At 69.7% G+C, this 55,399-nt stretch carries 54 protein-coding genes, 1 tRNA gene and 2 pseudogenes (1 of these 57 cut by a window edge); 24 read left to right on the top strand and 33 right to left on the bottom strand.

Annotation, left to right across the window (positions count from 1 at the left end):
• The 5 genes from rsmA to rsmI all read right to left on the bottom strand — a co-directional run.
• Nucleotides 1-105 carry the 5' portion of a 16S rRNA (adenine(1518)-N(6)/adenine(1519)-N(6))-dimethyltransferase RsmA gene (gene rsmA, locus ACWIF2_RS17145; RefSeq protein WP_454361207.1) on the bottom strand. 783 nt of this gene lie to the left of the window's left edge, so the window shows 105 of its 888 coding nt (coding positions 1-105); it begins with the start codon at nt 103-105; its stop codon lies off the left edge, out of view.
• 50 nt (nt 106-155) lie between these two features.
• Nucleotides 156-1,529: a ubiquitin-like domain-containing protein gene (locus tag ACWIF2_RS17140; RefSeq protein WP_454361206.1), complete on the bottom strand. Its 1,374-nt coding sequence runs from the start codon at nt 1,527-1,529 to the stop codon at nt 156-158.
• Nucleotides 1,530-1,659: 130 nt separating this feature from the next.
• Complete coding sequence (locus ACWIF2_RS17135; protein WP_454361205.1) at nt 1,660-2,541, bottom strand: TatD family hydrolase; 882 nt, start codon at nt 2,539-2,541, stop codon at nt 1,660-1,662.
• A gap of 79 nt (nt 2,542-2,620) precedes the next feature.
• A complete protein-coding gene (locus ACWIF2_RS17130; protein WP_454361204.1) occupies nt 2,621-3,061 on the bottom strand; it encodes a hypothetical protein in 441 nt (146 codons plus the stop codon).
• Nucleotides 3,062-3,325: 264 nt separating this feature from the next.
• Nucleotides 3,326-4,171 (bottom strand): 16S rRNA (cytidine(1402)-2'-O)-methyltransferase, encoded by an 846-nt coding sequence (rsmI, locus tag ACWIF2_RS17125; RefSeq protein ID WP_454361203.1) that lies wholly within the window; start codon nt 4,169-4,171, stop codon nt 3,326-3,328.
• Nucleotides 4,172-4,256: 85 nt separating this feature from the next.
• Between rsmI and ACWIF2_RS17120 the strand changes: the two genes are divergently transcribed.
• The 4 genes from ACWIF2_RS17120 (at nt 4,257) to ACWIF2_RS17105 (ending at nt 10,325) form a co-directional block, all read left to right on the top strand.
• The gene (locus ACWIF2_RS17120) at nt 4,257-6,002 is read left to right on the top strand and encodes a dolichyl-phosphate-mannose--protein mannosyltransferase (protein WP_454361202.1); all 1,746 of its coding nucleotides are present in this window, start codon (nt 4,257-4,259) and stop codon (nt 6,000-6,002) included.
• A 64-nt stretch (nt 6,003-6,066) separates the two neighbouring features.
• Nucleotides 6,067-6,792, top strand: coding sequence for a CPBP family intramembrane glutamic endopeptidase (locus ACWIF2_RS17115; protein ID WP_454361201.1), 726 nt, complete (start codon nt 6,067-6,069; stop codon nt 6,790-6,792).
• A gap of 133 nt (nt 6,793-6,925) precedes the next feature.
• Nucleotides 6,926-8,557 carry a penicillin-binding transpeptidase domain-containing protein gene (locus ACWIF2_RS17110; protein WP_454361200.1) on the top strand — a complete coding sequence of 544 codons (1,632 nt, stop codon included), beginning with the start codon at nt 6,926-6,928 and terminating at the stop codon, nt 8,555-8,557.
• A 97-nt stretch (nt 8,558-8,654) separates the two neighbouring features.
• Nucleotides 8,655-10,325 carry a penicillin-binding transpeptidase domain-containing protein gene (locus ACWIF2_RS17105; protein WP_454361199.1) on the top strand — a complete coding sequence of 557 codons (1,671 nt, stop codon included), beginning with the start codon at nt 8,655-8,657 and terminating at the stop codon, nt 10,323-10,325.
• Between the two features lie 9 nt (nt 10,326-10,334).
• On the opposite strand, the gene ACWIF2_RS17100 is transcribed toward ACWIF2_RS17105, so the two are convergent.
• Complete coding sequence (locus tag ACWIF2_RS17100; protein ID WP_454361198.1) at nt 10,335-10,700, bottom strand: SsgA family sporulation/cell division regulator; 366 nt, start codon at nt 10,698-10,700, stop codon at nt 10,335-10,337.
• Between the two features lie 179 nt (nt 10,701-10,879).
• Between ACWIF2_RS17100 and ACWIF2_RS17095 the strand changes: the two genes are divergently transcribed.
• The 6 genes from ACWIF2_RS17095 (at nt 10,880) to ACWIF2_RS17070 (ending at nt 15,713) form a co-directional block, all read left to right on the top strand.
• Nucleotides 10,880-11,956 (top strand): energy-coupling factor ABC transporter permease, encoded by a 1,077-nt coding sequence (locus ACWIF2_RS17095; protein WP_454361197.1) that lies wholly within the window; start codon nt 10,880-10,882, stop codon nt 11,954-11,956.
• Nucleotide 11,957: 1 nt separating this feature from the next.
• Nucleotides 11,958-12,719, top strand: a complete 762-nt coding sequence (gene cbiQ, locus ACWIF2_RS17090) for a cobalt ECF transporter T component CbiQ (RefSeq protein WP_454361196.1) — start codon at nt 11,958-11,960, stop codon at nt 12,717-12,719.
• Entirely contained in the window at nt 12,707-13,474 is a 768-nt protein-coding gene (locus ACWIF2_RS17085; protein ID WP_454361195.1) for an energy-coupling factor ABC transporter ATP-binding protein, read from the top strand. Before cbiQ ends, ACWIF2_RS17085 begins: the two co-directional genes overlap by 13 nt.
• 10 nt (nt 13,475-13,484) lie before the next feature.
• A complete protein-coding gene (locus tag ACWIF2_RS17080; RefSeq protein WP_454361194.1) occupies nt 13,485-13,955 on the top strand; it encodes a MarR family winged helix-turn-helix transcriptional regulator in 471 nt (156 codons plus the stop codon).
• Between the two features lie 105 nt (nt 13,956-14,060).
• Nucleotides 14,061-14,507 carry an organic hydroperoxide resistance protein gene (locus tag ACWIF2_RS17075; protein ID WP_382495639.1) on the top strand — a complete coding sequence of 149 codons (447 nt, stop codon included), beginning with the start codon at nt 14,061-14,063 and terminating at the stop codon, nt 14,505-14,507.
• A 42-nt stretch (nt 14,508-14,549) separates the two neighbouring features.
• Nucleotides 14,550-15,713, top strand: a complete 1,164-nt coding sequence (locus ACWIF2_RS17070) for a serine hydrolase domain-containing protein (RefSeq protein ID WP_454361193.1) — start codon at nt 14,550-14,552, stop codon at nt 15,711-15,713.
• Nucleotides 15,714-15,733: 20 nt separating this feature from the next.
• On the opposite strand, the gene ACWIF2_RS17065 is transcribed toward ACWIF2_RS17070, so the two are convergent.
• Both ACWIF2_RS17065 and ACWIF2_RS17060 read right to left on the bottom strand, forming a co-directional pair.
• Nucleotides 15,734-16,009 (bottom strand): DUF1876 domain-containing protein, encoded by a 276-nt coding sequence (locus ACWIF2_RS17065; protein ID WP_454361192.1) that lies wholly within the window; start codon nt 16,007-16,009, stop codon nt 15,734-15,736.
• A 71-nt stretch (nt 16,010-16,080) separates the two neighbouring features.
• Nucleotides 16,081-16,203: pseudogene (locus ACWIF2_RS17060) on the bottom strand (EamA family transporter); the annotation flags it as partial.
• Nucleotides 16,204-16,229: 26 nt separating this feature from the next.
• On the opposite strand from ACWIF2_RS17060, the gene ACWIF2_RS17055 reads away from it, so the two are divergent.
• Together ACWIF2_RS17055 and ACWIF2_RS17050 are read left to right on the top strand one after the other, a co-directional pair.
• Complete coding sequence (locus ACWIF2_RS17055; protein WP_454361191.1) at nt 16,230-17,678, top strand: recombinase family protein; 1,449 nt, start codon at nt 16,230-16,232, stop codon at nt 17,676-17,678.
• Nucleotides 17,679-18,110: 432 nt separating this feature from the next.
• A complete protein-coding gene (locus ACWIF2_RS17050; protein WP_454361190.1) occupies nt 18,111-18,308 on the top strand; it encodes a hypothetical protein in 198 nt (65 codons plus the stop codon).
• 117 nt (nt 18,309-18,425) lie between these two features.
• On the opposite strand, the gene ACWIF2_RS17045 is transcribed toward ACWIF2_RS17050, so the two are convergent.
• The 4 genes from ACWIF2_RS17045 to ACWIF2_RS17030 form a co-directional block, all read right to left on the bottom strand.
• Nucleotides 18,426-19,775: a replication initiator gene (locus tag ACWIF2_RS17045; protein WP_454361217.1), complete on the bottom strand. Its 1,350-nt coding sequence runs from the start codon at nt 19,773-19,775 to the stop codon at nt 18,426-18,428.
• 299 nt (nt 19,776-20,074) lie between these two features.
• Nucleotides 20,075-20,272 carry a hypothetical protein gene (locus tag ACWIF2_RS17040; RefSeq protein ID WP_454361189.1) on the bottom strand — a complete coding sequence of 66 codons (198 nt, stop codon included), beginning with the start codon at nt 20,270-20,272 and terminating at the stop codon, nt 20,075-20,077.
• Nucleotides 20,269-21,570, bottom strand: a complete 1,302-nt coding sequence (locus ACWIF2_RS17035) for an FtsK/SpoIIIE domain-containing protein (RefSeq protein WP_454361216.1) — start codon at nt 21,568-21,570, stop codon at nt 20,269-20,271. The genes ACWIF2_RS17040 and ACWIF2_RS17035 overlap by 4 nt, the downstream gene beginning before the upstream one ends.
• Nucleotides 21,570-21,917 carry an SCO3933 family regulatory protein gene (locus tag ACWIF2_RS17030; protein WP_370008644.1) on the bottom strand — a complete coding sequence of 116 codons (348 nt, stop codon included), beginning with the start codon at nt 21,915-21,917 and terminating at the stop codon, nt 21,570-21,572. The genes ACWIF2_RS17035 and ACWIF2_RS17030 overlap by 1 nt, the downstream gene beginning before the upstream one ends.
• Nucleotides 21,918-22,082: 165 nt before the next feature.
• On the opposite strand from ACWIF2_RS17030, the gene ACWIF2_RS17025 reads away from it, so the two are divergent.
• Nucleotides 22,083-22,862, top strand: a complete 780-nt coding sequence (locus ACWIF2_RS17025; RefSeq protein ID WP_454361188.1) for a GntR family transcriptional regulator — start codon at nt 22,083-22,085, stop codon at nt 22,860-22,862.
• Between the two features lie 410 nt (nt 22,863-23,272).
• Here ACWIF2_RS17025 and ACWIF2_RS17020 read toward each other — a convergent pair whose 3' ends face one another.
• Both ACWIF2_RS17020 and ACWIF2_RS17015 read right to left on the bottom strand, forming a co-directional pair.
• Entirely contained in the window at nt 23,273-23,572 is a 300-nt protein-coding gene (locus ACWIF2_RS17020; RefSeq protein WP_454361187.1) for a hypothetical protein, read from the bottom strand.
• Nucleotides 23,573-23,903: 331 nt separating this feature from the next.
• Complete coding sequence (locus tag ACWIF2_RS17015; protein WP_454361186.1) at nt 23,904-24,461, bottom strand: ATP-binding protein; 558 nt, start codon at nt 24,459-24,461, stop codon at nt 23,904-23,906.
• A 210-nt stretch (nt 24,462-24,671) separates the two neighbouring features.
• Between ACWIF2_RS17015 and ACWIF2_RS17010 the strand changes: the two genes are divergently transcribed.
• Nucleotides 24,672-26,048 carry a sporulation protein gene (locus tag ACWIF2_RS17010; protein WP_454361185.1) on the top strand — a complete coding sequence of 459 codons (1,377 nt, stop codon included), beginning with the start codon at nt 24,672-24,674 and terminating at the stop codon, nt 26,046-26,048.
• 3 nt (nt 26,049-26,051) lie between these two features.
• Here ACWIF2_RS17010 and ACWIF2_RS17005 read toward each other — a convergent pair whose 3' ends face one another.
• Nucleotides 26,052-26,966, bottom strand: a complete 915-nt coding sequence (locus tag ACWIF2_RS17005) for an aminoglycoside phosphotransferase family protein (RefSeq protein WP_454361184.1) — start codon at nt 26,964-26,966, stop codon at nt 26,052-26,054.
• 386 nt (nt 26,967-27,352) lie between these two features.
• Between ACWIF2_RS17005 and ACWIF2_RS17000 the strand changes: the two genes are divergently transcribed.
• The 3 genes from ACWIF2_RS17000 (at nt 27,353) to ACWIF2_RS16990 (ending at nt 29,474) form a co-directional block, all read left to right on the top strand.
• Entirely contained in the window at nt 27,353-27,715 is a 363-nt protein-coding gene (locus ACWIF2_RS17000; RefSeq protein WP_454361183.1) for a hypothetical protein, read from the top strand.
• Nucleotides 27,684-28,565 carry a zeta toxin family protein gene (locus ACWIF2_RS16995; protein ID WP_454361182.1) on the top strand — a complete coding sequence of 294 codons (882 nt, stop codon included), beginning with the start codon at nt 27,684-27,686 and terminating at the stop codon, nt 28,563-28,565. The genes ACWIF2_RS17000 and ACWIF2_RS16995 overlap by 32 nt, the downstream gene beginning before the upstream one ends.
• 84 nt (nt 28,566-28,649) lie before the next feature.
• On the top strand, nt 28,650-29,474 hold the full coding sequence (locus ACWIF2_RS16990) for a hypothetical protein (protein WP_454361181.1): 825 nt from the start codon (nt 28,650-28,652) through the stop codon (nt 29,472-29,474).
• Nucleotides 29,475-29,652: 178 nt separating this feature from the next.
• Here ACWIF2_RS16990 and ACWIF2_RS16985 read toward each other — a convergent pair.
• The 3 genes and pseudogenes from ACWIF2_RS16985 to ACWIF2_RS16975 form a co-directional block, all read right to left on the bottom strand.
• Nucleotides 29,653-30,384: pseudogene (locus ACWIF2_RS16985) on the bottom strand (EamA family transporter); the annotation flags it as partial.
• The gene (locus ACWIF2_RS16980; protein ID WP_454361180.1) at nt 30,381-30,896 is read right to left on the bottom strand and encodes a YbaK/EbsC family protein; all 516 of its coding nucleotides are present in this window, start codon (nt 30,894-30,896) and stop codon (nt 30,381-30,383) included. The gene ACWIF2_RS16980 and the pseudogene ACWIF2_RS16985, both read right to left, overlap by 4 nt.
• A gap of 89 nt (nt 30,897-30,985) precedes the next feature.
• A complete protein-coding gene (locus ACWIF2_RS16975) occupies nt 30,986-31,705 on the bottom strand; it encodes a helix-turn-helix domain-containing protein (RefSeq protein ID WP_454361179.1) in 720 nt (239 codons plus the stop codon).
• Nucleotides 31,706-31,928: 223 nt separating this feature from the next.
• On the opposite strand from ACWIF2_RS16975, the gene ACWIF2_RS16970 reads away from it, so the two are divergent.
• Complete coding sequence (locus ACWIF2_RS16970) at nt 31,929-32,600, top strand: DUF4097 family beta strand repeat-containing protein (RefSeq protein WP_454361178.1); 672 nt, start codon at nt 31,929-31,931, stop codon at nt 32,598-32,600.
• A gap of 82 nt (nt 32,601-32,682) precedes the next feature.
• Here the strand turns inward: ACWIF2_RS16970 and ACWIF2_RS16965 are convergent, their stop codons facing one another.
• Together ACWIF2_RS16965 and ACWIF2_RS16960 are read right to left on the bottom strand one after the other, a co-directional pair.
• Nucleotides 32,683-34,884: an MMPL family transporter gene (locus ACWIF2_RS16965; RefSeq protein WP_454361177.1), complete on the bottom strand. Its 2,202-nt coding sequence runs from the start codon at nt 34,882-34,884 to the stop codon at nt 32,683-32,685.
• Between the two features lie 112 nt (nt 34,885-34,996).
• Entirely contained in the window at nt 34,997-35,596 is a 600-nt protein-coding gene (locus ACWIF2_RS16960) for a TetR/AcrR family transcriptional regulator (protein WP_454361176.1), read from the bottom strand.
• A 155-nt stretch (nt 35,597-35,751) separates the two neighbouring features.
• Here ACWIF2_RS16960 and ACWIF2_RS16955 point away from each other — a divergent pair, with 155 nt between their 5' ends.
• Nucleotides 35,752-38,982, top strand: a complete 3,231-nt coding sequence (locus tag ACWIF2_RS16955; RefSeq protein ID WP_454361175.1) for a S41 family peptidase — start codon at nt 35,752-35,754, stop codon at nt 38,980-38,982.
• Between the two features lie 55 nt (nt 38,983-39,037).
• On the opposite strand, the gene ACWIF2_RS16950 is transcribed toward ACWIF2_RS16955, so the two are convergent.
• From ACWIF2_RS16950 to ACWIF2_RS16935, 4 genes are all read right to left on the bottom strand, one after another.
• Complete coding sequence (locus ACWIF2_RS16950; RefSeq protein ID WP_454361174.1) at nt 39,038-39,241, bottom strand: hypothetical protein; 204 nt, start codon at nt 39,239-39,241, stop codon at nt 39,038-39,040.
• Nucleotides 39,242-39,317: 76 nt separating this feature from the next.
• A complete protein-coding gene (locus ACWIF2_RS16945; RefSeq protein ID WP_454361173.1) occupies nt 39,318-40,202 on the bottom strand; it encodes an SDR family oxidoreductase in 885 nt (294 codons plus the stop codon).
• Nucleotides 40,199-41,122 (bottom strand): alpha/beta fold hydrolase, encoded by a 924-nt coding sequence (locus tag ACWIF2_RS16940; protein ID WP_454361172.1) that lies wholly within the window; start codon nt 41,120-41,122, stop codon nt 40,199-40,201. The genes ACWIF2_RS16945 and ACWIF2_RS16940 overlap by 4 nt, the downstream gene beginning before the upstream one ends.
• A complete protein-coding gene (locus ACWIF2_RS16935) occupies nt 41,119-42,639 on the bottom strand; it encodes a flavin-containing monooxygenase (RefSeq protein ID WP_454361171.1) in 1,521 nt (506 codons plus the stop codon). The genes ACWIF2_RS16940 and ACWIF2_RS16935 overlap by 4 nt, the downstream gene beginning before the upstream one ends.
• A gap of 130 nt (nt 42,640-42,769) precedes the next feature.
• On the opposite strand from ACWIF2_RS16935, the gene ACWIF2_RS16930 reads away from it, so the two are divergent.
• Nucleotides 42,770-43,414: a MerR family transcriptional regulator gene (locus ACWIF2_RS16930; RefSeq protein ID WP_454361170.1), complete on the top strand. Its 645-nt coding sequence runs from the start codon at nt 42,770-42,772 to the stop codon at nt 43,412-43,414.
• Between the two features lie 4 nt (nt 43,415-43,418).
• Here the strand turns inward: ACWIF2_RS16930 and ACWIF2_RS16925 are convergent, their stop codons facing one another.
• Nucleotides 43,419-44,222, bottom strand: a complete 804-nt coding sequence (locus tag ACWIF2_RS16925; protein WP_454361169.1) for an exodeoxyribonuclease III — start codon at nt 44,220-44,222, stop codon at nt 43,419-43,421.
• 89 nt (nt 44,223-44,311) lie between these two features.
• On the opposite strand from ACWIF2_RS16925, the gene ACWIF2_RS16920 reads away from it, so the two are divergent.
• Nucleotides 44,312-44,788 (top strand): GNAT family N-acetyltransferase, encoded by a 477-nt coding sequence (locus tag ACWIF2_RS16920; RefSeq protein WP_454361168.1) that lies wholly within the window; start codon nt 44,312-44,314, stop codon nt 44,786-44,788.
• A gap of 52 nt (nt 44,789-44,840) precedes the next feature.
• On the opposite strand, the gene ACWIF2_RS16915 is transcribed toward ACWIF2_RS16920, so the two are convergent.
• On the bottom strand, nt 44,841-45,761 hold the full coding sequence (locus ACWIF2_RS16915) for a hypothetical protein (RefSeq protein ID WP_454361167.1): 921 nt from the start codon (nt 45,759-45,761) through the stop codon (nt 44,841-44,843).
• 134 nt (nt 45,762-45,895) lie between these two features.
• On the opposite strand from ACWIF2_RS16915, the gene ACWIF2_RS16910 reads away from it, so the two are divergent.
• Nucleotides 45,896-48,100 (top strand): hypothetical protein, encoded by a 2,205-nt coding sequence (locus ACWIF2_RS16910; protein WP_454361166.1) that lies wholly within the window; start codon nt 45,896-45,898, stop codon nt 48,098-48,100.
• Between the two features lie 88 nt (nt 48,101-48,188).
• Nucleotides 48,189-48,668: a hypothetical protein gene (locus ACWIF2_RS16905; RefSeq protein ID WP_454361165.1), complete on the top strand. Its 480-nt coding sequence runs from the start codon at nt 48,189-48,191 to the stop codon at nt 48,666-48,668.
• Between the two features lie 482 nt (nt 48,669-49,150).
• Here the strand turns inward: ACWIF2_RS16905 and ACWIF2_RS16900 are convergent.
• From ACWIF2_RS16900 to galU, 7 genes are all read right to left on the bottom strand, one after another.
• Nucleotides 49,151-49,224, bottom strand: a tRNA-Ala gene (locus ACWIF2_RS16900).
• 81 nt (nt 49,225-49,305) lie between these two features.
• Nucleotides 49,306-50,526 carry a divisome protein SepX/GlpR gene (gene sepX / locus ACWIF2_RS16895; RefSeq protein ID WP_454361164.1) on the bottom strand — a complete coding sequence of 407 codons (1,221 nt, stop codon included), beginning with the start codon at nt 50,524-50,526 and terminating at the stop codon, nt 49,306-49,308.
• A 172-nt stretch (nt 50,527-50,698) separates the two neighbouring features.
• Nucleotides 50,699-51,319, bottom strand: a complete 621-nt coding sequence (locus tag ACWIF2_RS16890) for a GNAT family N-acetyltransferase (RefSeq protein WP_454361215.1) — start codon at nt 51,317-51,319, stop codon at nt 50,699-50,701.
• Nucleotides 51,320-51,342: 23 nt separating this feature from the next.
• Nucleotides 51,343-51,843, bottom strand: a complete 501-nt coding sequence (locus ACWIF2_RS16885) for a MogA/MoaB family molybdenum cofactor biosynthesis protein (protein WP_454361163.1) — start codon at nt 51,841-51,843, stop codon at nt 51,343-51,345.
• Nucleotides 51,840-52,349 (bottom strand): cyclic pyranopterin monophosphate synthase MoaC, encoded by a 510-nt coding sequence (moaC, locus tag ACWIF2_RS16880; RefSeq protein WP_189726848.1) that lies wholly within the window; start codon nt 52,347-52,349, stop codon nt 51,840-51,842. The genes ACWIF2_RS16885 and moaC overlap by 4 nt, the downstream gene beginning before the upstream one ends.
• Nucleotides 52,350-52,408: 59 nt before the next feature.
• Complete coding sequence (gene glp, locus ACWIF2_RS16875; protein WP_454361162.1) at nt 52,409-53,749, bottom strand: molybdotransferase-like divisome protein Glp; 1,341 nt, start codon at nt 53,747-53,749, stop codon at nt 52,409-52,411.
• Nucleotides 53,750-53,753: 4 nt separating this feature from the next.
• A complete protein-coding gene (gene galU / locus ACWIF2_RS16870) occupies nt 53,754-54,656 on the bottom strand; it encodes a UTP--glucose-1-phosphate uridylyltransferase GalU (RefSeq protein WP_454361161.1) in 903 nt (300 codons plus the stop codon).
• A gap of 132 nt (nt 54,657-54,788) precedes the next feature.
• Here galU and ACWIF2_RS16865 point away from each other — a divergent pair, with 132 nt between their 5' ends.
• On the top strand, nt 54,789-55,379 hold the full coding sequence (locus ACWIF2_RS16865) for a 5-formyltetrahydrofolate cyclo-ligase (protein ID WP_454361214.1): 591 nt from the start codon (nt 54,789-54,791) through the stop codon (nt 55,377-55,379).
• Nucleotides 55,380-55,399: the final 20 nt, after the last annotated feature.

The raw sequence follows: 55,399 nt of genomic DNA, 5'->3' as shown, positions 1-55,399 counted from the left end.
CACGAAGTTCTGGCCGCGTTGCTTGGTGGGGCGTACGCCGAGGGCGGTCGCGAGTTCGCGGACGTCGGCGGGGCCGAGGAGGGCGTCGGGGGTGGGGCTGGTCACGGGGACAAGGGTACGGGGGGTTCGAACGCGGCCACGCCGGGCGACCGCCCCTACCCGTGCAACCGCCCCCCGCAGTGCGGCCAAGGACTCGCCCCCCGCCTCACATACAGCTTCTTCGCGCGGTACGTCTGTTCCGCCGCCGGGGCGTCCTGAGGGCGGCCGCTGCCGCCGAGGGACTGCCAGGTGTGGGTGTCGAACTGGTAGAGGCCGCCGTAGGTGCCCGAGGAGTCGACCGCGTCGGGGCGGCCGCCGGACTCGCAGGCCGCGAGTCCCTGCCAGTTCAGGTGGTCGGCGCCCTGCACGGACGTCGGCCGGGGCTTCGTGCCGACCTTCACCACCTGCGGGCGCGGCTCGCGCACCACCTCGGCCCTGATCCGGCGCGGCTTCTGCTTGACGCCGTTGACGGTGCGCAGGGAGTACGTGACCCGGCGCAGGCCCGCCTCGCCGGCGCGCTCCACGACCTCCGTGCCCTGGAACAGGGTCGGGTCCTCGCTGCGCCGTACCTGGAAGGGGATCGGCTCCTCGCGGACCTCCTTGCCGCCGGTGATCCGCAGCACCGTGACGGTCTGCCCGTCGCGCGGGAAGCTCCCCTGCGGGACGGACGTGGTGTCCTGGCCGCGCAGGGTGATCCCGGCCTCGTCCACGGCCTCCCGCACGGTCGCCGCGTTGGTGCGGACGGTGCGGGCCCGGCCGTCCGCCATGATCGTGACCGTGCGCTCGGTCCGCACGTCCAGCGCGAGTCCCTCACGGCCGATCTGCCGGGAGCGCGAGGTGGACAGGTACGCGCCCTCCTGGCGCACCCCCAGCTCTCTGAGCGCCCCCGCCACCGTGTGGGCCGTCGTCCACACCTCGCGCCGGTGCCCGTCGAGGGTGAGCCGCACGGGACGGGCGTAGTGCACGGCGACCTCGTCGCCGCTGGCGATCTCCGTGCCGGGCCCGGGCGCCACCACGTCGTGGGCGCCGACCTCGACACCCTCCTCCGAGAGCAGCTCGGTGACGTCGTCGGCGAAGGTGTGCAGGGTGCGTGCCTTGCCATCGACGTTCAGCTCGATCGCCTTGTCCTTGGCGACGAAGGCCGTGGTGCCGCCCGCCAGGAAGGCGACGACCAGGGCCTGCGGGAGCAGCCGTCGCATGGAGCCGTCCGGGCGCTCGGCGTACCGCGCCTTGCGTCGGCGCGCGGACCTGCGATGTGAGCCGGTGCGCGCGGCGGCGCGCGAACCGGCGCGGGCTTCGGCACGTGATTCGGCCCGCGACTCCGCGCGCGTGGGGCGCGGGACCGGCGCCGGTGCGTCCACCGGGGCGACCTGCCGGGGCGGCGGCACCTCGTAGGCAGGCCGGTAGGTGTCCTCGTAGACACCGTCGAAACCGCCATGCACCGGCTCCGCATAGGCCGGGCCATACGTCTCGTACTGCGAGTTGCTCACGCCGACACGCTCCAGGGGCCGGAGGGGGTCCAGAGGGGTCCGGATCGGGCCCCCAGAACCTAGCGGAGCGGCCGTCACTCTCCAAAGCGACGCGACTACGCACAGTCGTGCGGTGAGGTGGTGAGCGGGTTCAGTAGCCGAAGGCGCGTGCCGTGTTCGCGGCGAGTGCCGTGGCCAGCGTGTCCTCGTCGACGCCGCGCACCTCGGCCATGGCCCGCACCGTGATCGGCACGAGGTAGGGGGCGTTGGGCCGTCCGCGGTACGGCGCCGGTGTGAGGAAGGGCGCGTCCGTCTCCACCAGCAGCAGCTCCGGCGGGGCCACCGCCACCGCGTCCCGCAGGTTCTGGGCGTTCTTGAAGGTGACGTTGCCGGCGAAGGACATGAAGTAGCCCGCGCTCGCGCAGATCTGAGCCATCTCGGCGTCGCCGGAGTAGCAGTGGAAGACGGTCCGCTCGGGGGCGCCCTCCTCCTTCAGCACGCGCAGGACGTCGGCGTGGGCCTCGCGGTCGTGGATGACCAGGGCCTTGCCGTGCCGCTTGGCGATCTCGATGTGGGCGCGGAAGGACCTCTCCTGCGCTTCCTTGCCCTCGGGCCCGGTGCGGAAGTAGTCGAGGCCCGTCTCACCGACGCCCTTGACCTGCTCGAGCCCGGCCAGCCGGTCGATCTCGGCGAGCGCCTCGTCCAGCGCGGCCTGTCCGCCCGGCTCGCGCGCGCCCTGCCTGGACCAGCCGTCGGGGTCGCCGTGCACGATGCGCGGGGCCTCGTTCGGATGCAGGGCGACCGTCGCGTGGACGGCGTCGTACGCGGCTGCCGTGTCAGCTGCCCACCGCGACCCCTTGAGGTCGCAGCCGACCTGCACGACCGTCGTCACTCCGACCGAGGCCGCCTTCGCCAGCGCCTCCTCGACCGTGCCGGACTGCATGTCCAGGTGGGTGTGGGAGTCGGCGACCGGCACCCGGAGGGGTTCCGGGAGCGGGGGCGCGGCGTGCTTGCCGGAGTCGTTCGAAGGCATGCCCCGATCCTACGAAAGGGGCACGCCCTCCCCGATGGGGGAGGACCGGGGAGGGCGTCGACAAGGGGAGCCGGACGGGTCAGCTCGCCTTGCGCTGGAAGGGGTGGAGCAGATCGGACAGCTGCCAGTGGTGGTGCTCGGGCTCCACCCGCCCGTCCGCTCCACTGTCCTCGCCACTGTCCCCGGCGCCCGTCTCCGGCGCCTCCGCCGGACCGCCGGGCGGCGGCACGCGGTGGGGCCTGCGCGCGGCGTTGCGCGCCGACTCGACCCGCCCGGGCCGCATGATCCGTACGACGTGGCCGTCGCAGTTCTGGCACGTGGGCTTGGACAGGGGTGAGGGCACGACCTTGCCGTCCGCCACGTAGAGGACGAACTCGTGCCCGGCGGCGTCCGTGTGGTGCTCTATCTCGTACGACTGCTCCCAGCCGTGCCCGCAGCGCATGCAGGCGAAGGAGTACGACTCGTTGACGACTGCGGTCGCACCGGCGCGGAGCCCGGTCTGCCCTGCGATCTCACTCATGCCAGCTCCTGTTGTCCGCTGTGGCGTGAGGACGATGCCGTCCCCGCAACCCAGTGGACTCCTCAGCCGGACCGAAGGCAGCAGACCTGTCGACTATTGGCGCCGATTTGGGCGTTCCTTGCCCCAGACCCCGTCCTGCTTTGCCCACGCATGGGGCGCGCGCTCATCCGACATGCGCCCTGCTCAGAGGGTGTTTACGCCCCCCTTGGGGAAGCGCCCCGTCAGGGGCGCGGGGAACTGCGAACGAGCAACCACACACGACGGTCAGCCGGCATTCTTCGCAGCCACCACAGCATCGAATACGACCCTCTTGGGCACGCCCGCCTCCTGCGCCACCGCCGCGATGGCCTCCTTGCGCCGCTCCCCCGCTTCCTCCCGCACCCGGACCCGCCGCACCAGCACCTCGGGCCCGACATCCTCTGCCCCTGGCGCCGGCGCCCCCTCCACCACCACGGTGATCTCCCCGCGCACCCCGTCCGCGGCCCACGCGGCGAGCTCCCCCAGCCCGCCCCGCCGGACCTCCTCGTACGTCTTGGTCAGCTCCCGGCACACCGCGGCCCGCCGTTCCGCGCCGAACACCTCGGCCATCGCCGCCAGCGTGTCGTCGAGCCGGTGCGGAGCCTCGAAGTAGACGAGGGTGCGCCGCTCCCCGGCCACCTCCCGCAGCCGCCCCAGCCGCTCCCCCGCCTTGCGCGGCAGGAACCCCTCGAAGCAGAACCGGTCGACGGGCAGCCCCGACAGCGCGAGCGCGGTGAGCACGGCGGACGGCCCGGGCACGGCGGTGACCCGTATGTCCTGCTCGACGGCGGCCGCGACCAGCCGGTACCCCGGGTCCGACACCGACGGCATCCCCGCGTCCGTGACCAACAGCACTCGCGCCCCGCCTGCCAGCTCCTCGACCAGTTCGGGCGTCCGCGCGGCCTCGTTGCCCTCGAAGTACGACACCACTCGCCCCTTGGGCGTGACCCCCAGTGCCTGGGTGAGCCGCCGCAGCCGCCGTGTGTCCTCGGCGGCGACGACATCGGCTCCGGCCAATTCGTCGGCGAGCCGGGGCGGGGCGTCCGCGATGTCGCCGATGGGGGTGCCTGCGAGTACGAGGATTCCAGTCACCTCACCATCCTCCCAGGGGCGGAGGATGCGGACGCATACCGGCCATGCACGGGACTCACACAGAACGGTTCCCTACGATGGCGCGGTGACCAGTACCGCGTCCTCCACGGACACCCGGCAGGGCCAGGCGCCGCTCGAGCAGCGGCCGTCCTGGCAGCAGCGGCTGCGCCGCTTCGGCTACCAGGGGCAGCCCAGAAGCGACGCCCGCGACGTCCGTGACCGCCTGGTGCCGCCGTACACCGAGCCCAGCCCGCGGCTGTGGGCGGCGCTCGGCGTCCCGCACGCCCTGGCGGGACGGCTGGTGCGCTGGTCGGCCTGGATCGGCCCGCTGCTCGTGACGCTGCTGGCGGGCGTGCTGCGGTTCTGGAACCTGGGCAACCCCAAGGCGGTGATATTCGACGAGACGTACTACGCCAAGGACGCGTGGGGTCTGGTCCACCGCGGGTTCGAGGTCAACTGGGACAAGAACGCAAACGATCTGATCCTGTCGGGCGGGCACGTCACGATCCCGACGGACGCGGCGTACGTCGTGCACCCGCCGGTCGGCAAGTACGTCATCGGGATCGGCGAGCTGCTGTTCGGCTTCGACCCCTTCGGCTGGCGCTTCATGACGGCGCTGCTCGGCACGCTGTCCGTGCTGATGCTGTGCCGGATCGGCCGCCGGCTGTTCCGCTCCACCTTCCTGGGCTGTCTGGCGGGCGCGCTGATGGCGGTGGACGGCCTGCACTTCGTGATGAGCCGCACGGCGCTGCTCGACGGCGTGCTGATGTTCTTCGTGCTGGCCGCGTTCGGCTGTCTGCTCGTCGACCGCGACAAGGCTCGCGCGAAGCTCGCCGCCGCGCTCCCGGTGGATGCCGACGGCCGGGCCCGGCCCGACCGGCACACAGCCGAAACGACCCGCCTGGGATGGCGCCCGTGGCGCTGGGCGGCGGGTCTGATGCTGGGTCTGGCCATCGGCACGAAGTGGAACGGCCTCTACATCCTGGCCGCGTTCTGCCTGATGGCGGTCCTGTGGGACGTCGCCTCGCGCCGGGTGGCCGGCGCCCGGCACCCGTACTCGGCGGTCCTCAGGCGCGACACGGGCCTCGCGTTCCTCGCCACGGTCCCGGTCGCCGTCGTCACCTACGTCCTGGCCTGGACCGGCTGGATCTTCTCCGCCACCGACGGCTCCGGCGGCTACTACCGCAACTGGGCCGCGACGAGCGGCAAGGGCGGCAGCTGGACCTTCCTGCCCGACTGGCTGCGCAGCCTGTGGCACTACGAGCACCAGGTGTACGAGTTCCACGTCGGTCTGTCCTCGCCGCACACGTACCAGTCCAACCCGTGGAGCTGGCTCGTCCTCGGCCGCCCGGTGTCGTACTTCTACGAGTCCCCGGCGCCGGGCAAGGGCGGCTGCCCGTCCGACGCGGGCGGCAAGTGCGCCAGCGAGGTGCTCGCCCTCGGCACACCGCTGCTGTGGTGGGTCGCCTGCTTCGCGGTCCTCTACGTCCTGTGGCGCTGGCTGTTCCGCCGTGACTGGCGCGCGGGCGCCATCGCCTGCGGCATCGCGGCCGGCTATCTGCCCTGGTTCATGTACCAGGAACGCACGATCTTCTTCTTCTACGCCGTCGTCTTCCTGCCGTTCCTGTGCCTGGCGGTGGCGATGCTCCTCGGCGCGATCGTCGGACCGCCCCGCTCCTCCGACACCCGCCGCGTCGCGGGCGCCACGGGCGCGGGCGTCCTGGTCCTGCTGATCGCCTGGAACTTCATCTACTTCTGGCCGCTGTACACGGGCACGACCATCCCCATCGACGAGTGGCGGTCGCGGATGTGGCTGGATACCTGGGTCTAGTACTCCTCAGCCGTAGGGCTCGTTCCGCGGCTCGTGGGGCGGGTTGCGAGATGCTGGTGACACCATGCGGATGTTCTGTGTCCTCGCCGTCCTGGTGGGCGCGAACCTGCTCAACAACTGGCTCGCGCCCGGTGCCTACGTACTCACTTGCGTGGTCGCGGCTGCCGCGCTGCTGCTGATCGCCCGGTGGGACGGTCTCACCCGCGCCGACCTCGGGCTCGACACGGTTGCCCTGCACCAGGGGCTGCGGTGGGCATTGGTCCTGGTGGGCGCGGTTCTTGCCGTCTTCCTGGTCGGGTTTGCCCTGCCGGCCACCAGGGAGGCGTTCGAGGACGAGCGCGCCGCGGGCCTGACCCTGGGGCAGCTGCTGTGGCGGGTGCTGATCCGGGTGCCGGTAGGCACCGTGCTGCTGGAGGAGATCGCCTTCCGCGGTGTCCTGTGGGCCATGGTGCGGCGTCGGCGCGGTACGGCCTGGGCCACGGCTGTGTCGTCGTTGCTGTTCGGGCTCTGGCACGTGCTTCCGTCGCGCGGGCTGAGCCGGGCCAACGAGGCCGTAGCCTTCCTCGGCACGGGACCGGCAGGCACCGCGCTGTCGGTCGCGGCCGCCGTCGTCGCCACGACCGCAGCCGGGGTCGGCCTGTGCGAACTGCGGCGCCGGTCCGGAAGTCTGCTGGCGCCCGCGGCACTGCACTGGGCCCTCAACGGCTTCGGCTACGCGCTGGCCTGGACGCTCCCTCGGTGGAGGGGCGAGGGCTGGCGGTCGCGGATGTGGCTGGATACCTGGGTCTGACCTACGTTTCGGTCAAGAATCGAAAACGCCTGTCACTGTGGTAACCGCTTCCCCATAGAGTGCTCCCGGGATCGAGCTTTCTGAACACGTTCAAAGGAGCGTGTGGAGGGCTCAACGGGGAGGGGACGGCCTGATGGCCAAAGGGGTCAAGGTCGCTGTCATAGGCGGCGTGTTCGCGGTGATGGTGGGTGGGGCCGGGTACGGCGCCTTCAATATCGTGAGCGCGCTGACCGGCGACGGGGGCACGAGCGGGGTGGCCGAGGAGAAGAAGTCGGGGCCGCCCGACAAGGACGAGGTCGAGGCGACCACCGCCAAGTTCTTCGCGGCGTGGGAGAAGGGCGAGGCCGCGCGGGCGGCGTCGTACACGAACAACGACGCGGCCGCCGAGCGGCTGCTCACCGCCTTCGGGGACGACGCGCACATCACCGATGTGAAGATCACGCCCGGTACGGCGCGCGGGACCACCGTGCCGTACACGGTGAAGGCGAAGGTGGCCTACGACGGGAAGTCCGAGCCGCTCGGCTACAAGAGCGAGCTGAAGGTCGTGCGCGGGCTGACCACCGGGCGGGCCCTGGTCGACTGGCAGCCCGCCGTGGTCCACCCCGGGCTGAAGAAGGACGACACGCTCGTCACGGAGAAGTCGGCCAATCCGCCGATCGACGCCGTCGGCCGTGACGGCACCGAGCTGACGAAGGAGAAGTACCCCTCCCTCGGCCCGGTCCTGGACGCCCTGCGCGCCAAGTACGGCGAGGAGGCCGGCGGCACCCCCGGCGTCGAGCTGGTGATCCGGCACGCCGGCGAGGGCGTCGCCGACACCCCGCTGCTCACCCTCGCCAAGGGCAAGCCGGGCAAGCTCGCCACCACCATCAGCCCGGGCGCACAGGGGGCGGCCGAGAAGGCGGTCAAGCGGTTCGCCCAGTCGTCGGTGGTGGCCGTCAAGCCCAGCACCGGCGAGGTCCTGGCGGTGGCCAACAACCGTACGGACGGCTTCAACGCGGCCTTCGAGGCGCAGGCGGCCCCCGGCTCCACCATGAAGATCGTCACCGCGGCGATGCTCATCGACAACGGCGTGACCTCGATGAACGGCCCGGCGCCCTGCCCGGACACCGCGGTGTGGCAGAGCCAGACCTTCAAGAACCTCACCGGCATGAAGCCCAACGAGAACGCCACGCTCGCCAACAGCTTCACGCGGTCCTGCAACACCGCATTCATCAAGCTCATCGACGAGAAGCCGCTCACGGACGGCTCGCTGACGCAGGAGGCCGAGCGGCGCTTCGGGCTCGGGCAGGACAACTGGAAGACCGGCATCGTCTCCTTCGACGGCAGTGTCCCCGCGGTCGAAGGACCGGACCGGGCGGCCGGCGCGATCGGGCAGGGCCAGGTCCAGATGAGCCCGTTGAACATGGCCTCGGTGACCGCGACGGCGATCACCGGCAGCTTCCGCCAGCCCTACCTCGTCTCGCCGGAACTGGACGGCAGGGAGCTCGCGCGGGCCGAGGGCCTGCGGGCGAGCACCGCCGCCCAGCTCAAGCAGATGATGCGGCTCACCGCCACGCAGGGCACCGCCGTGGCGGCCATGCGGGGACTGGGCGGCGACATCGGCGCCAAGACCGGTTCCGCCGAGGTCGACGGCAACGCCAAGTCCAACAGCTGGTTCACCGGATTCCGGGGCGACATCGCGGCGGCGGCCATGACCGAGGAGGGCGGTCACGGCGGCGACGCGGCCGGGCCGATTGTCGCAGCCGTGCTACGAACGGGTGGCTGATCTCACCCACGCAGGACGGGACCCTAGGGTGGTGGGCGTCGTTGGGACAGCTGAGGGCATCGGGGACCCTGGGGATTCGCGGAGGAACGGACTAGCAGTGGGCAACAGAAGGCGCGTCGCCGAGCGACGGAAGACGAGACCCGCCGTGATCGGCGGGGTGATCGCCGTGGTCGTCGGTGGTGCCGGGTTCGGCGCCTACGCGCTGTTCGGCGGCGGCGCGGCCGCCGACGACGGGACCCGGGCATCATCGGACGAGAAGCCCGAGGTGAAGACCGGGCCGCTGTCGGCGGCCGAGGTCACCACCACCGCCCGTGCCTTCCTCACCGCCTGGCAGTCCGGGAAGGTCCCGCGGGCCGCCGCTGCCACAGACGAGGCGGCCGCGGCGACGGCCCTGCTCACCGGCTACACCAAGGACGCCCGGATCAAGGACGTCACCCTCACCCCGGGCAAGCCCACCGGTGACAAGGTGCCGTTCTCCGTCAAGGGCACCGTGGCCTACAAGGACACCGAGAAGCCGCTGGCCTACGAGAGCGCGCTGACCGTCGTCCGCCGCACCAGCGACGGAAAGCCGCTGGTGGACTGGCACTCGGCGGTCGTCCACCCGGATCTGAAGGACGGCGACAAGCTGGTCACCGGCGAGGCCGGCACGCCCCCGGTCAAGGCGCTCGACCGGGACGGGGGCGAGCTGACCAAGCAGAAGTACGTCTCGCTCGGCCCGGTGCTGGACGGCCTGCGCGAGAAGTACGGCAAGGAGGCCGGCGGCAAGGCCGGCATCGAGCTGCGGGTGGTGCGCGGGAAGTCCGCCAAGTCGGACGACCTCTCCGACAAGACCCTGCTGGAGCTGAGCAAGGGCACGCCCGGCACGGTGAAGACCACGCTGGACCCCGCCCTGCAGGCGGCGGCCGAGAAGCAGGTCGCGAAGAAGGCCAAGTCGTCGGTGGCCGTCATGCGGGCCTCGACCGGCGAGATCCTGGCCGCCGCCAACGCCTCGCCCGGCTTCAACACGGCCTTCCAGGGCTCGCTCGCGCCCGGCTCCACGATGAAGGTCATCACCGCCTCGCTGCTGCTGGACAAGGGTCTGGCCTCGGCGGACAAGAAGCACCCGTGCCCGAAGTACTTCACGTACGGGCACTGGAAGTTCCAGAACGACGACAAGTTCGAGATCAAGGACGGCACGTTCAAGGCGAGCTTCGCCCGCTCCTGCAACACGGCCTTCATCAGCCAGGCGCCGAAGCTCAAGGACGACGACCTGACCAAGGAGGCCCAGCAGGTCTTCGGTCTGGGGATGAACAACTGGGCGATCGGGGTGCCGTCCTTCGACGGCGCCGTGCCGGTGCAGTCGGCGGCCCAGATGGGGGCCTCGCTGATCGGGCAGGGCGGGGTCCGGATGAACCCGCTGAACATGGCGTCGGTGTCGGCGACGGTCAAGACCGGCACTTTCCACCAGCCGTACCTGGTCTCCCCGGACGTGGACGGGCGCAAGCTCGCCAAGGCCTCGCGCCCGATGCCGGCGGGCACGGCCTCCCAGCTGCGTGAGCTGATGTCGTACACGGCCGCGGCCGGGACGGCGGCGGAGGCGATGTCCGGGGTCAGTGGCGACGTCGGCGCCAAGACCGGGTCGGCCGAGGTCGACGGGCAGAAGAAGCCGAACGGCTGGTTCACCGCCTACCGGGGTGATCTGGCGGCCGCGGGCGTCGTCCAGCAGGGCGGGCACGGCGGCGAGACGGCCGGGCCGATCGTGGCGGCGCTGCTGAAGGCGGGCGGCTGACCCGAAAGGTCAGTGGGTGACCGGTTCCGCGGCGGCCATGTAGGTCCGCCGCAGGAACCGCAGCAGCGCCTGCCGTTCGAACTGCACCACCAGCACTCCCTGCGCGGAGTGGAACTCCACCACGGCCTGCACCCGGCCGCACGGCCACACCCGCACCTCGCCGCTGCCCACGGGGGCCCGCAGCCCCTCTTCCAGGAGCTCACGGCCGAAGGTCCACTCGCTCGCCCCGGGCCCCGGAAGCTTGATGCCCACCACCCGGGGATCCCGGTCGGGGTCGTACCGCAGAGTGACCGGAACCGCCTCCAGCTCATCGATCAACGGGACGGCCGCGTCCGTGACGATGTGGGCTCGCGCGTACTGCTCGACTACGGACATCGGACGGCCCCTTCACCGTGCGTCAGCTGTGTGGAGACTGTGCGTCCACTTATCTCCAATGTCGCATATTTTCCGGATTGCGCCCTCGGGGCCCGGACACCTGGCGGCGAGATCGCGGGTGAGATAAGACAAGCGTCACGCTCTTGCAAAGCGTTCGCATCAAGCCACATCATCGAAGCGTGCATGTACCTGACGGATTCATCGACGCCCCCACCTCCGCCGCCACCGGTGTGATCGCCGCGGGCGCCGTCGCCGTGAGCCTGCGCGGCGCGCGGCGCGAACTCGACGAGCGCACCGCCCCGCTGGCCGGCCTCGTGGCGGCGTTCATCTTCGCGGTGCAGATGCTCAACTTCCCCGTGGCGGCCGGGACCAGCGGCCATCTGCTGGGAGGCGCGCTCGCCGCGATCCTGGTAGGCCCCTACACAGGGGTCCTGTGCGTCTCCGTCGTCCTGCTGATGCAGGGTCTGCTCTTCGCGGACGGCGGCCTGACCGCGCTCGGCGTGAACATCACCAACATGGCGATCGTCACGACGGTCGTCGCCTACGCCCTCTTCCGCGGCCTGGTGAAGGTGCTCCCCCGCACCCGCCGGTCGATCACCGCGGCCTCCTTCGTCGCCGCCCTCGTCTCCGTCCCGGCCGCCGCTCTGGCCTTCACGCTCATGTACGCCATCGGCGGCACCGCCGACGTGTCGATCGGCAAGGTCGCCACCGCCATGGTCGGCGTGCACCTCCTGATCGGCATCGGCGAAGCCGCGATCACCGCGCTGACCGTCGGCGCGGTCCTCGCCGTGCGCCCGGACCTGGTCCACGGGGCGCGCGGCCTCACCCCGAAGCTCAAGCTGCGGGTGCACGGCGAACTGGTCGACGCGCCCGGCGCCGAGCCCGCGCCCGTCGCCGCCCGGACATCGCACCGCCGGGTGTGGGCCGCGGGCCTGGTCGCCTCCCTCCTCCTGGCCGGATTCGTCAGCTTCTACGCCTCGGCCGACCCGGACGGCCTGGAGAAGGTCGCCACCGACCACGGCATCGACAAGAAGGCCGAGGAGCACGCCGCGGCCGACTCCCCGCTCGCCGACTACGGCGTCAAGGACGTCGACGACGCCCGGCTGTCCGGGGGGCTGGCGGGCGTCGTCGGCGTGGGTGTCACGGTCGCCGCGGGCAGCGGGATCTTCTGGGCGGTGCGCCGTCGCCGCACGGACGACACCTCCCCGTCGACCGTCTCGAACACCTCGGACACGTCGAGCAGCACGGGCGTCTGACATGGGTGCCGGTCACGCGCACAAGCTCTACCGGCACGGGCACTCTCCCGTGCACGCCCTGCCGCCGCACACCAAGCTCGCCGCCGTGTTCGCCTTCGTGCTGGTCGTGGTGTCGACGCCGCGCGAGGCGATGTGGGCGTTCGCGGGGTACGCCGTGCTGCTGGGCGTCGTCGCCGGCGTCGCGCGCGTGCCCGCCGGGTTTCTGCTCCGGCGGCTGCTGATCGAGGTGCCGTTCGTGGCGTTCGCGGTGCTCATGCCGTTCGTGGCGGAGGGCGAGCGGGTCGACGTCCTGGGGCTGTCCCTGAGCGTCAACGGCCTGTGGGGCGCCTGGAACGTGCTCGCCAAGGGCACGCTCGGCGTCGCCGCCTCCGTGCTCCTCGCCGCCACCACCGACCTGCGCGAACTGCTCCTCGGACTGCAGCGCCTCAAGCTGCCGCCGCTCCTCGTGCAGATCGCGTCCTTCATGATCCGCTACGGCGACGTCATCGCCGACGAGATGCGGCGCATGCGGATCGCCCGGGAGTCCCGCGGCTTCGAGGCGAAGGGCGTCCGGCACTGGGGCGTGCTCGCCAAGTCCGCCGGCGCGCTGTTCATCCGCTCCTACGAACGCGGCGAGCGCGTGCACCTGGCCATGGTCAGCCGGGGCTACGCCGGTGCCATGCCGGTCATCGACGAGGTGACCGCGTCCCGGACGCAGTGGTCGCACGCCCTGACCCTCCCGGGCACGGCCCTCGTCGTCTGTCTGCTGGGATGGACCCTGTGACTGCTTCTCTGGAGGTCTCCGGCCTCGCCTTCGCCTATCCCGACGGGCATCAGGCCCTCTTCGGCGTCGACTTCTCGATCGCGCGCGGTGAGCGGGTCGCGCTGCTCGGGCCGAACGGCGCCGGGAAGACGACCCTCGTGCTGCACCTCAACGGCATCCTGACCGGCGGCACCGGCACCGTGAAGGTGGCCGGGCTGCCCGTCGGCAAGCAGCACATGGCCGAGATCCGGCGCCGGGTCGGCATCGTCTTCCAGGACCCGGACGACCAGCTCTTCATGCCGACCGTCCGGGAGGACGTGGCGTTCGGGCCCGCGGCGGCCGGGCTGAAGGGGCCGGAGCTGGAGGAGCGCGTGGACCGGGCGCTGGAGCGGGTCGGCATGGCGAAGTTCAAGGACCGCCCGCCGCACCATCTCTCGTTCGGGCAGCGCCGCCGGGTGGCCGTCGCGACGGTCCTGGCGATGGAGCCGGAGATCCTCGTCCTCGACGAGCCCTCCTCCAACCTCGACCCCGCCTCCCGCCGCGAACTGGCCGACATCCTGCGCTCGCTGGACGTGACGGTCCTGATGGTCACGCACGACCTCCCCTACGCCCTGGAGCTGTGCCCGCGCTCCCTGGTCCTCAGCGAGGGCGTGATCGCCGCGGACGGCCCGACCGGCGAACTGCTCTCCGATGAGGAGCTGATGCGCGCCCACCGGCTGGAGCTGCCGTTCGGCTTCGATCCGCGTTCCGTGCCGGCCGCTCCGGCCCGTCCGTGACAATGGGCGCGTGACGAACGAGAAGCCCCCGAGCGGTAGTGCCTCACTGCTGCTGGACGAGCAGCTGTGTTTCGCGCTGTACGCCGCCCAGCGCGCGGTGACGGCCGCGTACCGCCCGCTCCTCGATCGGCTCGGCCTCACCTATCCCCAGTACCTCGTGCTGCTGGTCCTCTGGGAGCGCGGCGAGACCACGGTCAAGGAACTGGCCGCGGCCCTGCGTCTCGACTACGGCACGGTCTCCCCGCTGCTGAAGCGGCTGGAGGCGGCGGGCCTGCTGCGGCGGGAACGGTCGGCGCGGGACGAGCGGTCGGTGCTCGTGGCCGTGACCGGGCGCGGGGAGGAGCTCCGGGAGCGCGCGACGTGCGTGCCCGGCGCCCTGCTCACGGCGACGGGCCTGGACGGCACGGAGATCGCGCGGCTGCGCGAGGAGCTGTGGCAGTTGGCCGAGAAAGCGGAATCGGCCGCCGATCGGGCCCGCTGACCGCGGGTTACCCCGGGTTGCCACCCCCTGATGGCGGGGGCCGGTTACTGGCCAGTACCTTGTGCACGATGTGTTTGTGCGCACTTGTTTCCGGGGGAGGACAGCATGACTGACGGCCCCGCCGTCGACACCCGCCCGACGAAGATCATGTACGTCGCCGAGGCCACCGCCCACGGCGGCCGTGAGGGCTACGTCACCAGCCAGGACGGCCAGATCGACCTCAAGGTCGCGATGCCCCCGCAGCTCGGCGGCGACGGCAACGGCACCAACCCGGAACAGCTCTTCGCGGCCGGCTACAGCTCCTGCTTCCACAACGCCCTGATCCTGGTCGGCAACCGCGAGGGCTACGACCTGACCGGCTCCACGGTGGCCGCGAAGGTGGGCATCGGCCCCAACGCGCAGCACGGCTACGGCCTCGCGGTCGCCCTGAGCGTCTCCCTCCCGGTCGTCGACCCCGACCTCGCGACCAGGCTGGTGGACGCGGCCCACGAGATCTGCCCGTACTCGAACGCGACCCGCGGGAACATCGACGTGACCATCCTGCTTGGCTAAGGGGGAGCACCGCAGCAGCGCAGCAGGACGAGGAGTACGGACGTGGATGTGAACGGCACGGTCGCCGAGGGCTTCGAGCCGGTCAGGGAAGCGTTCATACGGAACTTCGAGACGCTCGGCGAGCGGGGCGCCTCGGTCGCCGTCCACCGGGACGGGCGGCAGGTCGTCGACCTGTGGGCCGGCACGAAGGACATCGACGGCACGGCCCCCTGGGAGCACGGCACCGCCCAGGTCGTGCGCTCGGCGACGAAGGGCGTCGCCGCCGCCGTACTCCTGCTGCTGCACCAGCGCGGACAGCTGGACCTGGACGCGCCGGTGGGCCACTACTGGCCGGAGTTCAAGGCGCGGGGCAAGGAGCGGGTGCTGGTCCGGCACGTCCTGAACCACCGGGCCGGCCTGCCGGTCCTGGACCACCCCCTCACCCCCGAGCAGGCCCTCGACCCGCTGCGGGGCCCCGAGGCGGTCGCCGCCCAGGCCCCCGCGTGGGAGCCCGGCACCGACCACGGCTACCACGCGCTCACCTACGGCTGGATGCTCGACGAACTGGTGCGGCGCGTGACCGGGCAGGGCGCGGGCGAGTGGCTCGCGGCACAGATCACCGGCCCGCTGGGCCTGGACCTCTGGCTGGGCCTGCCCGCGGCGGAGGCCCACCGGGTGGGACGCGCGGGCCGCGTCGAGGGCCCCGAGCCCACCGGGGGCCTGCGCGCCCGCCCGAAGCGCTCGGTCACCGAGGCCTACGAGGACCCGGCCTCCCTCACCCGCCGGGCCTTCGCGGCGATCACCCCGTTCCCGGACCAGAACGACCCCGCCTACCGCGCGGCGGCCCTGCCCGCGACCAACGCCATCGCGACGGCGGACGGACTGGCCCGCTTCTACGCGACGCTGATCGGCGACACGGCCGGAGCCGCACGCCTCTTCACGCCGGAGACGGTCGAGCTGGCCCGGGCCGAGGAGTCGGCGGGTCCCGACCGCGTCCTGGTGGTCGGCACCCGCTTCGGCCTCGGCTACATGCTGCACGGCAGCGCATCGCCGTTCCTGGCACCGGGCTCCTTCGGCCACCCGGGCCGCGGCGGCGCCCTGGGCTTCGCGGACCCGGAGTCCGGGATCGCCTTCGGCTACGTCACGAACGGCTTCCGCAAGACGGTCACGGCGGATCCGCGGGCGCAGGGGCTGGTGCGGGCGGTACGGCAGGCCGTGGGACTCTGACGCTCCCGGCCCCTCGGCCCCTAGACGTGGATCGGGTGGGAGACCCGCCCGGACGCCTGGTCGATCTCCTCATGGGCTTTGGTCAGCAACTGCATGGCGAGTTCGTTGAGCGCCCGGGCCCCGGCGATCTCCTCTCCGACCCTGGGCTGGTTGGCGTCGGACCGGTGCCGGCTGGCCGCCCCGTGCGCCCGTACCTCGGTGCCGTCGGGCAGCCGGACCATCGCGACCGCGCGCGTGTGCTGGTCGTCCTCCATGAACTCCATCTCGACGTGCCATCCCGCTCGGGTGTGCATCATGACGATCACCTCCGGAAGACCTAGTTCCAGGGTGCTCCTCACACCGACGGGACGCACCCGTCCCGACCCGCCTATCCGGCGTGCAGCATCAGTCCGATCCCGACGACGAGCAGTCCGGCCGCCGCGATCCTCGGAATGCCGAACCGCTCCTTGAAGAACACGGCACCGATCGCCGCGCCCACGATGATCGATGTCATACCCTGCTCATACAGTGATTGGCATGACCCGACCCAAGTTAGCCAGGGCCGCCATCACACCGGGCGAACCCGCAGCGATCTACTGCCGCATCTCCCACACCAGGGACGAGGACCAGACCGGAGTCGACCGGCAGGAACGCATCTGCCGGGACATCGCCGAACGCCTCCAGCTCCGCGTCGAGCCGACGCATGTCTACGTCGACAACAACCGCTCGGCCTGGCAGCGCGACCGCAAGCGCCCCGGTTGGGAAGCGATGTTGAGGGCGATGGGGGCCGGGGAGATCCGGCACGTCATCGTCTACCACCCCGACCGCCTCATGCGGCAGCCCAAGGACCTCGAAGAGCTGCTCTCCATCGCCGACGACAAGCGCGTCCTGCTCCACGGCGAGGCGAACCGCCGCGATCTCTCGGACCCCGATGACCGCTTCATCCTCCGCATCGAGGTCGCCCATGCGTGCCGCTCCTCCGATGACACGTCCCGCCGCCTCAAGGACGCACTGAAGGACCACGCCCGCGAAGGCCGGCCGCACGTGGGCAACCGACCGTACGGCTACACCGGAGACGGCCGCGCGATCGTCGAGGAGGAGGCGGAGTTCGTCCGCGAGGTGTACCGCCGCTACCTGGACGGGGAGTCACCGCACGCCATAGCTCAAGATCTCGTCGCCCGGGGTATCCCCAAGTCGAAGGGCAAGGCGTGGAACCCCGAGAACGTTCGACATCTGCTGTCGTCCCACTTCGTGGCCGGGCTGCGGTTCCACCTGGGCGAGGAAGTGGCCGTCGGGACATGGCCCGCCATCATCGACCGCGGGCAGTGGGACGAGGTGCAGCGGCTCCGGGAGTACCGCGCCCAGCAGCATCAGGACACGAAGAGGCGCCCCATTCGGAACTACCTCCTGCGCGGAGTCGCCACCTGCACATGCGGCGCCCGCATGGGCGGCACGAACAGCGGCCGGTACGCCTACTACCGGTGCACCCGTTCCGACAACACCGACCAGCAGAAGTGCAACCGCTCCATCTCGGCCGGGCCGCTTGAGGAGTTCGTACGGGACGTGGCGATCAAGGTGCTGACGAAGCTGGACACGTCCGGCTACGAGCCCGCCACGACCACGCGCCCGGAGGCCGACGTCATGGCGGACGAGAAGGACCGCGAAAAGCTGCGGGAGCTGAAAGAGCTGTGGCTCAACGACGACGACTTCAGCACGGCTGACTTCCAGGCGATGCGTGCACCGATCGTCAAGCGGATGAAGGAGCGGCAGCGCAAGACGGTGAAGCGCCCCGTGGCCGTCCTGGAGGGCATCGCGGGTCCGGACGCGGAGGCGAACTGGGAGAGGCTGGAGAAGGCGGAGGACTACGCACGGATGAACGCGATCTACCGGTTCCTGTTCGCCGCCGTGTTCGTCCGTCCGCCCACGAGAAAGGGCAGGGGGTTCGACACCAACCGGGTGGACATCAAGCCAAACCCGCTGGACTAACGGACCGGCCGACTCTGAGCTGAGTACCGAGAACCCTGCACGGCGCCATGGTGAATGCAGGCCACGGGCAACCTGAAAGAGGACTGCTACATGGTTGTCGTCCTCAGCCAGGTTGCCCGCAGGACTCAAGTCGTCGGTGCCGCCGCCCTCTCGCCCTGAGCAGCACGGCCACAGCCAGAGCCCGTGCTGCTTACCATGGAAGCGGGATCGTTATGCTCAAGTTTTCCTCAGAACATTTGGCTCCTGACGCCACGTTCGGAAGACTCTCAATCACCGCGAGTGACATGCGGTCGGTGGGAACGCGTCCCGCCGAGTTCGGTTTGCTACGCCCATTCACGTCCTGACGGGGACATAAGCGCTCATGCGTTCGACCCGTGGTCGGTTCAACATCCGTGAATGCGCGCGTTTCCAACGCTGCGACAGGAGGCTGCCATGGCCAAAAACCCGACCTTGGAGACAAAGACTTCCCCGGAGTCAGGGCGCACACCGACCCGAGACCCTGAGCCCTACTTCGTGCTCAAGATCGGTGGTTTCAGCATGACCGCGAAGCAGCTACCGGCCAGGCTCTTGGCAATGATCGCCGGGGTGGCTGTCACCGCGATCAGCACCACCCCTATCTGGAACCGCTAGCTCGTGCAGGGCCGAGGAGTCGCGCGAGTCGCGCAGCGCTCTTCGGCCCTATCCGTGTGGGGAACTTGGCTACCTGGCGCTCGACGGCCCGAGCCCACTGCTCGTTGCGGTGTCTCGTCACCGACGCACCTCACGCTCTTCACGGGCGATCTCACGGTTTGCGGCGATGTCTTCGGCGACTCCAGCGGCGATGAATGCGGCGCCGGGTGTGTGGCCGGAGCCGACGTAGCGCCAGTCCCGCTCGGTGACTGCATCGGGGATCTCGACGAGGCCCACGTGCTGGGCCCGTTCAGCGCGCAGCGCGGCGTATGTCGTCGAGTAGGCGCGGGACTTGGTGAGGATGTGGCCCCGGTAGCCGAGGGTGTGGGCCCAGGTGCGCAGGTGCAGGGGCTCGCACTCGGGGAGGCCGCCAAGGCGCCAGGACGTACGCATGAGGGTGCGGACGTGCTTGCTCACGGGTGCCGTATCGATGTCTTCCCAGGTGGTGACCTTGTGGTCGAGGCCGGCGCCTGTCTCGCTCGCTCCCTTGGTGACGTACTTGCCGACGTACGCGGCCACGGCGTCATCGTTGGGCCCGGTGCCATCGGCGCGTAGCGGACGGATGTCGATCTGGTCGCCCCAGCGCAGTGCCAACTCGCCCACGGCGGAGCTGTACGGCGTACGGACAAGGACCCGCCGAGCCGAGGCGTGTACGGCGTCGATGAGCCGGTCCGCAGTGCCCCAGACGGGGGGGTCGTCGTTCGGACCGGCCGGGCCATCGAGGCGGACGACGGCATGGACGTGGACGGCTGCCCGCCGCTGGTACTCGGCGACGCGTGCGAAGGACAGGCGGGCATGGTCCGGGAAGCTGGACTGCACGAGACCGACCGAGGAAGCGAGTTGGCGCCGGACGCCGATGACGAAGCGGTCCCACAGCTTGCCCGCGTGAGCGTGCCATAGGACGTGGGCTGTGTAGTCATAGCAGTCGGCGCAGAGGGGTTGACCGACGATGGGAGAGCCCGGGGCATGGACGGCGGCGCAGCCGAGGGGACGGCCGTGTTCGCACGTGCCGCCGTCGCGGCGAGGGCGGCAGCGCTCCTCGGCGCGGTGCACGGGGCCGAAGGACGGGGCGGTGAGGGTGACGAAGAGCCGAGGCCGGTTGCGGACCGTGGCGGGGACGTTTTTGCCGCCGATCAGGCCTGCGCGGACGAGGTGGAAAGTGTCGCCCGCGTGGAGTCGGGAGCAGGGGGCGCAGATGGTCGCGCGCCGGTTGCGGCAGCGGACGGAGAGGCGTTCGCCAGGTTCGGTGCGGGTGTCGTAGTGGTGGAGGATCTCGCCGGTTTCCGCGTCCAGGGTGGTGGTGGAGCCGGAGAGGTGGACGGGGTGGGAGCAGCCGCCCGTGGCGGTGATCTGCTCCAGCCAGCGAGGGAACTGAGGGTCTTGGGCGATGCGGATTGCGTCGCGGTCTGCTTCGGAGAGCTGACGCAAGCGCGCCGCACGGTCGAGAGCGGCGCGCCGGTCAGCCGGGGTGAGTTGCGGGGTGATGGTGGTGACCTTCCAGAGTGAGCCGCCGAAGCGGCACGGATGGCGGGTGGTGGTGCGTTGTCGGTCATGGGGATCACTCACTTCCGTGTGGGCAGGGCGTTGGAGAGGGGTCAGCGGATGGTTCCGGAGCCCCGGCAGACGCGACAGCGTCGCTGCCGTCCGGTCCAGGTCCTGCGAGCCCCGTCGCCCTTGCAGTGAGGGCACCTCACGCGAGGCATAGGCATGGTGTGTGTCCTTTCTGCTCAGGTGTGGGAGAAGCCGTTGATCAGCCACGTGACGAGGCCGTGGACGGTGTAGATCACCGGGGTCTGGCCGAGGTAGAGGCCGAAGAGGCCGACGCAGACCGCTTCCCAGGCGCGTAAGTCGCGGGAGCGGACGAGGAGGACGGTGATGATCCCGAAGACCACCGCGAACGTGAACGCCGTACCTTCGCTGATCACTTGCCGTCTCCTTCCAGCACCGCAAGGGCGCGGTCAATGGCAGGGAGTTCCGGGGTCATGCCGGAGTACTTCCGGGCCGTCGCCACGGCCTCATCCGTAGCGGTCAGGTGTGAGCGGGCGCGGCTCCAGCCACCGTCCGGACCGGTGCACACAGCCACGCCCCGTTCCTCCGCCGTGATCGCCTGAGCAACGGCCACGGCGTCCTTGTTGAGGTCGCCCAAGGTCATCTCTGCCGTGCCGGGGTCGTTCACCCGGTGGCAGATACGGCCGCCGAGCTGGGCCCGCAGCGCGGTGACACCGGGCCCGAGGTCGGAGCCGACCCGCTGCCCCGCGACGACCAAGTGCAGACCGAGCGCGGCACCCAGCTGCGCCAACCGCAGCAGCAGCGTCGAGCACTGTTCCGCTTCCGCCTTGCTCTCGCGGGTGCCGTCGGACAGGTACAGCTCAGCGATCTCGTCGACCAGGACGACGACCGGGACCGGCCGCAACTTGCCGGGCAGCTCCCAGATCGAGCGCACGTCGGCCGACCGGCAGACGCTCATCCGGTCCTGCATGTCGCCCACGAGCGCGGAGAGCACGGCGACCGCTTCCCGGCGGCAGGTCGCCAGCGCGCTCAGACGTCCGGCGAACAGCCCAAGTTCCATACCTCCCTTGCAGTCGATGCCGACGAGGGCGACACGTTGCGGAGCAAGTTGGGTGATCAGCCGGGAAAGGAGCGTCGACTTGCCGGACCGGGTGGCCCCGGCAATGAGCCAGTGGGGTACGAGCCGCAGGTTCATCACCCACGCCCCGCCGCTCTCCATCACGCCTATGAGCGCGGAGAGGAGTTCGGCCGGGGCGGTGGCTAAGCCAGGGCGCTCCAGTGGATCCGTCGCTGTTGCCGTCAGGAGCACGAGCCCGCGTTCGGGCGAGGTCACCCGCACCGCGTGGACCTTCCACGCATGAACGAACGCGTCGGCAGCCTTCAGGTAGGTCGCCGGTGTCTGACCTGCGTGCAGGCGCACGATCAGAGTCAGGCCCATGCGCGTGGCGCGAGGAAAGGAGAACCGCGGAGCCACCGGCCGCAGCGGATCGCCCTTGACCATCAGGTCACCGAGCAGGCCGCGAGACGGACGCCGGGAGACGGCCAGGTCGTTCAGCATGGCCACCTTGCGCCAGGTGACGACCACTCGGAAGGCAGCAACCGGGTAGCCGACGAGGTACCAGTGCCAGGCCGGACGATGCCGGCGCACAAGGTCCCCCACGACGAGCACCCAGGCCAGCGCCGCCAGGGCGAAGGCGAGCAGGACCGGCCGCATCACGCCGCACCGCCCTTGGCGTGCGCAGCCGTGCCAGGTACGGGGGTGATCGCGTCAGCACGGAAGCTGACTCCGTGGCGTTCGCCCATCGACCAGACGAACGCGGTCAGCCCGGTGACCTTGACGATCTGGCCTTCCTCGATGCCCTTGGGTTCGCCGGTCACTGCGATCTCGATGACGGAGATCCGCCGACGGTCCTGCCGCACGGTCACGGCCACGGTGTAGACCGGGTTGCCGTCCCGGTCCTTCTTCACCTCCTGTGTCTCGGGGTTGCTGAGCTTGGCTTCCGGCGCGATGGCGCAGCGCAGTACGCCGAGCCGCGTCGTGTCCACGGGAATGGACTGCATGTTCTGTGGCCTCCTTGGCCTGTCAGAGCGCCAGCGATGTACTGACGTCACTTGTCCTTATGAGTTATGACTATGTAGTGCTGTACGGCGACGATGCAACTACTTATGCTGACGAGTGATGTCGCGCGTGCGACGTGCCTACGACCCCGAACCGGAGATGCCGAGATGACGGAGATCCAGCGCCCCGGAGCCCTCTACCAACAGGTGGCCGCAGCGATCCGGGAAGCGATCCTGTCGGGAGAGTTCGCCCCCGAGTCCCTGTTGCCGTCCGAAGCTCAGCTCATGGCCCGCTACGGCGTCTCCCGCCCCACCGTCCGCAACGCCATCGCGGCACTGCGCGCCGAAGGACTGATCGACGTCCGGCACGGCAAGGGCAGCTTCGTACGCTCCGACGGACAGCCGACACTCACGCTCGAACGCCGCATCACCCGCACCCCGGACGGGCAGTTCGCCATGCCCAACGGCGACGTCTGGGACGAGGCCGAGGAACCGAGCGTCTACCGCACCCGCACCACGAAGGCCACCGGCCGACTGCTCAACCTGGGCGAGGAAGAGGAACTGTTCGGCTGCGACAGGCTCCTTGCCGATGCCACCACCGGCACACGCACGATGCACCGCACGCTGATCCCCTTCGAGGTCGCCGAGACCGTGCCCGCACTCGCGGAAGAACCGGACCAGCGCCCGACAGCGGTCTACGAGGAGCTCACCAACGCAGGACACACGCTGTGGTGGTCGGAAACCGTACGCGCCCGGATGCCGCTGCCCGACGAGCGCGCCACGCTCCAGCTCCCCGACGCGACCCCGATCCTGCACCTGACCCGCGTCACCCACGGCACCGCCGACCGCGCCCTGATCCTCGAAGAACTCCGCATCGGAGCCGACCGTGCGGAAGCCGCCTACCGGATCACCACCGCCAAGCAGCCCGCCAAACGCCGTCAGGCCTGAGCGGCACCGATGATCGGTCGAAACCACCTTCACTTCCTCAAGGGCGCGCCTGCGGCGCGCCGGGGCGCCCGGCCGCCCCGGCCGGGCATGCGGCGTGACCGCCGGTCCCGTCCGGTCGCCCGACGCCCCGCACCGCACCGCGCCCGAGGAGTTCGCGTCTCGACCGGTCGCCGAGGGCCGGAGCCCACCGGGCTGAGGGTCGCCGGCCTCCGAGACTTTAGGCAGCCACCATGGGGCGAGCCTCGAAGAACAGGGGGCCCATCGGGCACAAACGCGGGCAGGACCAGTACCTGCCCGATTCGCCGGGCGAGCGTAGGGCCCCCTGTTCACTCGCCCCATGGCAGCTCCCGCCCAAAGTCTCTCCAGCCGACGACTTGCCCACCCGCGCCGCTCATCAGCGAAAACGCCGTTCATCCCACGCCGCCGTCAGTGGTCGCAAGCGTCTCCAGAAGACCGGCCAGCTCCTCCACCTCGATCGGCCGCCCCGCCAGCCGGACGACGCCGCGCCCAGCCCCGTTGGTCGAGGCCACCGCACGCACACCGGACAACTCGAACCCGACCCCCAGAAGGGCCCTGTTCAACCGGTCTGCGGCAGCGCGCGCCTCGCGCCACCCCGCGATGTAGTCGACGCCGCGCACCCACATGCTGGACTCCGCGTCCGCGATGTCGTCCAGACCGTCACGCAGCCAGTCCTCACCCGCGCCAGTCACTTGGCCACTCCCATCCGTACAGATAACGGATCGTCAACTCTTGCTGGCCCGGGGCGCATGAGCAGCACAACGACCCCGGTACCATCGGGCACCGGGGAACGCTGTGTCCCCTCCCGGACCACCCCGGTTGCTGCCAGGCGCGGGGGTGGTCCGGTCTCGGTATGAGGTTGTGAAGCGCGGCCCCGTGCTCCGGGTCAGGGGATCCTGCGGGGTCCCGTATGCACCAGGGCCGCGCCCCATTGGCCGGAGAGGTCAGCTCCGGCCGGGGTTCCGGGCCGCCACCGACTCCCGATCGCGTGGGAGTAACGAGGAGGCAGAGGCCCGGAGATCATCAGGACGGTTCGCTCAGTTCCCGGCCGTCCAGGTCGAAGCGGCACCAAACCGTCTTTCCGCCCCGCTCGCCCGGCGTCCACCAGACCGCCGTTGCCACCCGCTGAGCAATCAACAACCCGCGTCCACTGTCGGGCAGAACCGCTTCCGAGATGTCCGCCATCAGCTCGGGCGAGTACACATCGCCCATGGGCAGGAGCGGGGGCGTCGAGTCCTCATCCGTGACGCCGATGAAGAGCCACTTCGGGTACAGCTTGAACGCCACGTCAATGCGCCGAAAGCCTCCGGGATGCGCCTTACCTCGATCCGGCACCGCATGGTTCACGACATTCCCGACCAGCTCGGACACAACCAGCCGAGCATCGTGGATGAGTTCTTCCGCAACAACGCCGCGCAGGAACACGAACGTCGTGTCCCGTGCGATGCGCGCCGTGCTACCGCACTCGGCGAACAGCGTCAGCGTCAGAAAGTGCCCGCCCGACGACGGTTTCGGTGCCACGAACCAGTGCGCGTAAGCGTCCAACTCACTCGCCAGGTGCATGGCCTTCCCCGCATCCATGACGTCCCCTTCCGAACTTCTACGGCACTCATGGCACCGCTTGCTTTCCGGAAAGCCAGTACACGGCGCACGGGTCGTCACCGGGAGCGTTCATCAGGGGGTTCACGTGAACACCGGGAAACGCAAGGGGGGTTCACCAATGAACCCCCCGACGCGAGAATGCTGTGACACGATGAACACTCGCTGTCATTCTCGGGTTGGCAGGGGAGCATGAGCCGAGAGCCGAACGCGCAATTGATCGCCGTCATGGACGAGGCAAAGGTCTCGAACAAGGGCCTGGCGAAGCGGATGAGGGATGCCGCAGACCAGCGCGGCATCAGCCTTGGGACCACGCACGTTTCCGTGCAGCGGTGGCGGGACGGCTCGGGCATCCAGCCTCAGACGGCGGCGATCATGGCAGACGTGCTCAGCTCGAAACTGGGCCACCGGGTCTCACCGGCCGATCTCGGATTCTTCGACCAGTCCCGGCCGGCCGCCTCCGATTCAGTCGGTTACCCAAGCACGGTCCCCGACGTGCTGTCCATGCTGGACGGACTCGCCCAGGAGCGTGCCGAGGAGGCGGTCACCAACCGTCTGGTCGTAGCAGACACCGACCTCAGCGCAGCCGTTCTTTCCTGGATGATCGCGCGCCCCGACGGTATCCAGGCCGACCGCCCCGCTCACCAGCGCGTCGGTATGCGCGATGTACGCGCGATCAGAGACGCAGCCGCCACGTTCATGCAGCTCGACTTCAAGTACGGCGGAGGCCACGGCCACCGAGCCTTACGCCACTACTTCCGCCACGAAGTCCTACCCCTGCTCAGCGCCAGCTACAGCGAAAAGGTAGGCCATGCACTGTTCAGCGCCGCCGCCGAAGTGTCTCAGTTGCTCGCATGGACCGCGTACGACGTCGGAAACCACCGACTCGCCCACCGCTACCTCACCTCCACCCTGCGCCTATCTCAGGTCATCGACGACCGCATGTTCGGCGCTCGCATTCTCGGCAACCTCAGCCACCAGGCCAACTACCTGGGCAATCACACCCAAGCCATCCAGCTCGCCCGCGCCGCCATCGAGGGGTCCAAGGGCCGAGCCACCCCACGGGCCATGGCGAACTACTGGGCCATGGAGGCCCGCGCCCTCGCCAGCGCGAGCGACCGGACCGGGGCCAGCCATGCCATGAACCAGGCAGAACGCCACTTCGAGCAAGCCGACACCAGGGACGACCCCGCCTGGCTGAGCTACTTCGACGACGCCGAACTCCTGGGTGAGTTCTGCCACTGTTTCCGTGACCTGAAGATGCGCCAGGAGGCCGTCGCGCATGCACAGCGCGCCGTGGACAGCACTGACCCTCAATACGCTCGCACGCTCGGTTTCTGCCGCATGGTGTTGGCCCAGAGTCTTCTACTGAATGGTGATCTGGAAGCCGCCGTCACCACTGCAAGCCTTGCCGTGGACAGCGGCAACTCCCTCCAGTCCTCCCGCTTCCAGCGCTACGTCACCGACTTCCAAGCGGAGGTCAGCGCGCATGACAGCCATCCCGTCGTCGGCGCCTTCAACGAGCGAGTCAGGGAAGCCCTCGCCCGACTGGACGACGAGGACGAGTGACAGCTAGCGCGGTCGCCAGTCACGCGGCGCATCGTCATCACGCAGAGCAGCAATACGCCGGCGGTACTCATCCGCCGTGTCATGGTCCTCCTGCACGTTCTGCATGAGCCATGTCGTCATGCCGAACTCCTGAAGTCGTCGAAGCGTGCCGTAGCCTGACCAGTCATACAGGTCCCGCCCATATGCCCGCACGAAGTCGGCGTACTGTTCGTCGGTCTGCCACCCGAGGCTGTGATACTCCGTGGCCGTGACCATCAGGTCCCACTCAGGGTGATCGAAGCAGAAGGCTTCGAAGTCGATCAAGACTGCTTCATTCCGGTCATTCACCATGAGATTTTGTACGTGCGCATCACCGTGTACCGGCCCCCTGGGGGTCTCGAACCTCAACTCCCCGAACTGGTCGCGTAGCTCTCGCCAGCGTTTCCGCAAGAAGACCCTGTCGTCATCCGGGATCGCAGCCCGGCAGATCCGCAATTCCTGCTTGCCGAAGGGATCGAACGACGGCAGCTTAAGCCCGGTCGGCAGCGTCATCGAGTGCAGATCCCGCAGCATGCTTCCCAGTTCCTCGTACGTCGCCTTACGGTCACCTTCCACGATGAGATGCCAGAAGGTCACCGGGTGGCCGTCCACCAACAACGGCTGTTCCAGATCCTCGACCACGCGTGCGGCCGAGAACCCTTCCGCAGTAAGCCAGTGCGAAACGACTACCTCAGTGCGCGCTTTCGGCAGGTACTCCGCACTGCGGGCAACCCGCACGATTACCGGCGCTGAGGCCAGCCGGAATAGCGCGTTCTCCCCGAGCCGGATCAGCTCGGCACCTCTGTCGTTCAACCCGGCCGTCCTGCACGCGGCACTCATCACCTGCGCAGCCCTCACCGACGTGAACCCCTCGTCCGACCGAGCAGCGTTAACCGCCATGCCCGTACCAGCTCCCCTAGTCGCATGCGATCAACCAGCGCACGCCTGCGGGTGACCAACCCGACGTACGCCGGACACGACCATGACCGTACAGACCATCTCGTGGACCCTGTCCACCCCACGACTGCAGCCGACACATTCCTCATGACTACCCGGTCGTTCCCCAGCACGATGCGGGCAAAGGATCAAGGAGTAGGGGGCCCGGGCCGCCGCAAGGTGATGGCCGTCACATGTTGGGCCGTAGGGAAATCTGGTTCTACCGACTAGCTTCTTAGTGTGGGGACATGCTTGACGTTGGGTAATGGCGTGAATGCATAAGGCCACCATTCGGGATGTTCGACTCCCGAGGCGCAACCCTGTGATCTCGGCTACGGTTGAGGTAATACATGAAAGAGCATCACAGAGAGATGGACGACGGCATGCCCGGACACTCTTGCGTAGGTAACGAGGCCTTGCTCGACAGGCCCATTCAGCCTGCGGAACCGCAGTATCCGGTTGCCGAAGAGGCACTCGGAGCCCTTATTTCCTGCTACTCCTACAGGATTCGCGAGGAGCAGGAGAAGCCTCACCCCAATGAGAGTGCAATTAAGCAGTATGCGGAAGAGAGGGCGAGGTATGACGCCGAGATGGGGCGGCTGAGCAACCTCGCTGGCGCCGAGCTGACTAAAGCCGCCGCTCGATATCAAGAAGCCATCAAGCAGATGTGGCCTCTCATCCATGGAAAGCCAGAATCAGGATGTACTCCCTAACGAAGATAGCGAACGCATCTTCCAGGAGCGCATTATCCCTCGACTGCAAAGGGCCGGCGCCGCCGCCCAAGCTAGGGCTTGGCTGCTAGGCGGTCAACCAGGCGCAGGAAAGAGTAGTCTCGCGGGCAAGAACTCCCCAATTGAACAGGGTGTTCAAATCAGCAAGGACTTGTTTCGAGTCGAACACCCTGATTGGCTTCAGCTACTGGCGGAAGACCACGAGACAGCCTCATCGCGAACCGCCAGGGACGCCACAAAATGGCTGTTTAAATCGATCGACTGGCTGGTCGGGAAAAAACACAACATCGTAATAGACGGCACTCTCCGAAACCCAGCGCACGCCGACGAACTCGTAAGCATACTGAGGGAGGCTCGCTACCACATTAAGGTTCATTTTGTAGCTACTCCATGGGCTATAAGTCTAATGAGCGTGGTAGAGCGATACTGGAAAAATTCCAGGGATACAGGTTTTCCCTTCCGAGTGTGCCGTCGATCGATATACGAAGCCGGCTGTGAGGGCGTGCTGGCCACAGCGGCATGCATGGATCAACAGACAATCCTTGTGGATGCACTGCACGTCCACTGTCGGCGGAGCGAGGAGGAAATATACTCTCGCGACGCCTCACTGCCGCACCTATCTTCCGGTGCCGCACAGGCCATTCGTAATGAGCAGCGCCGATTGTGGACTCCCAGGGAAACTGAAGAATTCCTCGATAGGTACTGCAGTCTGCGAAGCAGCCTGGTGGAGAGGGATGAGAAGTGGACACAGTGGTTTGATGACATTGCACGGTTGGCGCGACCAATCATGCCCCTAAGATTCAATTTTCCCGATGAAGTGCAGGTAGCCTAAGCGAGACTGCCCCGCGGCCTGGACATTTCTCATTCACCCGAACCACTAAGACTCAGGAAGCAGTCCAGGGGAAGGTGACATTAAATGAGTGGCGGCAAGAAATTCTGGACCACAACGCGGGCCAGCATAGCGGTCTTCTTCAGTATTGCTATCGTAGCCATAGCGGTGTTGGCTTGGGCATGGTCAGCGAGTCCCCAGAGTAATACTCTGCGATATGAAGTCGCAAAAACTTCATTGCAGGTACTGGCCGTCGCCATCCTGGGGTCCCTGGCGACGTTGGCTACCCTCAGCTTCACTCAAAGCCGCACGAGGAAGGAAGACCTTCACGACAAGAAGCTTGAGCGGTGGCAACGCCGCGTCTCCGACCGCCGAGACAAACGGCATCGTCAAGACGAGCTTCTACGGTCCACACTGCAGGCCACAGTGACTTCTTACAATCGCGTCAAGCGCGTGCGGAGGCTTCTGCTCGCCGAAACGCAAGGATCGAGCGGCAGGAGTATCACGATTGAAACCTACGACAAGTATATGGCGGTACTCATCGATCAGCAGCTTGAGTTCGAGCAGTTCACAAAACTCGCCCCACTGATCAACGATGAAAGGCTAAATGCGGCTGCAGTTGCCGCTAGTGTCGAGATTAAGACAGGGAACTCACTAGCTAAACATTACAGCGAGATCGAGGTTTTCCTCAATAGAGTGATAGATGAATATCAAACTCAGAGATACTCCATGGCCGGGGGATCCACTTTTCCCGTTTTTCATCTTCCCAGGCTGACAGGGTTCCTGTCGAAAGAAGAGTTCTCGCCGGGTGTATCAACGCACATTGCATCAATCGTGGAAGCGTTGCAGGTGGCTTTGCTTCAGCCTCTAGCCTTGCCAGACCCAGAGGAGGAGGAAAACCTCACCGATTGACGCTGCGACTCGGCAGCATCCTGGCCTGGGAGATCAGGCTGCGGGAGACGACGCAATGAGCCCCGCGACACGCTGATGTGCGTGAACCTGCGAGTAGCTTCTGTACTGCAGCGCCAGGAGGCCCAGATTTCCCATGTAGCCGCCTGAACAGCCCCTTATTACTGTATGAGCGACGCTTGACCGACGACTCGCGCAGCGCGGCGATGGGCGCGAGCTCGGCCTTGGTCTGGGCCCACAGGACGAGGGCGTAGGCGGCGACGGAGAGGGCGGCGCCGATGAGACCGATCCCGGCGAACGGCCGCAGCAGTGCGACGGTCCGCCCGCGCCAGCGGCTCAGCGCGTACGCGGGGATGACGGCCCCCTGCACGGCCATCAGCCAGGCGATGTACCCGAGCGAGGAGCCCGACGCACGCACGCCCAGCCCGTCCACCACGGTGTACACGGCGATCGTCAGCCCGGTCGCCAGGGCCGCCCCGATCGCCGCCCAGTCGGGCCGGTGCCCGCGCAGCCCCCACAGGGCGACGCCGGTCAGCCCCGCGCACGACAGGGCGATCCCGGCGGCGGCCCACCCGTCGGGCACCTCGTGTGCGAGGAGCGCGGCGAGCAGGGTCACGACGAGGGGCGCGGTGCCGCGCGCGATGGGATAGGCCTGCCCGAAGTCGCCCAGCCGGAAGGACTTCATCAGCAGCGCGTAGTAGGCGATGTGAACGGCCGCGGAGAGGAACAGATACGGCCACGCCCCGGCCGCCGGGAACGCCACGAACGGCGCGAGCGCCAGCCCGATGACCAGTCCGCCGCCGGAGATCAGCGCGAACCCGGCGAGTTTGTCCGTGATCCTGTGCGCGATGGCGTTCCAGCTCGCGTGGGTCACGGCGGCGAGCAGTACGGCCGCCGTGACCAGCGGCGTCACGAGTCGCTCTCGCGCACGTCCACCAGGGTGGCGCCGGCGTGGGCGACGAGGTCGCGGGGCGTCATGGGGAACACGGTGTACGGCGTGCCGGCCGCGGCCCACACGGTCTCGTGGCCGAGCAGGGACCGGTCGGCCAGCACGCGCGTCTTCGTCCGGTGTCCGAAGGGCGGCACGCCGCCGATGGCATAACCGGTCGTCTCCCGCACGACGTCGACCTTGGCCCGGGTGACCTTGTCCGCGCCGAGCTCCTTCCGCACCAGCTCGACGTCGACCCGGGAGGCCCCGTCCATGAGCACCAGCACGGGCACCCCGTCGGCCGCGAAGATCAGCGACTTGCAGATCTGGCTCAGCTCACACCCGAGAGCGGCGGCGGCCTCGGCGGCGGTACGGGTGGCTTCCGGAAAGCGCCGGATGCGCGGCACGACCTCGTCGAGCCCCAGTTCCCGCAGGGCCTGGGCGAAAAGGGGGTGTGCTCCGGAGTTCTCGGCGTCAGTGGCGGCTGTCGTCGTCATGGGGGCACGCTAGCGGTCCGTGTATCGGACACGCGAGGGGGATTCGGCGCACGCCGTCCCCCCGGCGTGACATCCGCGGCTTCAGCCCCCTAGGGCCGCTCCACCTTCGTACGGAGCACTTCGCGGGCCTGCTCCGCGGCGCGGGCCGTGCTCTCGCTGACGAAGTCGAGGAAGCGGGCGATGTTCTCGAGCCGGGCGGCGACCGGGGTGCCGGGGCCGAGGACGCCGACGCCCTGGCGGGCGAGCTCGACGATCTGGGCGATGGACCGGGCGCTGGCCATCATCGACTGGTACCAGATGTCGTCGTCGACGATGTAGCGCTCGCGGCGGCGTTCGTCGCGTTCCCTGCGGACGAGGCCCTGACTGTCCAGGAACGCGATCGCCTTGGAGATGGACGCCGGGCTGACCTGGAGGCGCTGGACGAGCTCGGACGCGGTGAGGCTGCCGCTGTCGGTCAGGGTGAGGCAGGCCATCACGCGGGCCGGCATCGTGGTCATGCCCGAGGCCATGAGGGCGGTGGTGAACACCTCCTCGTACTCACGCACGGCCTCGGCGTCGCGCCCGTGGGCCTGCGGGGGCGCCTCGGCCGCCCGGGGCGTGGCCTGTCGGCGCCGGTGGGCGCGGCGTTCGGTGGCGCGGTGGGCCAGGTCGGCGCGGTAGGCGGTGGGACCTCCGTTGCGCATGACCTCGCGTGTGATGGTCGAGGTCGGGCGGTCGACGCGTCTGGCGATCTCCGCGTAGGCGAGGCCGTCGGCCAGTCCCAGCGCGATCTGCTGACGTTCCTGCTGGGTGAGCCTGCCTCCCGGCATCGCGATCTCCTTCGTTCTTCCCAGGTGGCCTCCAGCATAGCGTTCACCTTCATTTCATTGCAACGAAAGCCCATGCGACGTTGCGTTAAATCAACAGCCATTGCAATGAAATTGCTACTCTCACCTGCATTTACGCACTTACAGCGCAACGAGTGCGTTGCCAGATCAATGAACGCAACGTAGCGTTTCCTTCATCAGAAACGAAGAGCCGAAGGAGCGCACGATGCAGAAGTTCACCACCCCCGCCCCGATCTCCGCCGTCCTCGACATCCCCGCCGGCCATGTCCGGTTCATCGCCGCCGACCGGGCCGACACCACCGTCGAGGTCCGGCCCGCGGACAGCTCCAGCAGCCGCGATGTGAAGGCGGCGGAGCAGATCACCGTCGAGTACGGCGACGGTGTCCTGCGGATCGAGGCCGCACCGGCGAAGAACCGGATCCTCGGCAACTCCGGGTCCGTCGAGGTGACCGTCCAGCTGCCCGCCGGCTCCCGTGTCGAGGCGAAGGCGGCCAGCTCCGAGTTCCGGGGCGTCGGACGGCTCGGCGATGTCGCCTTCGAGGGCGCGCACGGCTCGGTCAAGCTCGACGAGACCGAGGGCGCCCGTCTCACCCTGCTCGCCGGCGATGTCTCGGTTGGCCGGCTGGGCGGATCCGCGGAGATCAGCACCCAGAAGGGCGACATCCGGGTCGCCGAGGCCCTGGGCGGCTCTGTCGAGCTGCGCACCGAGCACGGCGCGATCTCGGTCGGCGCCGGCCGCGGGGTCTCCGCCTCCCTGGACGCCGGCACCGGCTTCGGCCGGATCCACAACACCCTGATGAACGCCGACGGCGCCGCCGCCGGCCTGAACATCCGCGCGACCACCGCCTACGGCGACATCACCGCCCGCAGCCTGTAAGCGGGATGAGCACGGAAAAGCCGGTGAGGGCACCCGTCCCCACGGAGCCCTCACCGGCCGGTTCATCGGAAGCGGTGGAACGTCAGGCGCGCACCAGCTCCCGGTCCGTGTCCCCACGGTCGGAGTCCGAGCGCAGGCCCTCGCCCTCGACGTCCACGTTGGGCAGCGCCCGGTCCAGCCACCTGGGCAGCCACCAGGCCTTGCGGCCGAGCAGGGCCAGGACGGCCGGGACGATGGCCATGCGGACGATGAACGCGTCGAAGAAGACCGCGATCGCGAGGCCGAAGCCGATCATCTTGACCATCGACTCGGACGAGCCGATGAAGCCGGCGAAGACCGCCATCATGATGACCGCGGCGGCCGTCACCACCCGGGCGCCGTGCCGGAAGCCCGTCACGATCGCCTGGCTCGGCTTCTCGCCGTGGACGTAGGCCTCCCGCATCCGGGTCACCAGGAACACCTCGTAGTCCATCGCCAGGCCGAAGACCACGCCGACCATGAAGATCGGCATCATCGACATGACCGGGCCCGTCTGCTCCACGCCCATCAGGTCCGACAGCCAGCCCCACTGGAAGACCGCGACCACCGCGCCGAGGGCGGCCATCACCGACAGCAGGAAGCCGAGGGCCGCCTTCAGCGGGACCAGGATCGAGCGGAAGACCACGATCAGCAGGAGGAAGGCCAGGCCGACCACCAGGACCAGGTAGGGGATCAGCGCGTCGTTGAGCTTCTCGCTGACGTCGATGTTCATCGCCGTGCTGCCGGTGACCAGGACGTTCGCGTCCGTGTCGGCCTTGATGCCCGTGCCGGCGTCCCGGATGCCGTGCACCAGGTTCTCCGTCGTCACGGAGGACGGCTGGGAGCCCGGGATCACGGTGATGGTGGCCGTGTCGCCGGCCTTGTTGGGTGCCGGCGGCGTCACCGTGACGACGTCCTTCAGGCCCTTGATCTCGTCGCCGACCTGGGTGAAGGCCGCCTTCGGGTCGTCGCTGCCCTTGGCGTCGACGACGACCATCAGCGGGCCGTTGAAGCCGGGGCCGAAGCCCTCGGACAGCAGGTCGTAGGCGCGGCGCTGGGTGGTGGAGGTGGGCTGGGAGCCGTCGTCCGGCAGGCCCAGTTCCAGGCTGGACGCCGGGACGGCCGCCGCGCCGAGGCCGATGACACCGAGCAGCAGCACCGCGACCGGGCGGCGTACGACGAAGCTCGCCCAGCGCGTGCCCAGGTTGGGGCGCTCCGGCTTCTTCGGCGTCCGGCCGAACCGCTTGCCCTTCTCCCCCATCGGCTTCACCCTGCGGCCCGCGTAGCCGAGCAGCGCCGGGATCATGGTCAGTGCGATCAGCACCGCGATGGCCACCGTGCCCGCCGCGGCGATGCCCATCTTCGTCAGCATCGGGATGTTGACGACTGACAGACCCACCAGTGCGATCACGACCGTCAGGCCCGCGAAGACCACCGCCGAGCCCGCGGTGCCGGTGGCCCGGCCCGCCGCCTCCTCGCGGTCACGGCCCTCGGCCAGTTCGGCGCGGTAGCGGGAAACGATGAACAGGGCGTAGTCGATGCCGACCGCCAGGCCGATCATCATCGCCAGGGTGGAGGTCGTCGAGCCCAGATCCAGCACACTGGCCAGGGCCGTGATCGTGGAGACGCCGATGCCCACGCCGATGAGCGCCGTCAGCAGCGGCAGACCGGCCGCGATCAGTGAGCCGAAGGTGATGACGAGGACGACGGCCGCGACCGCGATGCCGATGATCTCGCTGGAGCCGGTGTGCGGGACCGTCTGGAGCGCGTCACCGCCGATCTCGACGGTCAGCCCGCTCTCGCGCGCGTCCTGCGCGCTGTCCTGCAGGGCGTCGCGGGAGGAGTCCTCCAGCTCCATGCCGGAGACCTTGTACGACACCTGCGCGTACGCGATCCTGCCGTCCTTGCTGACGGCCTTCGCCTGGTACGGGTCGGTGACGCGGGCGACCTCGGAACCGTCGGCCAGTTCCTTGACGGTCTCCTGGACGGTCGCCTTGTTGCCGGGGTCGGTCATCTTCTCGCCGCTCGGCGCCTTGAAGACGACGCGTGCGGTGGCGCCGTCGGCGCTCACGCCTGGGAAGCGCTGTTCCAGCAGGTCGAAGGCCTTCTGGGCCTCCGTGCCGGGGATGGAGAACGAGCTGTTGCCCGCGGCGGGGGCGCTGGCCGCGCCGACCCCGGCGAGGGTCAGCAGGGCCACCCATATCAGGGCGACGAAATGCCGCCGCCGGAACGAGAGCCGGCCGAGTTTGTAGAGGAAAGTGGCCACGAGGGCGTACTCCCGGTCAGGTCGTGGGGTATTTCAGGGCAGGGGTGATCAGCCCGACGACGTGAGCGGCGATCGCGTCAGGTGCTGCGGTTTCTCAGGTGAGGGGGATTGCTCAGGTGGTGGGGATGCCGAGGGCGGGGAGGACCACGGCGTCGATGTACGAGATGAGGAAGGCCTGCGTCGGCGGCTGGTCGTCGATCAGCGTGCGGGTGGCGAAGGCGCCCACCAGCATGTGCACGACGTAGTCCAGTGCCGGGCAGTCGGCGCGGATCTCGCCGCGGTCGACCGCCTTGCGCACCACCCTCTGGAACTCCTCCATCTCAGGCTCGATGAGCAGTTCTCTGAACGCCTGGAGGAGATCCGGGTTGGCGTGCACCGCCATGAACAGGCCCCGCATCAGCGCGGCGTTCTGCTGCATGGCGCAGTCGTCCTCACGTGCCGTGAGGGCGTGCAGGTCGCCCCGCAGGGTCCCGGTGTCGATGTCGGCGATGTTGCCCGGCTTGTTGTGCCGGATCGCCTTCGCCACCAGCTCCGGCTTGCCGCCCCACTGGCGGTAGAGCGTGGCCTTGCTGGAGCGCGTGCGCGCGGCGACGGCGTCCATGGTGAGGGCGTCGTAGCCGACTTCCCGGAGCAGGTCGAGCACGGCCCCGTACAGCTCGGCCTCACGCTCGGGGGTGATCCGACTGCGACGCGGGGTGGCGACCTCAGTCATCTCTCTCACCTTCCTGCTTCCGAACGACACGGTTTCGTACATGGCGAATGTAGCGCAGCCTCTATGGAAACGAAACCGTTTCGTACGTGTGCTGCGTCACGGCGGCCTGTTTGTCATAACTTGCTGCGGTCCGCCCCCGGGCAAAGCATGGGGAGGTGAGCTATCTGCGTCTGCCGCACCTCCATGACGACCTGCTGTGCTTCGTGGCCGAGGACGACCTCTGGCTCGCCCCGCTCGACGCCCCGGGCCGCGCCTGGCGGATCACCGTCGACCGCACCAAGGCGGGTCACCCCCGCTTCTCGCCCGACGGCCGCCACCTCGCGTACACGAGCTGGCGCACCCTGGTGCCCGAGGTCCATCTCGTCCCGGTCGACGGCGGCCCCGGCCGCAGGCTGACCCACTGGGGCAGCGCCGACACCCGGGTCTGCGGCTGGACCCCGGAGGGCGAGATCCTGGCCGTGGCCTCACACGGCGAGCCCTTCTCCTTCTTCACCTGGGGCTACAAGGTCCCCCTCGACGGCGCCCCGGGCCGCAAACTGCCCTGGGGGCCGGTCTCCGACATCCAGGTCGCGGACCTGGACGGCGAACGCAAGAGCCTGCTCCTCACCGGCACCCCGCCGCACGAACCCGCCTCCTGGAAGCGCTACCGGGGCGGCGCCACGGGCCGGCTGTGGCTGCACGGCGAACGGCTGCTGGCCGGCCTCGACGGCCATCTGCACTCCCCCATGTTCGTCGGCGGCCGGATCGCCTTCCTCTCCGACCACGAAGGCGTCGGCAACCTCTACTCGTGCGCCTACGACGGCTCCGACCTGCGCCGGCACACCGACCACGACGCCTTCTACGCCCGGCACGCCTCCAGTGACGGCACCCGGGTGGTGTACCAGTGCGCGGGCGATCTGTGGCTGGTCGACGACCTGTCACCGGACTCCGAGCCGCGGCTGCTGGAGGTACGGCTGAGCGGGCCGCGCCCGGGGCGGCGCCCGTACCAGGTGGCGGCGGCCCAGCACATCGACGGGATCTCGGTCGACGAGACCGGCCGGGCCAGTGCCGTCGTCGTACGCGGCAGCCTGTACTGGCTCACCCACCGCGACGGGCCCGCCCGCACCCTCACCGACACCCCGGGCGTCCGGGTGCGAATGCCCGAGATGCTCGGCGCGAGCGGGCGGGTGGCGTATGTGACGGACGCGGAGGGCGAGGACGCGATCGAGATCGCCTCACTGCCCCGGGCGTCCGGCGCCCGCGAGCCGCGGCGGCTCGCCTCGGGCGCGCTGGGCCGGGTGCGCGAGCTGGTCTCCGACCCGGAGGGCGAGCGGCTCGCCGTCGCCTCGCACGACGGGCGGCTGCTGCTCGTGGACGTGACCGAGGACTCGGACGGCGAGGTCACCGAGCTGATCCGGTCGATCAACGGACCCGTCCGGGACCTGGCGTTCTCCCCGGACGGGGCGTGGCTGACCTGGTCGCATCCCGGCATCGGGCGGACCCTGCGGCAGATCAAGATGGCCAGGATCGAGGGGGGTGTCGTCATCGACGTCACCAACGGCCGCTTCGAGGACGAGAACCCGGTGTTCACACGCGACGGCCGCTACCTCGCCTTCCTGTCCTGGCGCGGCTTCGACCCCGTCTACGACGTGCACACCGGCGACCTGTCCTTCCCGCTGGGCTGCCGCCCGTACCTCGTGCCGCTGTCCTCCGCGACGCCCTCCCCGTTCGCGGTGAACCCGGAGGGCCGCCCGGCCGCCGGGGGTCTCGACCCGGTGGAGGACGACGAGAACGGGGAGGGCGGGGCGGTGATCGTCGAGGCCGAGGGGCTGGAGAGCCGGGTCACGCCCTTCCCGGTGACCGCCTCCAAATACTCGGCGCTGCACCCGGTCGCGGGCGGCGGGCTGGTCTGGCTGCGCTGGCCGATCTCGGGCGCGCTGGGCGAGACGTTCGCCAACCCGGACGACACCAGCGGCCGGCCGACCCTGGAGCACTTCGGCATCACCAAGGCCAAGAAGTCCGAACTCGTCGACCACCTCGACTGGTTCGCGGTGAGCGGCGACGGCAGCCGGCTGGTCGTGGTCGACGAGGGCGAGCTGCGCGCGGTGCCGGCCGTCGAGTCGGGCGACGCCGACTCGACGGTGTGGATCGACGCGCGCCGCATCCTGCACGTGGTCGACCCGGCGGCGGAGTGGCGGCAGGCGTACGAGGAGGCCGGGCGGCTGATCCGGGCCTACTTCTGGGAGCCGGGCATGTGCGGCATCGACTGGGCCGGGGTGCTGGAGCAGTACCGGCCGCTGGTCGAACGGGTCGCCTCCCCGGACGAGTTCGCGGACCTGCTGCGCGAGGTGCTCGGCGAGCTGGGCACCTCCCACGCGTATGTGTCCGCCGCCCGGCGCAACGAGGGCCCGCCGCACTACCAGCGCAGACAGGGCCTGCTCGGCGCCAACTTCGTACGCCGGGACGGCGGCTGGACGGTTCTGCGGATCCTGGCCGGCGACTCCTCCGACTCCAAGGCCCGCTCCCCGCTGGCCGGCACGGGCATCCGGGAGGGCGCGGTCCTCACCCACGTCGACGGCCGCCCGGTCGATCCGGACGCGGGCCCCTATCCGCTGCTGGCGGGCGCGGGCGGTACGACGGTGGAGCTGACCTTCCTGCCGGCCGAGAGCGCGGGCCCGCCCCGGCGCGTCGCAGTCGTCCCGCTGGTGGACGAGCGGCCGCTGCGCTACCAGGACTGGGTGGCCAAACGCCGGGCAGTGGTACGGGAGTTGAGCGGCGGACGCTGCGGCTATCTACACATCCCGGACATGGGCGGTTCGGGCTGGGCGCAGTTCAACCGCGATCTGCGCATGGAGGTGTCCCGCCCGGCGCTGATCGTGGACGTGCGCGGCAACGCCGGAGGCCACATCAGCGAGCTGGTCATCGAGACGCTGAGCCGCACGATCCTGGGCTGGGACCTGACCCGCGACGCCCAGCCCGTGTCGTACCTCTCCAACGCGCCGAGGGGCCCGGTGGTGGCCCTGGCGGACGAGGCGACCTCCTCCGACGGCGACATGATCACCGCCGCGTTCAAACTGCTGAAGCTGGGGCCGGTGGTGGGGCAGCGCACCTGGGGCGGTGTCGTCGGCATGACCGGACGCCATGAGCTGGGGGACGGCACGGTGATCACGGTGCCGATGAACGCGGCCTGGTTCGACGCGTACGGCTGGTCGGTGGAGAACAAGGGCGTCGCCCCCGACATCGACGTCCTGCGCACCCCGCTGGACTGGGCGGAGGGCCGCCACGCCCAGCTGACCGACGCGGTGGAGCTGGCCCTCGGGCTGCTGGAGACCGACCCGGCCGCGAAACCGCCGACCTACAGCGACGTACCGGACCGCTCCCGCCCGAAGCTGCCGCCCCGGGCCTGAGAACGCGGGGAAGGGGTGCCCCGCGCGAGGCACCCCTTCCGTTCAGCACGCGTCGTCAGGCGTCGTAGTCCTGGTCGAAGCGGTCCTCCTGCTCGCGCTCCCGCTGGTCACGGTCACGCTGCGGGTGCTGCGGCGAGTCGATGTCCTCGTCGCGACGGCGACCGCGGCCCTGCATCTGCTCGCGGGCCTGGTCGGCCTTCTGACGGGCCTGGTTCTGCCACTGCTCGGACTTCTCCTGGAACTGGTCCTTCATACCCATGTGGGTTCACTCCCGTTGGGGGTGAGGGGATCTGGCTCGATCAGATTCACACGGGTCGTGACCCTGCGCATGTCGATCACTTACGGAGCGTAGTCCTGTGCTGTTCGTCGGCCGCTCCGCCCGCCCCGACGAGGCCCGTGCGCAGGCCCGTCAGCCGGTCCGCGAACCGCCGCATCTCGCGCTGTCCCACCGTCCCGATGACCCCGGGCAGATAGCCGCGCACGCCCTGCATGCCGCGCAGCCACCACTGCCCGTACACATGGCTCGACCGGTTCTCGATCCCGGCCACCAGCCGGTCCACGGCAGGACCCAGCGGGTAGGTCTTGTTGGACGGCCAGGGCAGCCGCTGCCTCAACTCCCGCATGACGTCGTCCTGGTCGGCCCCGCGCACCATGTCGGTGTCGGTCCACGACAGATACCCGACGCCGACCTTCACGCCCCGGTGCCCGACCTCGGCGCGCAGGCTGTGCGCGTACGCCTCCACACCGGACTTGGACGCGCAGTACGCGGTCATCATCGGCGCCGGGGTGATCGCGGCGAGGGACGCGATCTGGAGCAGATACCCCCGGCTCTCCAGCAGCGACGGCAGGAAGGCGCGGCCGGTCACCGCCGAGCCGATCAGGTTGACCTCGATCACCCGCCGCCAGGACTCCGGATCGGAGCCGGCGAAGGGACCACCGGTGGCGACACCGGCGTTGGCGACCACGATGTCGACCCGCCCGAAGCGCTCCTTGACCTCGCTCGCGACCCGGGACATCGCCTCGTGGTCGGTGACATCGGCGTGCCAGTGGTCGCTGTCGCTGTGCAGCCGCCCGGAGACCTGCTTGAGCGCGTCCGGCTCCAGACCGACCAGCGCCACCTTCACGCCGCGCGCGGAGAGCTTGCGGGCCAGCAACTCCCCGACGCCGCGCGCCGCCCCGGTCACCACGGCGACCTTCCCCTCGAGGCTCACCCTGCTCATGCGCTCTCCTCGGATACGACCTGGACGTGTGTGTGGACGAGTTCCCGTATGCGCCCGCCGACCAGCCCCGGCGCCTCGACGGGTGTCATGTGGCCGATGCCGGGCAGCTCGGTGAGCCCGGTGCACTGCGGCAGCGCGGCGGCCAGGGCCCGGGCCTGCACCGGCGGCGTCAGCCGGTCCGCCGTACCGACCACGACGGCCGTGGGCACCCGCAGTTCCCGTACGCCGTGGTCGAGGTCGAGCAGGTCCAGGACCTGCGACCAGGAGTGGCGGACCTTGCGGGGACAGGCGTGCACGATACGGGCACACGCCTCGACCATGTGCGCTGCCGAACCGGCGCCCATCGTGCCGTACTTGAGGATCCGCCGGGCCAGCGGTGTGACCGGGCCGAGCGGCGCCCGGGAGCCGAGAATGCGCCGCGTCAGCCAGGTGCGCAGCCGCCCGGCCCGGATCGGCACGACGGTGGAGGCGGCGACCAGCTGCGAACTGCCGGTGCTGCACAGCAGGACGGCGGCCGCGTGCGCGCGGAAGGCGGGCCTGGCGGAGGCCGCCATGACGGTCATGCCGCCCATGGAGTGCCCGGCGATCACGGCCTGTTCGCCGGGCGCCAGGGTGGCTTCGAGCACCGCCTCCAGGTCGTCGGCGAGCGCTTCGGCGCTGCACGCGGGGCTCGCGGGGCTGCGCCCGTGGCCGCGCTGGTCGTAGGCGATGACCCGGTGGTCGACGGCCAGTTCGCGGATCTGCGCCGCCCAGAAGGCGGTGGAGCAGGTCCAGCCGTGGGCGAGTACGACGGCCGGGGCGCCGTCGGGGCCGTGGACCTCCACGTGCAGCCGGGCACCGTCGGCGGACACCGCGGTCAGTTCGCGCGCGGGGGCGGGCGGGGCGTAGGGGCCGGAGTCGACGCGCAGGAGGCGGCTCACGCGTCCACCTCCGCCTTCTCGGCCTCCGCCCGCACGGGAACGCGCAGGACGTCGTACTCGGCGAGGTCGACCCGACGCGTCGCCCGCCGGAACTCGCCCGTCGTGCCGGGCCAGATGGTGGTGTTGCGGCCACTCGCGTCGAGGTACCAGCTGGTGCAGCCGCCGGTGTTCCACACCGTGCGCTTCATACGCTCCTGCACCCGGTGGTTCCAGGCCTGTACGGCGGCCGGGCGGGCGTCGAGAGCGACCCGGCCGCCGAGGACGTCGAGCTGGCGGACGTAGTCGGCCAGGTAGTTCAGCTGGGACTCGATCATGAGGATCATCGAGGAGTTCCCGAGGCCGGTGTTGGGCCCGATGATCGTCATCCAGTTGGGGAACCCGGCGGCGGAGGCGCCGCGCAGGGCCTCCATGCCGCCCTTCCAGGTCTCCGCGAGGGTCCGCCCGTCGGCGCCCACGACCCGGTCCGCGATGGGCATGTCGGTGACGTGGAACCCGGTGCCGAAGACGATCGCGTCCACCTCGGCCTCACTGCCGTCGGCGGCGACCAGGGTCGATCCGCGGACCTCGGCCAGCCCGCTCGCGACCACGTCCACATTGGGCTGCGCGAGCGCCGGGTAGTAGTCGCTGGACAGCAGGATCCGCTTGCAGCCGATGCGGTAGTCCGGGGTGAGCTTCGCCCGCAGGGCCGGGTCCTTGATGGAGCGGGCCATGTTGCGCCGGGCCAGGTCCTCGACGAGGCCGAGCTGCTTCGGGTGCTTGGTGAACGCCTGCACCTGCAACTCCCGGATGCCCCACAGCAGTCCGCGCCTGAGCTGCGAGGTGAAGGGCAGCTGCCGGTGCAGCCACCGCTCGGTGCCGCTGATGTTCCGGTCGACACGGGGCATGACCCACGGCGGGGTCCGCTGGAACAGGGTCAGGCGCGAGACCTCGGGCTGCACGGCCGGCACGATCTGGGCGGCCGAGGCCCCGGTCCCCACCATCGCGACGCGCTTGCCGGTGAGGTCGTAGTCGTGGTCCCAGCGGGCCGAGTGGAAGACCTTGCCGGGGAAGGACTCCAGCCCCGGGATCTCCGGCACCTTCGGATCGGACAACGGCCCGGTCGCCGACACCACCAGGTCCGCCGACAGGTTCCCGCTGCTGGTCTCGATGTCCCAGCACAGCCGCTCGGCGTTCCAGGTCATCCGCTTCACCTCCGAGTCGAAGCGGAGGTGCGGACGCAGCCGGAACACGTCCGTGACGTGCTCCAGATAGGCGCGGATGTGCTCCTGCCCGGAGAAGGTGCGCGGCCATTCGGGGTTGGGCGCGAAGGAGAACGAGTACAGATGCGAGGGCACGTCACACCGGCACCCCGGGTAGCTGTTGTCCCGCCAGGTGCCGCCGACGCTGCTCGCCCGCTCCAGGACGACGAAGTCGGTGACGCCCTCGCGGCGCAGCCGCACGGCGGCCCCCAGCCCGCCGAACCCGGACCCGACCACCGCGACCCGCACATGCTCGCGTTCGTGTTCGCGTTCGCCCATGCCGACACCTCCACACACCACGAGAACCATGCCAGTGAACACTGGCGCAATGGGAGCGTAGGGCAGCGGCGTACTGATGGGTAGGGGGCGGAACGAGGAAGTTACCCCTGGTACGCCTTAAGGTGCCCAGGTGGCCGAGAAGCGTGAATACCGCATGGAAGAGCTGGCCCGCCTGGCCGGGATCACGGTGCGCACCCTGCGCTTCTACCGCGAACGCAAACTGATCCCGCCACCCCGCCGGGAAGGCCGCATCGCCTGGTACGACGACCACCACCTGGCCCGGCTGCGCACGATCACGGCCCTGCTGGAACGCGGCCACACCCTCAGCGGCATCGCGGAACTCGCGGAGGCCTTCGACAACGGCCGGGACGTCGGTGACCTGCTCGGCGTCGGGGGCGCCCCCACCGAGGAGGAGCCGGTCCACCTCACCCCCGAGGAACTCGCCGACCACTTCGCCGGCGAGACCACGCCCGAGAACCTCGCCGCCGCGATGGAGCTCGGCTACCTCGGCACCGACGGCGACGAGATCGTCCACATCAGCCGCCGCCTCCTGGACGTCTCCTCGGCTCTGGTCCACGAGGGCATCCCCCTCGCCGAAGTCCTCGCCGCGGCCAAACAGGTCCGCACCCACGCCGACGCCCTGGCCGAACTCTTCACCAACCTGGTCCTACGCCACGCCTCCGCGACCGACCTGCCGCGCCTGCGCCCGCTGGCGCGCAGCGTGGTGGAGGCAGAACTCTCCCTGGCCCTGGACCGCCGTATGCGCAGGCCCTGAGCAGCTACCTCTCGTACACCACGGTCACGGGCGCGTGATCGGACCACCGCTCCTCATGCGTGGCGGCCCGTTCCACGAACCCCTTGACGGCCCGCCCGGCGAGCCCGGGCGTGGCGACGTGGTAGTCGATCCGCCAACCTGTGTCGTTATCGAAGGCCCGCCCACGGTATGACCACCACGAGTACGGCCCCTCGGTGTCCGGGTGCAGGGCTCGTACGACATCGACGTACCCCCCGTCCGCCGCGTCGAAGACCTGGGTGAGCCACTCCCGCTCCTCGGGCAGGAACCCGGAGTTCTTCCGGTTCCCCCGCCAGTTCTTGAGGTCGGCCTCCTGGTGGGCGATGTTCCAGTCGCCGCAGACCAGGACCTCGCGGCCCTCGGCGGCGGCCCGCTCCCTCAGCCCTTTCAGATGGGCGAGGAACTCGCGCATGAAGCGCACCTTCTCGTCCTGCCGCTCGGTGCCGACCTCACCGGAGGGCAGATACAGCGAGGCGACGGTGACGCCCGGGAGGTCGGCCTCCACGTACCGACCGCTGCCGTCGAACTCCTCCGACCCGAACCCGACCTGGACCCGGTCTGGCTCGCGGCGGCTGTAGAGGGACACCCCGGCCCGCCCCTTGGCGGCGGCCGGCGCGTGGGTCACATGCCACCCCTCGGGCGCCCGCACCTGCTCGGGCAGCTGCCCCGGCTCGGCACGCACCTCCTGCAGGCACAGCACATCGGCGTCGGTCGCCGCCAACCACTCCACGAAGCCCTTCTTCGCGGCGGCCCGCAGCCCATTCACATTCACAGAGGTCACAGTGAGCACCCCGGCACGATACCTGCACACTGGACGAGGTCCAGTTCCGGACCGAACCCACTCCCTCGCGACACAAGAGCTGACATACGGTACTCAGCATGCATATACGCCGGGTCCCCTTCGACCACCCCGACGCCACGAAGCTCAGCGACCAGGTCCAGGCCGAATACCACGTCCGCTACGGCGACGGGGGCGACGCCACGGTCATGGCCGCCTCGGATTTCGCACCGCCGAACGGCACCTACCTGATCGCGTACGACGAGCACGACTCCCCCGTCGCCTCGGGCGGCTGGCGTACCCAGGACGCGAACGACGAGGGCAACCTGGACGGCGACGCCGAGATCAAGCGCATGTACGTGGTCGACGGCATGCGCGGCCGGGGCCTGGCGCGCCGCATCCTGGCCGCCCTGGAGGAGGACGCCCGCGCGGCGGGCCGGACCCGCATGGTCCTGGAGACCGGCACGAAGCAGCCGGAGGCCATAGCCCTGTACACATCGAGCGGCTACGAGCCGTGCGGGAAGTTCGGCTACTACCGCCACTACGAGTCGAGCCGCTGCTTCGCGAAGAGCCTTTGAGACCGCCATACGCCGCCCGGGACCACACTGCGCGAGCGCCTGAAGGCCGCTCTCATGGGGGCGGAACTGCGCCGGGGCCCGCGCGGTAGGCGACACGCGCGACCGCCAGTGCGTCAGCCAGGTGGGCGGGGTCGGCCAAGGGGGCGTTCCGGACACAGTACTGCGCGACCTCACCGGCAGAATCTCCGACGATGAGAGCACGCGGAACTCGGTAGGGCCAGGGGCGGCCGTACAAGCCGTCGTCGCTGACAACCCATTCCTCGTGGGCCAGTTCGATGACGGCTCCCAGATCTCGTCCGTCGCCGGTGTGCGAAGTGACAGCGAGGCGAAGCAGCGTCACCAATTCCTCGAAGGGCAGGTGCTGCATCCCAGGGCCTCCTGCACCGAGCCCGACCGCGAGGGCGTTGAGCCGTCGGCACAGCCGTCGCGCGTTCTCGCCCGGCCTCCATGGCTCCCAGCTGGACGCCACCGTCTCTTCACCCAACTCCGCCTCCACCCGAACGACGACGGCGTTCTGCAGGTCGCGCGCCGGACGGAAACGTAATCGGGCGTCATCGAGCCCCGCTGGGCGCACACGCACTCCCTCAGCGGAGACCGCGCCCATCTCATGGGCCTGCTCCAAGGCCCGCCGGATCGACGACTGGTCCCGTCGGCTGTCTGCCGCGGCCAGCGTGGTCTCACGCTCACTGAAGCCCCCGTCGACCGACGCCTGCCCCAATCGGTGCACTTCCTCCGCCGTCCGGCGCACCTGCTGGTCGACTCGGCGCAGCCCTTCGTTGAGTTCCCGGGTCTGCCGCTCCGTCTGTCGCAGCCGTTGCTCGAGCAGGGCGATCGGGACCAACAGGAGCAACGTGACGCCGATCTCCAGCAGAAAGCCCGGCACATAGGCCAGACCATCCATCATCCAACCGCCGGCCACCATACCCGCGCCCAGACCTGTGGCCAGCCAGATCACCCAGTGCTGATGGCGCATGTTCCCCCCGCGCTCCCCCAACTCCCCGATTCATACCTATGCTGACAGTGTGGGGTGGGTCACAGTAGCCCTCCGCCTGCGGGGGAGACGGGATGTCGCGACCGAACGGCTCCAGCCGGCCCAGAGTGGCTCGCATGCTGAACGAGCGCCCGGCATTCGGCATCCACTCGTTCAAGGACCGGACGGGCGAGCTGCAGCGCATTCGTGCGTTATTCGCCGAACCCCCGGTCCGGATCATCAGCTTGCTGGGTCGGCGCGGCATCGGCAAGAGCCTGCTGGCCGTGCGTGCTGCGCGAAGCCTTGCCGAGGGTGCGTGGCCCGACGGGGAGCGGACTGAACCACCGGACGCGGTGATCTTCTTCGGCGAGCGGACCACGGGGATCACCTTTGAGCAGATCTTCTTTGACTGCCTGCGTCTGCTCGATCAGCAGGAGACCGAACGGCTGCACCGCATGTGGGGAAGCCGGCGGCGTCCGGCCGACAAGGCATGCGAGCTCTTCGACGCGATGGCTCACCTGCAAGTCCTGGTCCTTCTGGACAACTTGGAGGAACTGCTGGACGACGAAGACATGTTCCGGGAGCCGGAGCTGACGGAGATGGTGCAAGCACTGCTCAGTCACGAGAGTTCACCCCGTCTGCTGATCACCAGCCAAGTGCCACTCGCCCTCCCGGCCCGGTACTCCCGGGCCGAGCGGCGCATCGTCCTGGACGACGGACTGCCACGTCCTGACGCGATCGCGCTGCTGCGGGAACTGGACGGCGATGGCCAGAGCGGCATCCGAGACGCAGACGAGGAACTGCTGGCGGAGACAGCCGGGCGGGTCTACGGCGTGCCCAGGGGGCTGGAACTCATCGCCGGAGCTCTCCAGGACGACGCCAGTATGCGCTCGCTGCGCGAATGGCTGGGGGACACCACAGCCATCTCCGGCTTGGTGGACGAACTGGCGCAGCGCCGCTATCGCGACCTCAACGAGCACCACAAACTGGTCATGGACGTGCTGGCGGTCTTCGGCACGCCGGTACCGCTCGCGGCTGTGGAGTGGGCACTCAAGCCCTTGGCACCCGGAATCCAGGTGAACAGCGCACTTCGGCGGCTGACTCGGGGCTTCCTGGCCAGGGCGAACCGCGAGGACCGCACGTACTCCCTGCTTCCCATGGACACCGATATCGCACGCGCCGACCTCACCAGGCGTGCCCCCCTCCTGGCCCGGCGTCTCCATCGTCGCGCCGCAGACTGGCACGCCCGGTCCGCCAAACCCCGGGAGGAGTGGCGGACTCCGCAGGACGTATCTCCGCAGCGACGGGAGCTGACGCACCGCATGCTGGCCGAGGACTACGACGAGGCGGCCCTACTGCTCGACCGGTTCGCCGACTTCCTGGTCTGGCAGGGCTCGGCCAATGCCGTACTGTCGATCTGCACCGGCCTGGCGGGACAACTGACGGGACGGCAGGCGCGGCTTGCGTATCTGGTCGCTCGAGGACATGCCCAGTTCGCGATCGGACCACTGAGCGCTTCGATCCAACTGCTGGAGGAGGCCGCGTCACTGGCCCGTGCGCCACAAGACTCGGCCTGTCTACAACGCATCCTGTTCCTACTCGGGGACATGGACCGCTTCGAAGGACGCTCCGCGGACGCCGTGCAGCGGCTCAGGCGTTCTGCCGACATCGCCTCGGAACTGGGCATGGTGGAGGAACACGCGCACGCCCTGCTCTGCCTGAGCCTGGCGCACAGTTACGCCGATCGACCGGATCTCGGCCTGGCGGTATCTGCAGAATTATCCGAACTGGCCGGCAGATCGGATTTGCCCATCGTCCGTGCCCGTGAGGCCAACGCACTGGCCTGCGCCTACGCGACCAGGCATGACTGGCCGCGCGTAGCACGCGCGGCCGACGATTCGATTGCCGCGTATGACGAGTCCGGGATTCCCGAGGCCCTCGGGTTCTCATGGAACACCCTTGGCATCGCCAGAATGGGCATGGGCGACCTGGCGCCGGCATTGAGCGCGTTCGACACGGGGGTGCAGTGCAGCAGGGAAGTCGGCTGGTCCCTGCCTGAAGCCGTGTGCACCTTCAATCAGGCTTGGACCTTGTGGCATCTGGGCCGAGCTACGGAGGCCGAGAACTCCGCCGGCAGGGCCCTCATCGCCTACCGGCGCTGTGGCTCCAAGGACGAGATCGCGGCGGCGACCCTGTGCGATGCCGTGGCAGCCCTCCGGGCCGACCACGCGGCACGCAGCGTCCGCGCTCTGGAGCGCCTGGCCGTTCTGGTCGTCGGTAACCCGGATCTGTGTCCGGCGGACTGGTTCCTGGCCGCGGCGGACAGTATGCGAGCCCCCTGAGGCTGTCCCCCTGTGGCGACGGGCGGAGACGGCTGAGTCCCTCTTGCGGGTGATGACAGCCAACGAGTTTCGAAGTAGTTTCAAAGTTATGCCCACCGACAACACCGCAGTGAACTTTTCCGAGCTGGTGAACAAGAACAAGCAGACACTCGCTCGGCTCAAGGAGTCGCCTCGGCTGGTGCTGCACCGCCGGGACGGAGAAGATCTTGTCCTCACCACGGCGGCTCGGGCCGAGCAGGATCAGACGGTGGTGTCCGCTGCCACCCGCATGCTGGCCGCGATGGCAAGACGGGAGCCCGGAAGCATGGAGTTGCTCCTGGACATACTGCCGGACGCCTTCCCCTGGGTTCGCTTCCTGCCCGAGTCCGACGTCCACGCCTTCGCGGTCGAACTGGTCGACACCATGCGGGCCGCCGACTCCGTCGGCAACAACGCGTCCGTCGCCCAGATGCTCATCGCCTGGCAGCACACGGCGGAGGCTCACTCGGATCCAGAACTGCTGGCCGCGCTGACCGTGGACCGCTCCGAGGACCACGGTCCGGTGCCAGATCCACGGGATGCCGCGTGAGCGCGGGTCGCGGCGACCGCGCGGCGCCTCCGGCACCCGATGGCCACTGGGAGGTCCGCTTCGCGGATGCGGCCGCTGCCAAAGGGTGGGATTGCCTTGCCCAGCAGGCACGCGAGAACACCTATCGCGCCTGGATCGCGATGCGCACCGACCCCAGACCGGCAGTGGAAACGCCGCGCCATCATCGGCTGAAGGGCAGCCTGGCACACGGCCTCCACCGGGGGCAGACCTGCGAACAGTGGCAGATCGAGGTGACCAGCGGAGGACGTGTCTGGTACCTCCTGGACGCCTTACGGAACACCTGCTGGATCACTTTCGCGGGCACAGGGCACCCACGAGCAACCGACCACCGTTGATCCGAGCGCACTGAGTGACTTCGACTGCGCCGGCGATTCACTCGCTGTCGAGACGTCAACTCGCGCTTACGGCGCACAACATGTCAGAGCCCCGGTCGGGAATCCCGACCGGGGCTCTGAGCTGCGTGGACCTGAGGGGATTTGAACCCCTGGCCCCCTCGATGCGAACGAGGTGCGCTACCGGACTGCGCCACAGGCCCTTGCAACGAGTGAAACTTTAGCACCCCGATCGGCCTGCTTGGAAATCCGTTCCCCAGGGGCGGTCACCTGCGGGTTCGGGGCTACTCGTTGGCGGCCCGAGGCCGGTCCCCGTCCTCGTACTGGTCGAACAGCGGGGTTCGGCCGCGCTCCCGGGCCCGCCGTGCGGAGGCCGCCCGACGGGCGTCCGTGCGCCCGTCGCCGTCCGCCCGCTCCTCGTCGTGGGGTTCCGGCTCGCCGGGGGCCGCGGCGTCGGCGTCGTCCTGGAGGTCCGGGGCGACGGCGCTGGAGCGTGCCGAGCTCCACGTGTCGGGGGCCCCGAGGTCGACGTCGCTGGTGGCCCGGGGGGCGACCGGCGCGGTGACGTAGGTCGGCAGGGGCACCGGCACCGGGTCCCAGCTGTCGCCCTGCCCGGGGCGCCGCTGCCGCTCGCGCTGCTGGTCGACCCACTCGGCGTGGTCGGTCTGCTCGACGAGTGCGCGCCGGTCGGCCGCGAGGGCGGACAGGCCGGGGTCGGTCACCGGCTCGGGTCCGTCCTCCGGTTCGTCGGCCTCGACGTCGGTGCCGGCGCGGCGGCCGGGCTGGCGCTGCCGCTCCCGCAGCCGCTGGGCCGCGAGCTCGGCCCGGCGGCGGTCCATCTGGTACGTGAAGCGGCGGCGCTCCTGTGTGCGCAGATACGCGATGTACACGCTGAGCATGACCGCGGGCACGCCGGGCGCCCACAGGAAGGCGAGGCCTCCGACCGCGGCGACGATCGCGCCGAGGGTGAAGGCGAGGAACAGCATGGTGGTGGTGCGCCGGCGGCGCGCGAGCACCTTCGAGCGCCGGGCGCGTGCTGCGGCCGCCTGGGCCTGCGGCGACGGGCGGCGCCGTGCGGCGGGCACGCGGCCCTCTCCACGGGCATCCCGGCGGGCCTCTCCACGGGCCGTGGACGCCGCGTTCGGCGCGGGTGCCGGACGGGCCGAATGCTCCGGTCGGGCCGGCTGCTCCGAGGCGGGCGACGGTACGGGTGCCTGGGTCTGCGGACGCGTTTTGGACACGGCGAAGGCCCGGACGTCCACCGAGTCGGTGACGGCATCCGGATCGTCGGCGCCCTGCTCCCCCTCCTCGGTGGAGCGCGCCCGCAGGTCCTTGGCGTACCGGCGCTCCATCCCCGCCCGGCCGGAAAGCAGCCGGATGGCGGTGCTGAAGCGTTCCGTCGGACGGGCCTCGTTCAGCTCGTCCTGCCTACGGAGCCACATCGGCACCAAGTAGGCGGCCCAGGCCCCGACAATGACTGCGTAGATGAGGCCGCTGCTGCTCACGTCTCACACCGTAGAGGGGTTTGCGTGAGGCCATCTGCCAATTGAGCCGGTGTGTCGCACGATCTGGCTGATATTTCGAACTTTTTTTGTGACCGATGCGATCAGCAGACCGCCCAGGCCGGGAATTCATTGCCCTGAGACGGTCACTGGCCGATCATTTTCGAACACATATTCAATTTCCGGGGCGATGCCGGATTCCCGGATTACTCTGCGATCGTGCCCGGTGCCAGCGCCTCAGCAACCCGTCCGGCACCTCTTCCGTCGTGAGGGCGAACACGAGATGGTCGCGCCAGCCCCCGTCGATGTGCAGATAACGGGGCCTGAGCCCCTCCTCACGGAATCCGAGTTTCTCCACGACCCGGCGGCTGGGCCCGTTCTCGGGGCGAATGCAGACCTCGATGCGGTGCAGTCCGACGGTGCGGAAACAGTGGTCCACGACGAGCGCCACCGCCGTCGGCATCACCCCGCGCCCCGCCACCGACTCGTCCACCCAGTAGCCGATGTGCCCCGAGCACATCGAGCCCCAGGTGATCCCGGCGACCGTCAACTGCCCCACCAGCCGCCCCTGGTACTCGATGACGAAGGGCAGCATCCGGCCCGCGGTCGCCTCCGACCTCAGGTGCCGCACCATCTGGCGGAAGGTCGGGCGGTGCGCGAGCGGCCCGCCGGGCGCGGGCGGCGGAATGGTCGCCTCCCAGGGGCGCAGCCAGTCGCGGTTGCGCCGGTTGACCTCGCGCCATGCCCGCTGGTCGCGCAGCTTTATCGGCCGGAGGACGATGTCGCCGTCCACCAGCTCGACGGGCCAGGATGCGCTGTTCAGCTCGCACCCCCCGTGCCGGGTCTGGGGTGGTCGCCGCCGCGGAGCTGCTCGACGGCGTGCACCAGCAGCGGCTCCAGGACGGCCAGTCCGTCCTTCACCCCGCCGCTGGAGCCGGGCAGGTTCACGATCAGGGTGCTCCCCGCCACTCCGGCCAGGCCCCGGGAGAGCGCCGCGGTCGGCACCTTCTCCCGGCCGTACGCCCGGATGGCCTCGGCGATGCCCGGCACCTCGTGGTCGATCACCCGGCGTGTCGCCTCGGGGGTGCGGTCGGTGGGCGAGATGCCCGTACCGCCGGTGGTGACGATGACGTCGTAGCCGGTTTCCACACCGGCGCGCAGGGCCGCCTCGACGGGGTCGCCGTCGGGGACGACCTGAGGGCCGTCGACCTCGAAGCCGAAGCCCTTCAGACCGGCGGAGATCAGCGGGCCGCCCTTGTCCTCGTAGATCCCGGCGGCGGCCCGGTTGGAGGCGGTGACGACGAGAGCGCGATACGTCATGCCCGGCTCCAGTCGCCCGACTTACCGCCCGTCTTCTCTTCCACCCGTACGTCCGTGATGACCGCTCCCTTGTCGACCGCCTTGACCATGTCGATCACGGTGAGCGCGGCGACGGAGACCGCCGTGAGGGCCTCCATCTCGACCCCAGTACGGTCCGTGGTCTTCACGGTGGCCAGGATCTCCACGGCGTCGTCCGCGACCGACAGGTCCAGTTTCACACCGGACACCGACAGGGGATGGCAGAGCGGGATCAGGTCGGGGGTGCGTTTGGCGCCCATGATCCCGGCGATCCGCGCGGTCGCGAGGGCGTCGCCCTTGGGGACGCCCTCGCCGCGCAGCAGTTCGATCACGCGGGGCGAGACGAGGACGCGTCCGCTGGCGCGGGCGGTGCGCGCGGTCACGTCCTTCTCCGACACGTCGACCATGCGGGCGGCGCCGGCGTCGTCGATGTGCGTCAGTCGGTCCTGCGGAGGAGTGTCCTGCGTAGGGGGATCCTGCGTGCTCATGCTGTGTGGCGCTCCCGGTCCGGGCCTGCTGTGCGCGACACGGTACCCCCAACCAGCGGCTATCGGCCGAGCAGGACCACCTCGACCTCGGCGTCGGGCTCGACGGACTCGGTGTCCTCGGGGACGACGATCAGCGCGTCCGCGTGGGCGAGGGCCGCGACCAGATGGGATCCGGCGCCGCCGACCGGGGTCGCCCGGCCATCGGCGCAGGTGGCCCGCAGGAACTGGCGGCGGCCCTTCGGCGAGGTCAGCGCCTTGTCGGCGGCCAGGGTGGCCCGGGTCGTCGGCCGGTGGACGTCCCGCAGTCCCATGAGGGTGCGGATCGCGGGGCGGACGAACAGCTCGAAGGAGACGTACGACGACACCGGGTTGCCGGGCAGGGCCAGCAGCGGGGTGTGGTCGGGGCCGATGGAGCCGAAGCCCTGGGGCTTGCCGGGCTGCATGGCGAGCTTGCGGAACTCGATGCCGCTGCCCGCCTCGTCCTCGTCGCCCACGTGGGACAGGGCTTCCTTGACGACGTCGTACGCCCCGACGCTGACACCGCCCGTGGTGACCATCAGGTCGGCGCGGACCAGTTGGTCCTCGATGGTGGAGCGCAGGGTCTCGGCGTCGTCGGCGACGGCGCCCACGCGGTAGGCGATGGCGCCGGCGTCGCGGGCGGCGGCGGTGAGGGCGAAGCTGTTGGAGTCGTAGATCTGACCGGTGCGCAGTTTCTCGTCGGGCTGGACGAGTTCGCTGCCGGTGGAGAGCACCACCACGCGCGGGCGCGGACGGACGCGTACCGTGCCGCGGCCGATCGCGGCGAGCAGGCCGATCTGCGGCGGGCCGAGGACGGTGCCGGCCCGCAGGGCGCGGTCGCCTGCCTTCACGTCGCTGCCCTGCGCGCGCACATGCGCGCGTGCCTCCGCCGGGCGGTACACCTGCACGGATCCGGAGGCGCCCTCGGGGCCGAGGCTGCGGGCGCGCATGCCGCGCACCGGGCCCTCGCCGAGCCCGCCGTCGGTCCACTCGACGGGCACGACCGTCTCGGCGCCGGGCGGCAGCGGGGCGCCGGTCATGATGCGGGCCGCCTGGCCGGGGCCCACGTGGAGCAGGTCGGCCTGGCCCGCCGCCACGTCCCCGACGACCTCCAGGGCCGCCGGGAACTTCTCGCTCGCGCCCGCCACGTCCGCGACCCGTACCGCGTAGCCGTCCATGGAGCTGTTGTCGAACGGCGGCAGGGACACCGGCACCGTGATGTCCTCGACCAGGACGCAGCCCTGGGCGTCGAGCAGCTGCAGCTCGATGGGTTCCAGGGGGCGGACGGTGGTGAGGATGTCCTCCAGGTGCTCGTCCACCGACCAGAGGTGGTCGGGGCCCGAGTGGTCCTGGACCGGGGTGCGGGACGCGGCGCTGCTCAACGTGTTACATCTCCTCGGCTACGTAACTGCGAAGCCAGGTCCGGAAGTCCGGGCCCAGGTCTTCACGTTCGCATGCGAGTCGGACAATGGCACGCAGGTAGTCGCCGCGGTCGCCGGTGTCATAGCGGCGGCCCTTGAAGACGACGCCGTGCACCGGGCCGCCGATCTTCTCGTCGGCCGCGAGCTGCTGCAGGGCGTCCGTGAGCTGGATCTCGCCGCCGCGGCCCGGCTCGGTCCGGCGCAGTATGCCGAAGATGGCCGGGTCGAGGACGTAGCGGCCGATGACCGCGTAGTTCGACGGGGCGTCGGACGGGTCGGGCTTCTCGACGAGGCCGCCGACCTTGACGACGTCGCTGTCCTCGGTGGTCTCTACGGCCGCGCAGCCGTAGAGGTGGATCTGCTCGGGGGCGACCTCCATGAGCGCGATGACGCTGCCGCCGCGCTGCTCCTGGACCTCGACCATGCGCTGGAGCAGGGGGTCGCGGGGGTCGATGAGGTCGTCACCGAGGAGGACGGCGAAGGGCTCCTCGCCCACGTGCGGGGCGGCGCACAGGACGGCGTGGCCGAGACCCTTGGGGTCGCCCTGGCGGACGTAGTGCATGGTCGCGAGGTCGCTGGACTCCTGGACCTTGGCGAGGCGGCCGGCGTCGCCCTTCTTCTGAAGCGCCGACTCCAGTTCGTAGTTGCGGTCGAAGTGGTCCTCGAGGGGGCGCTTGTTGCGGCCCGTCACCATGAGGACGTCGTCGAGACCCGCGCCGACGGCCTCCTCGACCACGTACTGGATCGCCGGCTTGTCGACGACCGGCAGCATCTCCTTGGGAGTGGCTTTGGTGGCCGGCAGGAACCGGGTGCCGAGGCCTGCTGCGGGAATGACAGCCTTGCTGATCCGAGGGTGTGCCTGAGTCATGCCCGCCACCATATCCGGTGCCTTTGGACGGAATCTGCGACTCCGGTTCATAGGCGCTCATATGAGTGTATTAGAACGGTACGGGAGCAACCCTTGAGTCACATCGGACGTCCGGGTGAGCCTGACAAGCGGATGTTGCGGCGAGAGCTCCTCTCGGTGAGGAACAGGTTGACGGCGGATGACCTGCGGGAAACCTCGGCAGCACTGGCCGGGCGGGCGCTGGAGCTGCCGGAGTTGGGGCGGGCCGGCACGGTCGCAGCGTACGTCTCCGTGGGGAGTGAACCGGGGACGCTCGCGCTCCTGGACACGCTGCGCGCCCGGGGCGTGCGCGTCCTCCTTCCGGCCCTGATGGCCGACAACGACCTGGACTGGGGCGTATACGAAGGAGCGGAGTCGCTCGCGCGTGTCCGGCACGGCGGCGGCAGGATGGAGCTCTTGGAGCCCTCCGGCGAGCGCCTCGGACCGGACGCCGTGACCACTGCCGACGCCGTGCTGCTGCCTGGGCTCGCGGTCGACACGCGCGGGATGCGGCTCGGGCGTGGCGGGGGCTCCTACGACCGCGTCCTGGCGCGGCTGGAGCGGGCGGATGCCCGGCCTTCCCTGGTGGTGCTGCTGTACGACTCCGAGGTGATCGAGCGGGTCCCGGCGGAGCCGCACGACCGGCCGGTGCACGCGGTGGTGACTCCCTCGGGGGTGCGACGGTTCGGGGAGCGGACCGGCTGACATGGGAACGGCCCTCCACG

The sequence above is a fragment of the Streptomyces sp. NPDC055506 genome (genome assembly GCF_053643595.1).
Note: the sequence above shows the minus strand (reverse complement) of the source record. Positions and strands in the feature narration are given on the sequence as shown.

What these genes read in the sequence shown, in the direction of transcription:
- ACWIF2_RS17035 (WP_454361216.1), bottom strand. Translation starts at nt 21,570, where the DNA reads ATGCGGCCGGTCCTGCTCGCCTTCGCCCTGGCGGCGCTGGCCTGGGTG.
- ACWIF2_RS16935 (WP_454361171.1), bottom strand. Translation starts at nt 42,639, where the DNA reads ATGGGCGAACGCGAACACGAACGCGAGCATGTGCGGGTCGCGGTGGTC.
- ACWIF2_RS17075 (WP_382495639.1), top strand. Translation starts at nt 14,061, where the DNA reads ATGACTGACGGCCCCGCCGTCGACACCCGCCCGACGAAGATCATGTAC.
- ACWIF2_RS16945 (WP_454361173.1), bottom strand. Translation starts at nt 40,202, where the DNA reads ATGAGCAGGGTGAGCCTCGAGGGGAAGGTCGCCGTGGTGACCGGGGCG.
- ACWIF2_RS16865 (WP_454361214.1), top strand. Translation starts at nt 54,789, where the DNA reads ATGTTGCGGCGAGAGCTCCTCTCGGTGAGGAACAGGTTGACGGCGGAT.
- ACWIF2_RS17025 (WP_454361188.1), top strand. Translation starts at nt 22,083, where the DNA reads ATGACGGAGATCCAGCGCCCCGGAGCCCTCTACCAACAGGTGGCCGCA.
- ACWIF2_RS17115 (WP_454361201.1), top strand. Translation starts at nt 6,067, where the DNA reads ATGCGGATGTTCTGTGTCCTCGCCGTCCTGGTGGGCGCGAACCTGCTC.
- ACWIF2_RS16990 (WP_454361181.1), top strand. Translation starts at nt 28,650, where the DNA reads ATGAGTGGCGGCAAGAAATTCTGGACCACAACGCGGGCCAGCATAGCG.
- cbiQ (WP_454361196.1), top strand. Translation starts at nt 11,958, where the DNA reads ATGGGTGCCGGTCACGCGCACAAGCTCTACCGGCACGGGCACTCTCCC.
- ACWIF2_RS16980 (WP_454361180.1), bottom strand. Translation starts at nt 30,896, where the DNA reads ATGACGACGACAGCCGCCACTGACGCCGAGAACTCCGGAGCACACCCC.
- ACWIF2_RS17030 (WP_370008644.1), bottom strand. Translation starts at nt 21,917, where the DNA reads ATGCAGTCCATTCCCGTGGACACGACGCGGCTCGGCGTACTGCGCTGC.
- ACWIF2_RS17065 (WP_454361192.1), bottom strand. Translation starts at nt 16,009, where the DNA reads ATGATGCACACCCGAGCGGGATGGCACGTCGAGATGGAGTTCATGGAG.
- ACWIF2_RS16905 (WP_454361165.1), top strand. Translation starts at nt 48,189, where the DNA reads ATGCCCACCGACAACACCGCAGTGAACTTTTCCGAGCTGGTGAACAAG.
- ACWIF2_RS17010 (WP_454361185.1), top strand. Translation starts at nt 24,672, where the DNA reads ATGAGCCGAGAGCCGAACGCGCAATTGATCGCCGTCATGGACGAGGCA.
- ACWIF2_RS16915 (WP_454361167.1), bottom strand. Translation starts at nt 45,761, where the DNA reads ATGCGCCATCAGCACTGGGTGATCTGGCTGGCCACAGGTCTGGGCGCG.
- ACWIF2_RS17000 (WP_454361183.1), top strand. Translation starts at nt 27,353, where the DNA reads ATGAAAGAGCATCACAGAGAGATGGACGACGGCATGCCCGGACACTCT.
- ACWIF2_RS16975 (WP_454361179.1), bottom strand. Translation starts at nt 31,705, where the DNA reads ATGCCGGGAGGCAGGCTCACCCAGCAGGAACGTCAGCAGATCGCGCTG.
- ACWIF2_RS17005 (WP_454361184.1), bottom strand. Translation starts at nt 26,966, where the DNA reads ATGGCGGTTAACGCTGCTCGGTCGGACGAGGGGTTCACGTCGGTGAGG.
- ACWIF2_RS16960 (WP_454361176.1), bottom strand. Translation starts at nt 35,596, where the DNA reads ATGACTGAGGTCGCCACCCCGCGTCGCAGTCGGATCACCCCCGAGCGT.
- ACWIF2_RS17110 (WP_454361200.1), top strand. Translation starts at nt 6,926, where the DNA reads ATGGCCAAAGGGGTCAAGGTCGCTGTCATAGGCGGCGTGTTCGCGGTG.
- ACWIF2_RS16910 (WP_454361166.1), top strand. Translation starts at nt 45,896, where the DNA reads ATGCTGAACGAGCGCCCGGCATTCGGCATCCACTCGTTCAAGGACCGG.
- ACWIF2_RS16995 (WP_454361182.1), top strand. Translation starts at nt 27,684, where the DNA reads ATGGAAAGCCAGAATCAGGATGTACTCCCTAACGAAGATAGCGAACGC.
- galU (WP_454361161.1), bottom strand. Translation starts at nt 54,656, where the DNA reads ATGACTCAGGCACACCCTCGGATCAGCAAGGCTGTCATTCCCGCAGCA.
- ACWIF2_RS17100 (WP_454361198.1), bottom strand. Translation starts at nt 10,700, where the DNA reads ATGTCCGTAGTCGAGCAGTACGCGCGAGCCCACATCGTCACGGACGCG.
- ACWIF2_RS17015 (WP_454361186.1), bottom strand. Translation starts at nt 24,461, where the DNA reads ATGGATGCGGGGAAGGCCATGCACCTGGCGAGTGAGTTGGACGCTTAC.
- ACWIF2_RS17135 (WP_454361205.1), bottom strand. Translation starts at nt 2,541, where the DNA reads ATGCCTTCGAACGACTCCGGCAAGCACGCCGCGCCCCCGCTCCCGGAA.
- ACWIF2_RS16950 (WP_454361174.1), bottom strand. Translation starts at nt 39,241, where the DNA reads ATGGGTATGAAGGACCAGTTCCAGGAGAAGTCCGAGCAGTGGCAGAAC.
- moaC (WP_189726848.1), bottom strand. Translation starts at nt 52,349, where the DNA reads ATGAGCACGCAGGATCCCCCTACGCAGGACACTCCTCCGCAGGACCGA.
- ACWIF2_RS17050 (WP_454361190.1), top strand. Translation starts at nt 18,111, where the DNA reads ATGGCCAAAAACCCGACCTTGGAGACAAAGACTTCCCCGGAGTCAGGG.
- ACWIF2_RS17055 (WP_454361191.1), top strand. Translation starts at nt 16,230, where the DNA reads ATGACCCGACCCAAGTTAGCCAGGGCCGCCATCACACCGGGCGAACCC.
- ACWIF2_RS17085 (WP_454361195.1), top strand. Translation starts at nt 12,707, where the DNA reads ATGGACCCTGTGACTGCTTCTCTGGAGGTCTCCGGCCTCGCCTTCGCC.
- ACWIF2_RS16920 (WP_454361168.1), top strand. Translation starts at nt 44,312, where the DNA reads ATGCATATACGCCGGGTCCCCTTCGACCACCCCGACGCCACGAAGCTC.
- ACWIF2_RS17130 (WP_454361204.1), bottom strand. Translation starts at nt 3,061, where the DNA reads ATGAGTGAGATCGCAGGGCAGACCGGGCTCCGCGCCGGTGCGACCGCA.
- ACWIF2_RS16885 (WP_454361163.1), bottom strand. Translation starts at nt 51,843, where the DNA reads ATGACGTATCGCGCTCTCGTCGTCACCGCCTCCAACCGGGCCGCCGCC.
- ACWIF2_RS16970 (WP_454361178.1), top strand. Translation starts at nt 31,929, where the DNA reads ATGCAGAAGTTCACCACCCCCGCCCCGATCTCCGCCGTCCTCGACATC.